The organism is Roseovarius sp. (assembly GCF_018066915.1).
In the GTDB taxonomy this organism is placed as follows: Bacteria; Pseudomonadota; Alphaproteobacteria; order Rhodobacterales; family Rhodobacteraceae; genus Roseovarius.
In genome coordinates this window covers 1-44073 of sequence record NZ_JAGPVV010000263.1, presented here as the reverse complement: position 1 = coordinate 44073, position 44073 = coordinate 1, and the positions used below count along the sequence as shown (strand labels likewise).

Annotated in this window: 46 protein-coding genes and 1 pseudogene; 29 read left to right on the top strand and 18 right to left on the bottom strand. The window is 58.7% G+C overall.

What is annotated here, in order from left to right; translation table 11 throughout:
• Positions 1–689: 689 nt before the first annotated feature.
• The 6 genes from KBT70_RS14870 to KBT70_RS14845 all read left to right on the top strand — a co-directional run bounded on the left by KBT70_RS14870 (position 690) and on the right by KBT70_RS14845 (position 5931).
• The gene (locus KBT70_RS14870; RefSeq protein WP_296635417.1) at positions 690–1583 is read left to right on the top strand and encodes a LysR family transcriptional regulator; all 894 of its coding nucleotides are present in this window, start codon (positions 690–692) and stop codon (positions 1581–1583) included.
• 85 nt (positions 1584–1668) lie between these two features.
• Positions 1669–2499: a putative hydro-lyase gene (locus KBT70_RS14865; protein WP_296635411.1), complete on the top strand. Its 831-nt coding sequence runs from the start codon at positions 1669–1671 to the stop codon at positions 2497–2499.
• A gap of 21 nt (positions 2500–2520) precedes the next feature.
• On the top strand, positions 2521–3555 hold the full coding sequence (locus KBT70_RS14860) for a TRAP transporter substrate-binding protein (RefSeq protein ID WP_296635406.1): 1035 nt from the start codon (positions 2521–2523) through the stop codon (positions 3553–3555).
• Between the two features lie 23 nt (positions 3556–3578).
• Positions 3579–4127: a TRAP transporter small permease gene (locus KBT70_RS14855; protein ID WP_296635402.1), complete on the top strand. Its 549-nt coding sequence runs from the start codon at positions 3579–3581 to the stop codon at positions 4125–4127.
• A complete protein-coding gene (locus KBT70_RS14850) occupies positions 4124–5407 on the top strand; it encodes a TRAP transporter large permease (RefSeq protein ID WP_296635395.1) in 1284 nt (427 codons plus the stop codon). The genes KBT70_RS14855 and KBT70_RS14850 overlap by 4 nt, the downstream gene beginning before the upstream one ends.
• 68 nt (positions 5408–5475) lie before the next feature.
• The gene (locus KBT70_RS14845) at positions 5476–5931 is read left to right on the top strand and encodes a hypothetical protein (RefSeq protein ID WP_296635390.1); all 456 of its coding nucleotides are present in this window, start codon (positions 5476–5478) and stop codon (positions 5929–5931) included.
• 68 nt (positions 5932–5999) lie between these two features.
• On the opposite strand, the gene KBT70_RS14840 is transcribed toward KBT70_RS14845, so the two are convergent.
• Positions 6000–6785 carry a helix-turn-helix transcriptional regulator gene (locus tag KBT70_RS14840; RefSeq protein ID WP_296635386.1) on the bottom strand — a complete coding sequence of 262 codons (786 nt, stop codon included), beginning with the start codon at positions 6783–6785 and terminating at the stop codon, positions 6000–6002.
• Between the two features lie 118 nt (positions 6786–6903).
• Here KBT70_RS14840 and KBT70_RS14835 point away from each other — a divergent pair, with 118 nt between their 5' ends.
• From KBT70_RS14835 to KBT70_RS14825, 3 genes are all read left to right on the top strand, one after another.
• The gene (locus tag KBT70_RS14835; RefSeq protein WP_296635384.1) at positions 6904–7296 is read left to right on the top strand and encodes a hypothetical protein; all 393 of its coding nucleotides are present in this window, start codon (positions 6904–6906) and stop codon (positions 7294–7296) included.
• Between the two features lie 68 nt (positions 7297–7364).
• A complete protein-coding gene (locus KBT70_RS14830; RefSeq protein ID WP_296635379.1) occupies positions 7365–7886 on the top strand; it encodes a VOC family protein in 522 nt (173 codons plus the stop codon).
• Between the two features lie 37 nt (positions 7887–7923).
• The gene (locus KBT70_RS14825) at positions 7924–8682 is read left to right on the top strand and encodes an SDR family oxidoreductase (protein WP_296635376.1); all 759 of its coding nucleotides are present in this window, start codon (positions 7924–7926) and stop codon (positions 8680–8682) included.
• Here KBT70_RS14825 and KBT70_RS14820 read toward each other — a convergent pair.
• Positions 8642–9478 (bottom strand): helix-turn-helix domain-containing protein, encoded by an 837-nt coding sequence (locus tag KBT70_RS14820; protein WP_296635373.1) that lies wholly within the window; start codon positions 9476–9478, stop codon positions 8642–8644. The two genes, KBT70_RS14825 and KBT70_RS14820, sit on opposite strands and share 41 nt — an antisense overlap.
• Before the next feature lie 232 nt (positions 9479–9710).
• On the opposite strand from KBT70_RS14820, the gene KBT70_RS14815 reads away from it, so the two are divergent.
• Both KBT70_RS14815 and KBT70_RS14810 read left to right on the top strand, forming a co-directional pair.
• The gene (locus KBT70_RS14815) at positions 9711–10289 is read left to right on the top strand and encodes a dihydrofolate reductase family protein (RefSeq protein WP_296635368.1); all 579 of its coding nucleotides are present in this window, start codon (positions 9711–9713) and stop codon (positions 10287–10289) included.
• A gap of 333 nt (positions 10290–10622) precedes the next feature.
• On the top strand, positions 10623–11042 hold the full coding sequence (locus KBT70_RS14810; protein ID WP_296635364.1) for a lactoylglutathione lyase: 420 nt from the start codon (positions 10623–10625) through the stop codon (positions 11040–11042).
• 391 nt (positions 11043–11433) lie between these two features.
• Here the strand turns inward: KBT70_RS14810 and KBT70_RS14805 are convergent, their stop codons facing one another.
• From KBT70_RS14805 to KBT70_RS14795, 3 genes are all read right to left on the bottom strand, one after another.
• Positions 11434–12057, bottom strand: a complete 624-nt coding sequence (locus KBT70_RS14805; protein WP_296635360.1) for a glutathione S-transferase family protein — start codon at positions 12055–12057, stop codon at positions 11434–11436.
• 261 nt (positions 12058–12318) lie between these two features.
• The gene (locus tag KBT70_RS14800; RefSeq protein ID WP_296635356.1) at positions 12319–12885 is read right to left on the bottom strand and encodes a DJ-1/PfpI family protein; all 567 of its coding nucleotides are present in this window, start codon (positions 12883–12885) and stop codon (positions 12319–12321) included.
• A gap of 223 nt (positions 12886–13108) precedes the next feature.
• Entirely contained in the window at positions 13109–13723 is a 615-nt protein-coding gene (locus KBT70_RS14795) for a TetR/AcrR family transcriptional regulator (RefSeq protein WP_296635426.1), read from the bottom strand.
• A gap of 67 nt (positions 13724–13790) precedes the next feature.
• On the opposite strand from KBT70_RS14795, the gene KBT70_RS14790 reads away from it, so the two are divergent.
• The 5 genes from KBT70_RS14790 (at position 13791) to KBT70_RS14770 (ending at position 17630) form a co-directional block, all read left to right on the top strand.
• Positions 13791–14219: a VOC family protein gene (locus KBT70_RS14790; RefSeq protein ID WP_296635352.1), complete on the top strand. Its 429-nt coding sequence runs from the start codon at positions 13791–13793 to the stop codon at positions 14217–14219.
• Between the two features lie 225 nt (positions 14220–14444).
• Positions 14445–14906, top strand: a complete 462-nt coding sequence (locus tag KBT70_RS14785; protein ID WP_296635347.1) for a carboxymuconolactone decarboxylase family protein — start codon at positions 14445–14447, stop codon at positions 14904–14906.
• Positions 14896–15855, top strand: coding sequence for an RNA polymerase sigma factor SigJ (sigJ, locus tag KBT70_RS14780; protein WP_296635342.1), 960 nt, complete (start codon positions 14896–14898; stop codon positions 15853–15855). Before KBT70_RS14785 ends, sigJ begins: the two co-directional genes overlap by 11 nt.
• A 72-nt stretch (positions 15856–15927) precedes the next feature.
• Positions 15928–16134: a tautomerase family protein gene (locus tag KBT70_RS14775; RefSeq protein ID WP_363270727.1), complete on the top strand. Its 207-nt coding sequence runs from the start codon at positions 15928–15930 to the stop codon at positions 16132–16134.
• A 344-nt stretch (positions 16135–16478) separates the two neighbouring features.
• The gene (locus tag KBT70_RS14770) at positions 16479–17630 is read left to right on the top strand and encodes a glycosyltransferase (protein WP_296635333.1); all 1152 of its coding nucleotides are present in this window, start codon (positions 16479–16481) and stop codon (positions 17628–17630) included.
• A gap of 70 nt (positions 17631–17700) precedes the next feature.
• On the opposite strand, the gene KBT70_RS14765 is transcribed toward KBT70_RS14770, so the two are convergent.
• Positions 17701–18591 carry a Stf0 family sulfotransferase gene (locus KBT70_RS14765; protein WP_296635329.1) on the bottom strand — a complete coding sequence of 297 codons (891 nt, stop codon included), beginning with the start codon at positions 18589–18591 and terminating at the stop codon, positions 17701–17703.
• Between the two features lie 477 nt (positions 18592–19068).
• Here KBT70_RS14765 and KBT70_RS14760 point away from each other — a divergent pair, with 477 nt between their 5' ends.
• From KBT70_RS14760 to KBT70_RS14745, 4 genes are all read left to right on the top strand, one after another.
• On the top strand, positions 19069–19782 hold the full coding sequence (locus KBT70_RS14760) for a sugar transferase (RefSeq protein WP_296635324.1): 714 nt from the start codon (positions 19069–19071) through the stop codon (positions 19780–19782).
• Positions 19783–19876: 94 nt separating this feature from the next.
• The gene (locus KBT70_RS14755) at positions 19877–21157 is read left to right on the top strand and encodes a polysaccharide biosynthesis/export family protein (protein ID WP_296635319.1); all 1281 of its coding nucleotides are present in this window, start codon (positions 19877–19879) and stop codon (positions 21155–21157) included.
• A 25-nt stretch (positions 21158–21182) separates the two neighbouring features.
• Complete coding sequence (locus KBT70_RS14750) at positions 21183–22688, top strand: lipopolysaccharide biosynthesis protein (protein ID WP_296635314.1); 1506 nt, start codon at positions 21183–21185, stop codon at positions 22686–22688.
• On the top strand, positions 22685–23587 hold the full coding sequence (locus KBT70_RS14745) for a polysaccharide pyruvyl transferase family protein (RefSeq protein WP_296635311.1): 903 nt from the start codon (positions 22685–22687) through the stop codon (positions 23585–23587). The genes KBT70_RS14750 and KBT70_RS14745 overlap by 4 nt, the downstream gene beginning before the upstream one ends.
• Before the next feature lie 16 nt (positions 23588–23603).
• On the opposite strand, the gene KBT70_RS14740 is transcribed toward KBT70_RS14745, so the two are convergent.
• A complete protein-coding gene (locus KBT70_RS14740; RefSeq protein ID WP_296635308.1) occupies positions 23604–24824 on the bottom strand; it encodes an O-antigen ligase family protein in 1221 nt (406 codons plus the stop codon).
• A 26-nt stretch (positions 24825–24850) separates the two neighbouring features.
• Positions 24851–25669, bottom strand: a complete 819-nt coding sequence (locus KBT70_RS14735; protein ID WP_296635305.1) for a family 16 glycosylhydrolase — start codon at positions 25667–25669, stop codon at positions 24851–24853.
• Positions 25670–25960: 291 nt separating this feature from the next.
• On the opposite strand from KBT70_RS14735, the gene KBT70_RS14730 reads away from it, so the two are divergent.
• Complete coding sequence (locus KBT70_RS14730) at positions 25961–27391, top strand: glycosyltransferase family 2 protein (RefSeq protein ID WP_296635302.1); 1431 nt, start codon at positions 25961–25963, stop codon at positions 27389–27391.
• 2 nt (positions 27392–27393) lie between these two features.
• Positions 27394–28374: a glycosyltransferase gene (locus KBT70_RS14725; protein ID WP_296635299.1), complete on the top strand. Its 981-nt coding sequence runs from the start codon at positions 27394–27396 to the stop codon at positions 28372–28374.
• Between the two features lie 14 nt (positions 28375–28388).
• Here the strand turns inward: KBT70_RS14725 and KBT70_RS14720 are convergent, their stop codons facing one another.
• The 4 genes from KBT70_RS14720 to KBT70_RS14705 all read right to left on the bottom strand — a co-directional run bounded on the left by KBT70_RS14720 (position 28389) and on the right by KBT70_RS14705 (position 32601).
• On the bottom strand, positions 28389–28652 hold the full coding sequence (locus KBT70_RS14720; protein WP_296635296.1) for a hypothetical protein: 264 nt from the start codon (positions 28650–28652) through the stop codon (positions 28389–28391).
• Between the two features lie 106 nt (positions 28653–28758).
• Positions 28759–30657, bottom strand: a complete 1899-nt coding sequence (locus KBT70_RS14715) for an AAA family ATPase (RefSeq protein ID WP_296635293.1) — start codon at positions 30655–30657, stop codon at positions 28759–28761.
• 22 nt (positions 30658–30679) lie between these two features.
• Positions 30680–31618 (bottom strand): glycosyltransferase family 2 protein, encoded by a 939-nt coding sequence (locus tag KBT70_RS14710; protein ID WP_296635289.1) that lies wholly within the window; start codon positions 31616–31618, stop codon positions 30680–30682.
• Entirely contained in the window at positions 31615–32601 is a 987-nt protein-coding gene (locus KBT70_RS14705) for a glycosyltransferase family 2 protein (protein ID WP_296635285.1), read from the bottom strand. The genes KBT70_RS14710 and KBT70_RS14705 overlap by 4 nt, the downstream gene beginning before the upstream one ends.
• 327 nt (positions 32602–32928) lie before the next feature.
• On the opposite strand from KBT70_RS14705, the pseudogene KBT70_RS14700 reads away from it, so the two are divergent.
• Positions 32929–33108 (top strand): annotated as a pseudogene (locus KBT70_RS14700) (IS21 family transposase); the annotation flags it as partial.
• Positions 33109–33232: 124 nt separating this feature from the next.
• Here the strand turns inward: KBT70_RS14700 and KBT70_RS14695 are convergent.
• The 4 genes from KBT70_RS14695 to KBT70_RS14680 are packed head-to-tail and all read right to left on the bottom strand — an operon-like array spanning position 33233 to position 36937.
• Positions 33233–34144 (bottom strand): LysR family transcriptional regulator, encoded by a 912-nt coding sequence (locus KBT70_RS14695; protein WP_296635282.1) that lies wholly within the window; start codon positions 34142–34144, stop codon positions 33233–33235.
• Positions 34145–34148: 4 nt separating this feature from the next.
• On the bottom strand, positions 34149–35429 hold the full coding sequence (locus KBT70_RS14690; protein ID WP_296635279.1) for a TRAP transporter large permease: 1281 nt from the start codon (positions 35427–35429) through the stop codon (positions 34149–34151).
• Complete coding sequence (locus tag KBT70_RS14685; RefSeq protein ID WP_296635275.1) at positions 35426–35920, bottom strand: TRAP transporter small permease; 495 nt, start codon at positions 35918–35920, stop codon at positions 35426–35428. Before KBT70_RS14685 ends, KBT70_RS14690 begins: the two co-directional genes overlap by 4 nt.
• 18 nt (positions 35921–35938) lie before the next feature.
• On the bottom strand, positions 35939–36937 hold the full coding sequence (locus KBT70_RS14680) for a TRAP transporter substrate-binding protein (protein WP_296635273.1): 999 nt from the start codon (positions 36935–36937) through the stop codon (positions 35939–35941).
• Between the two features lie 253 nt (positions 36938–37190).
• Between KBT70_RS14680 and KBT70_RS14675 the strand changes: the two genes are divergently transcribed.
• Positions 37191–38063 (top strand): polysaccharide deacetylase family protein, encoded by an 873-nt coding sequence (locus tag KBT70_RS14675; protein ID WP_296635270.1) that lies wholly within the window; start codon positions 37191–37193, stop codon positions 38061–38063.
• 115 nt (positions 38064–38178) lie between these two features.
• On the opposite strand, the gene KBT70_RS14670 is transcribed toward KBT70_RS14675, so the two are convergent.
• Positions 38179–39513 carry a PLP-dependent aminotransferase family protein gene (locus tag KBT70_RS14670; RefSeq protein ID WP_296635265.1) on the bottom strand — a complete coding sequence of 445 codons (1335 nt, stop codon included), beginning with the start codon at positions 39511–39513 and terminating at the stop codon, positions 38179–38181.
• A 152-nt stretch (positions 39514–39665) separates the two neighbouring features.
• On the opposite strand from KBT70_RS14670, the gene KBT70_RS20750 reads away from it, so the two are divergent.
• The 3 genes from KBT70_RS20750 (at position 39666) to KBT70_RS14655 (ending at position 41373) form a co-directional block, all read left to right on the top strand.
• Positions 39666–39893: a DUF1127 domain-containing protein gene (locus KBT70_RS20750; RefSeq protein WP_363270714.1), complete on the top strand. Its 228-nt coding sequence runs from the start codon at positions 39666–39668 to the stop codon at positions 39891–39893.
• 285 nt (positions 39894–40178) lie between these two features.
• A complete protein-coding gene (locus KBT70_RS14660; RefSeq protein ID WP_296635262.1) occupies positions 40179–40781 on the top strand; it encodes a hypothetical protein in 603 nt (200 codons plus the stop codon).
• Between the two features lie 34 nt (positions 40782–40815).
• Positions 40816–41373, top strand: coding sequence for a YceI family protein (locus tag KBT70_RS14655; protein WP_296635257.1), 558 nt, complete (start codon positions 40816–40818; stop codon positions 41371–41373).
• Positions 41374–41547: 174 nt separating this feature from the next.
• On the opposite strand, the gene KBT70_RS14650 is transcribed toward KBT70_RS14655, so the two are convergent.
• Complete coding sequence (locus KBT70_RS14650) at positions 41548–42045, bottom strand: hypothetical protein (protein WP_296635253.1); 498 nt, start codon at positions 42043–42045, stop codon at positions 41548–41550.
• 366 nt (positions 42046–42411) lie between these two features.
• On the opposite strand from KBT70_RS14650, the gene KBT70_RS14645 reads away from it, so the two are divergent.
• Both KBT70_RS14645 and KBT70_RS14640 read left to right on the top strand, forming a co-directional pair.
• On the top strand, positions 42412–43647 hold the full coding sequence (locus KBT70_RS14645; RefSeq protein ID WP_296635249.1) for an MFS transporter: 1236 nt from the start codon (positions 42412–42414) through the stop codon (positions 43645–43647).
• Between the two features lie 55 nt (positions 43648–43702).
• Positions 43703–44073: class I tRNA ligase family protein (locus KBT70_RS14640; RefSeq protein ID WP_296635246.1), on the top strand; the 371-nt coding region annotated here is incomplete at its 3' end.

The window sequence follows — 44073 nt, the reverse complement described above, 5'->3', positions numbered from 1 at the left end:
TCCATGCGCCAGCGATACCATCATCAGACAGGTTGGCGTTCTGGCCGACATCTGACCTATCGAGGCGTAGGAGAAAGTCGCGCGAGATTCTGACGTCAAGCAAGGGGCAAAAACAGAGAGATATGCCTATTTGATGCCATTTTGATGTATGTCCCGCCAACTGGGCGATAAGAAAACCCGGCGCGCTCAGCCTTCCGAAAACTATGCTCGAGCCGTGCAGTTTCCAGCGCGGAATTGTCGGTATCTTGGCGCTCAGAGCTGAGACCGCCCTCCAAGGGTCGCTTCAACATTTTCCGCTTCGACGACCCGCGTGTGATTCAGCTCGCACTTGATTTTACAGACTCCCTCAATGCGGGCTCTGCAAGGTTGGAAGACACATCTCATGCATCCGCATCGCCTTTCACTGGTTCGATCCGGCCAGCAATGCGGGTCGTGAACAATGTAACGGCCCACCCTCAACTCGCTGCCTCGCACCAGATGGTCCCGACGAATACCAAGAGTTCAAAATGGCACACCGAAACACGGAACTGGTTAATCTGAGAATACTATTCTTCGGTTCTCAAGAAGTTGAGTCCATCCTGCATATCGCATAGCGATAGAGAACAGCCTGACGTCGAAGACAGATTTTGGCATCCTCGGGAAAAGGGGCCATTAGCGCCATCGGAAGTCATTTGGAGGAGATAAAAATCTTGGCTAAATTGAATCTCGACCAAATGAAAGCGTTCCTGACGGTAGCAAGGCTTGGCAGCATATCCAAAGCTGCACAGGCGTTGAATCTGACGCAGCCTGCAGTAACAACACGCATCCAGAACTTGGAGGCTAGCCTTCGCGCGCAGTTACTGGAGCGCCGATCAACGGGCATCTCTTTGACGAAACGCGGTGGCCTCCTCGTCCGTTACGCCGAACAGATCGAACAGTTGTCTGAACTTATCTTCGCAGATGTGATGGATCCCGAAGGAATTGAGGGCCATCTGAGATTGGGTGTTTCCGAGACCATCGCACAGACATGGCTTCCCGAGTTTGTAACCTCACTGCACAAAGCGTTCCCGGTCATCGAAGTCGAGATTAATGTCGATATCTCGTTGAATCTACGACAGGACCTGTTGAACCGAGAGATTGATCTCGCCATTCTGCTTGGCCCCATTTCCGAGTTTACTGTCAACAATATTGATTTGCCGGATTTCGAACTTGCTTGGTACTGCTCCACTTCTGAACTTGGTGAGCAGGCAAACAGCGATTCGCTCTTCAAACTACCGGTGATCTCATACGCTCGCCACACTCGGCCTTTTCGTGAGCTGAAGTCGTTACTGCTTGAGAGAAACGGTCCTGGTGCGTTGATTTTCCCATCGTCATCACTTTCTGCCGGCTTTCGGTTGGTTGAAGCTGGACTTGGCGTTGCTGCGCTTCCTCGCCACATGGGAAAGCGATTTGTATCCGAAGGAAGAATTCGCGAGTTTAATCCGGGATGGGTGCCTAACCCGTTGAAATTCACAGCATCTTATGTTGGTGAACCACGGAGTCATCTTGTAGAAACCGCAGCACATATCGCTCTGACGGTTGCTCAAGAGTTCCAATCGATATAATTTTCCTTAATGCTTAAGAGCAAATAGTTTTAATTTGGTTTTATGGTGAGCATTTTGGATACTTCCCGAACGAAGGGAGGCATCCGTGGACAGCACTACATTTCAGAAACTGCGATTGGAATCGGTTGCGAATGTCCGAAAGACCATCCGTGCAGGAAGCTACGACGGCCACACGGCCGGTCTTGCGCCCGGCGTCTTGCAAGCCAATTTGACAATTTTGCCTGAGGAGGTCGCGCTTGACTTCATGCGCTTCTGTCAGCGCAATCCCAAGCCCTGTCCTTTGGTTGGCGTCTCGGAAACCGGCGATCCGCATTTACCTACGCTGGCTGCCAACATCGATATCCGCACGGATGTGCCAGCCTATAACGTCTATCGAGACGGCAGATTAGCCTGCGAAACAAAAGACATCAAAGCGCTCTGGAACGATCATCTCGTTGCCTTTGCACTCGGGTGCTCGTTTACATTCGAGCATGCGCTGATCCGGGCGGGTATCCCAATTTGGCACATCGACAACAATACAACCGTGCCGATGTTTCGAACCAACATCCAGACAATTCCTGCAGGGCCGTTCTCTGGGCCACTGGTGGTCAGCATGCGCGCCATTTCCAAATCGCAAGTTGACCTTGCGATCGACATCTCGCGCAGGTTTCCTCTGGCACATGGCGCACCAATCCAGGTCGGCTCCCCAGAGACGATCGGTATCGCCGATATCGCCCACCCAAATTGGGGCAATCCGGCCCCCATGCCCGAGGGCATGATTCCGGTATTTTGGGCCTGTGGAGTAACGCCACAGGTTGCGATTGAAGGAGCCGGGGTGCCGCTGTGCATTACCCACAAGCCAGGCCATATGCTGATTACTGATGTGCCAGAAGAGGCCGAAACACCCGTGCTGAACTTCGTTCAAGAAATCGGCTAATCAACCAAAAGGGAGAGCCCCATGAAAAAGAAGATCCTGATGATGAGCGCTGCGATGTTTGCATCGCCGGCCATTGCCGAAGACCTGTCGGTGGTCGGCAGCTGGTCAAGCTTGCCGCTGCACAAGCAGTTCGAGGCACCTTTCTGGTCAACCATCCTTCCAGAGGCGTCACGCGGAGAGGTGAGTGTGAACCTTACCACACATGACCAGATGAATCTCGGCGTAGCCGACGTCTACACACTCCTCGGCCAGGGGGTCTACGATGTCGGCATGACGGTCGCGGACTACGCCGTGGCCGACGCCCCGGAATTGGAGGGACTGGACGTCCCATTGTTGGCCTTGACGGCCATGGACGAAAAAGCGCTCGTTGATGCCGCCAAGCCGATGATCGAAGACATATACAATGCGCGTTTCAATAGCCATGTGTTGGCGATCGCGCCTTATCCGCCCCAAGTCGTCTTTTGCAACCACGAGATTGCCAGCCTAGACGATCTCAAAGATCTCAAGGTGCGCGCATCGGGCCGGATGACCGCAAAGTTTCTTGAAGCGCTCGGTGCCGAGGGCGTCAACGTTAGCTTCGCAGAGGTGCCCGGCGCACTCCAGAAGGGTGTGGTCGACTGCGCAGTCACTGGTGCAGGATCGGGCTACAGCGCTGGTTGGTGGGAAGTTTCGACCCATCTTTTGCCGTTGCCTCTCGGCGGTTGGGACCCGGTTGTGACGGCCGTCAATCTCGACAAGTGGAACAGCCTGTCGCCGGATCTTCAGACGCTGATCCAAGCTGAGGTGACGACCAAGCTCGAGGATCCGGCCTGGGCCGATGCGCAAGGCGCACTCGAAAACGATATCGCCTGCCTGACCGGCAATGGCACCTGCACGTCAGGAGATTCGCGCGCGATGACCCTTGTCTCCGTCAGCGATGCGGACTTCGCCAAGGCTAGGGAAATCCTTGAAATGCAAGTTCTTCCGGAGTGGGCGGACCGGGCAGGACCAGAATGGACCGCGCGCTGGAATGAAACCGTCGGAAAAGCCGCTGGTGTCTCGATCAGCACGAACTGAGAAATCTCTGGGAAGGGATCAGAATGGCTGAAAAACTGATTGGGCGCTTGCGATGGCTCAACACGTTGGTGGCGATGCTCATCGGAGCAATCCTGCTTACCTGTGCGCTTTACGTGCTCGCCGACATCATCCTTCGGAAAGTTGGGTCCTCTCTTGGAGGAACAGACGAAATCAGTGGATATGTCATGGCCATTGTAACCTCCTGGGGCATGGGCTTTGCCCTTCTTGAATTGAGCCATGTTCGTATAGACATCCTTCGGGGGCGTGTCGGTGCGCTCGGCAAGTCCGTCTTCGATCTGTTTGCGATGGCGGCACTGTCGATCACAATCACCGTCATCGCCATAAAATGCTGGCCAGTCCTTGAGCGTTCTATTGCGAATAGTTCGCGCGCGAACACGCCACTCGAGACACCGCTTTGGATCGTTCAATTGCCCTGGTTTGCCGGATGGGCTTGGTTCGCAATCGTCGCATGGTTGACACTCATTGCCGCTCTTCTGCTCATACTTAAGGGCAACTTCGAGGCCGGTGCAGCCGCCATCGGAACCTTCAGCGATGAGGAAAGCCTGCAATGATCACTTTTGTTTCAGTGGGTCTTCTGGCGCTGCTCACCCTGTCGATACCTGTAGGGATCGTTCTGTTTCTTCTTGGTTTCGGTGTAGATGCCGTCTTCAGCCCATTCCCTTTGATCAAAGGTCTTGGAAACCTAGTCTGGTCTACGTCGAACAATGCAACACTTATCGCGGTTCCATTCTTTGTCCTTTTGGGCGAGATCCTTGTTCGCAGCGGCATTGCAGAGCGAACCTACACCGCTCTGGATCGCTGGGTGTCCTGGCTTCCGGGCGGGCTGGTGCATGCCAATATCGCGACAGCCACCATGTTTTCTGCTACATCGGGTTCTTCCGTTGCGACCGCGGCAACTGTTGCAACCGTCGCCATGCCCCAAGCGGAAAGGCTTGGCTATGATCCGAGGCTCTTTTCTGGCGCCATTGCAGCTGGAGGAACGCTTGGCATCATGATACCACCGTCGATCAACCTTATTGTTTACGGTTTCCTCACACAGTCTTCAATTCCGCAACTTTTCTTGGCCGGATTGCTGCCAGGCATCCTTCTTGCGCTATCTTTCATGGCTGTCACCGTCATCATCTGTGCGATGAAGCCAGAGTTGGGAGGACCGCGACGCACATTCCCGTTCACCGAAATGCTGCGGGCTCTCCTGCATCTTGGGCCGATTGTCTTGCTGTTCTCAATCATTATTGGAACAATCTACAAGGGCTGGGCGACACCGACAGAAGCTGCTGCTGTTGGTGTCGCGGGCGCTCTTGCAATCGCAGCCATTTTTGGTGGTATTTCGCGCCAGATGTTTGCGGACAGCGTTGTTGGAACAGTCAAAATCACTTCGATGATCATGCTCGTCGTGATCGGTGCATCGTTTTTGAACTTCACCTTGGCCTCAGCTGGAATTGGACGGGACCTCAGCGCATTTCTAGAAGGGCTTGGTCTTTCGCCTCTGATGACGATTCTCGTGGTGGTCTGCATTTACATCGTCCTTGGCTTCTTCATCGAAACTCTATCGCTGATGGTTGTGACTATCCCGATCATTGTGCCGCTTGTCCTCGCGCAAGGCTATGATGTGATCTGGTTCGGCATCCTTATGATCGTTCTCATCGAAATGGCACTGATCACGCCACCAGTCGGCTTGAACCTCTACGTGGTGCAAGGTGCTCGAAAAAGCGGCAAGTTGAGCGAAGTGATGCTGGGCACCATCCCCTATGTCATCATGATGTTGCTCATGGTCGCAGCGCTCATTGCCTTGCCACAACTCGCTCTCTTTCTTCCTGCGGCTCTTCGGTAAACACGACCCTTTCAACGCCCAGCAAATCAATGCCGAACCACGCACCTGGAACGCAAAGAAGGCATTTCATGTGCCAATTCTGGGTCGACCGTGGTCGCACATTTCTAGATAACTTGGCGCGTTCAGTGCATGTCGAGAATTGGGGAAACGTCATGGTGTTTTACTGGATCGCCGCGCTTGGCCTTCTGTTTCTGAGCTACATTCATCTGACTGCGGGGCAGAGGAAAATCGTGAACCCGCTGCTTGCATCGCGGGAGTTGAAGGAAGACGTGGTCTGCGTTCTCTTCTTGTGCTGGCATCTTGTAACTTTGGTCATGCTTGGGGCCGCTGCAGCCTACATTGGCGCCGTAATATCGGATGCATGGAGAGAGTATGCCCTAGCAGGGACGGTGATGATTTCACTGCTTGCCCTGTGGAGTTTTGCCGTCGTGATCTGGAAGCGACAGCTGCATCGTGACATGCCGCAGTGGATCGCCTTTGCGGTGGTGGCAATTTTTGGCTTTGCAGGCCATCTTACAACGTGACCGGGCACTATCTCCAAGCCTTTCGGCATATGTGCAATCTGTTACCCGATCCCAGCCTCTGCTACGCGTCATCGCCTGAACAGCAGATCGCGTGTCTCCTTGTCGGCGGGAAGGAATGTCTCGATCGCAAGTTCAGACAGGGTCACGTCCAGAGCAGTGCCGAAGATCGTGGTGGCGCTCAGCAGGTTGAGGCGCCCGACCTCGCTGCGCAGGCGCATTGGTGTCGCGATCACATTAGGAGGGCCAGCGCGCCAGGGCGCCGTGTCGACCGGCACCGGGTAGTCTGCGACCTCGTCGCGAAGGTCAGCGAGCACGGGGTCCGCGACCTGCGCGATCTGGCGGTCGAGCCGGTGGAGAATATGGCACCGCCACTCGCGGTAATTCTCGATCCGCGGGGCCAGCCCCTCGGGGTGCAGTGACAGGCGCAAAACGTTGAGGGGCGGCACAAGCAACGCCGTGCCGACGCCCGCGAGCAAGGGGCCAACCGCTTCATTCGCCTCGATGAGGGTCCAGTGCCGGTCGATGGCGAGGGCTGGAAACGGCTCATGCGCCGTCAGTATGGCCGTGACTGCGCGGCGCATATCTTCCATGTCCGGATCATCGAGTGGACGGTCGCGATAGACCGGGGCGAAGCCTGCGGCGGCCAGCAGCACGTTGCAATCGCGCAGCGGCACCTCGAGCTGGCTGGCCAGACGCAGCACCATCTCGCGGCTTGGCACGCTGCGCCCCGATTCAAGGAAGCTGAGATGACGTTGGGATATCTCGGCCTCTACTGACAGACTCAACTGGCTGAGCGACCGGCGGTTGCGCCAGGAGCGAAGCAAGTCACCAAAGGACGGATTGAGCTGGGTCATGGCAGGCAGCCTAACGGAAAAGAAAGATCGCCACCATTACCTCGCGCATAATCGACCCGAGCCAAGTGCGCCGCCTATGGCTACTGTCATCGACACTTTCACCTGAAAGGACCCTCAGATGGCATTCGTTTCGAACCCGGCGCTTAGGCGCATTCTCCTGATCGACGCGGCGACTTGCGCCGTCATGGCCGCGATTTTGCTCGTAGCCAACCGCGTGTTGGCCACCCTGACCGGGTTGCCGGACCTGCTGGTTCTGGGTGCTGGTCTCGTGCTTGTTCCGGTTGCGATTTTCATGGCTGCGGTCGCCCGGTTCGGGACCGGCAGTGGGGCGCTGGTATGGTTGGCGATCCTCGGCAATGCTGGCTGGGTGATCGCGAGCCTTGGTATTCTGGTCGCGCTGACACCGACTCCGCTTGGTATTGCGTTCGTCCTCGTGCAGGCCGCCGTGGTCGCGGTGCTTGCCTGGCTCGAGGCCTCTGCCTGGGCAGGAAGCGCCCGCGCCGCCGCGTAGTTAAGCCCTTGTCGGGCGACGGCCACCTCCGCGCCCGTCAGCCACCCCTCCTGCTCGGAAGACATCTCATGGCCCATGTCCCCGTATTTGCCCTGCCACTCCTACTTGCCTCCACGCTTGCACTCTCGGCAGAAACGATCCCTCCTGCACTGGAAACCTCTGCCATGCCTGTCCGCGATCTCTATCCGCTGATCACCACGCCCGCGCTGTTCGAGGCGCGAGATTTCTATCGCGAGCATTTCGGCTTCGAGGTGGCGTTCCAGGCCAGCTGGTTCGTTTATCTGACCGGTGGCGCCGACGGCGAGAGCCGGGGCACCACCATCGCCTTCATGCATCCCGATCATCCCTCGACCCCGCCGGGACCCGAGGTGTTCGACGGGCGCGGCATGATTGTCACCATCGAGGTTTCTGACGCTGCCGCCACCCATGCGCGTCTGTCCGATGCCGGCGCCCCTATCGTTTATCCGCTGACGGACGAGCCGTGGGGACAACGGCGATTCATGACCCGTGATCCGGCGGGGGTGCAGGTCGATGTCGTCCAGCAGATCGCACCGGAAGCCGGGTTCTGGGATCGCTATATGATAGATTAAAGTGACGTCAGACCGCGACACACCTGGTAGATTTCCCATGATCGACGCCTTCGACTTGACGGGCCGTTCCGCAATTGTCACCGGTGCCAGCCGTGGCTTGGGTCTTGGGATGGCCAGAGCACTGGCAGGCGCGGGCGCACGCGTTGTCCTCAATGCGCGCGATGCCGCATCCCTCGATCAGGCGGCCGAAATCATACGCGCCGAGGGCGGCACGGTCGATGTCGTGGCCTGCGACCTTGCCTCAGAGGCCGAGCAGTTGGTGGACGACGCGGCGACCCTCTGCGGTGGCATGGACATCCTGGTCCACGCCGCGGCGCTCCGCGATCGTCGCGCAACGGCGCAGCTTGGCGCGGAGGATTTCTCGCGCCTCCTCGACTTGAACCTGACGGCGTCCTACCGCCTCGCACGCGCAGCGCTGCCGCACTTGACACGCGCGTCTGCGGGGCGGCTCATCTTTGTCTCGTCCATCGCAGCCCGGATCGCACGCGCTGGCGATCCGGGCTATGTCGCGTGCAAGGGTGGCCTTTCGGCACTCACGCGGGCGCTGGCGGTTGAGTTCGGCACGACCGGTCTGACGGTGAACGCCATCGCTCCTGGCCTTTTCGCGACAGAGGCCAATGCCGCGCTCGTCGCAGACCCGGCCATGCGAAGCTTCGTCGAGATGCGCGTCCCCTTGAAACGCTGGGGTGATCCGACGGAGCTTGCGACCGCCGTTCTGTTTCTTGCCGCACCCAGATCCAGCTATGTGAACGGCATCACGCTGACCGTCGACGGGGGCCAGTCGGCGCAGATGTAGGTCGCGCATGGCTGCCGGCCGGCACGTTCTCTTCCAGCACGGTGCGGGCCGCCGCGCTTGCCGGAAACCACAGCCCCACCCGCACTGATGTCGGCACGGTATCCTGCGGTAGCTGGAACATGCTCTGGACGGAGAAGAACGAGAGCCTTCCATAAGCCGTGTCGAAGTGCAGGTCGAGGCCGGGCTCAAACTGGCCGGGTTCGATCATCATCTGGTCGCCGAATCGCGCCCTCAATACCTGTTCCAGCGCCGCCACCCTCGGCGCAAGCGAGGGTCGTGTCATCTCTTCGAACCTCAACTGTCGAAGCAGGTGTCCGCCGTAGATCCAGGGGTCAACCATCCTAGAGAGAAGACCGCCTGCATGAGCCACGCCTGCAATCATGTCCCAGCAGGGCACCTGGCCCTCAGGCGATGCCAAGAACCCTGCCATCAGGTGGTGGAAGAGCCAGGTTGCGCCGGCATTCATCTGCACCATCCGCCAGTCGGCATCGAAGATCAGACCGGGCAGCGGATCATGCGCACTCAGCACTTGATGATGGGCAGGCGAGGGTCGTTCGGGCAAGACGAGGCCTCGCCCTCCCGTTGCAAAGCCCGCCCCGATCAAGGCTGCGTTTCGGGCCGAGACTGTGGCGCCGACTTCCTCCATCCAGTTCAGGATAAGGTCCCGGCTCGGTCGCGAGCGGCCGCGTTCGACAAAACTCACATGGCGCTGCGAAATGCCAAGCGCGAGCGCAAGGTCGAGTTGAGACGTCCCTCGAACCTTGCGCGCCGTCTTTAATATGTCACCGACCGTCATGGCTTCGATGTCCGACCTTTTCAGCTTCCCGGACCAAAGTCGCTTTCGCCGGTTCAGAATACGCCCAACTTGGCTGCGGCGGGATCGCTTGATGCCGCCAACGACTTTCTAGGCGAAACCCTGCCACCCGACGATGACCCGTCTGGTAATCGCGCAGGCGTTGGTTTCGTGCAAAACCTTGACGCCTCCGGCCCTCGGACAAGGTCGGTTTCAAAAGAAAGGTAACGAACGGATGCCCAGAAAGCTGATCGCGACGCAATACATCTCACTTGATGGCGTGATTGAGGACCCGGTCGGAATGGAGGAGAGTGGTCTTGGTGACTGGACGGGGCCGTTCAAGCGCGGCCCGGAGGGCGATGGCTTCAAGCATGCGGAACTGATGTCCTGCGATGCGCTCGTGTTCGGTCGGCGAACCTACGAGGGATTCGCGGCCGTTTGGCCCCATGTGCAGGATGAGGCGGGCTTTGCCGACCGCATTAACAAACTGCCGAAGCATATCGCGTCCCGAACCATGACGACGGCGTCCTGGGCCAATTCCATGATTCTGAGCGAGGATGCGGTGTCCGATATTCGTCGGCTGCGCGCCGCCGACGGAGGTGATATCCTTGTCTACGGAAGTGCAACCCTGCTCCACGATCTTCTGGCGCAGGATCTTGTTGATCGCGTCAACCTGATGATCTATCCGGTCACGCTCGGTCGGGGCAAGCGTCTCTGGGCCGAGGGATCTGCGGCGCGCTTCGCATTGATTGACGTCCGTGTGCTTGGCTCGGGCATCCTGCTGGTCCGGTATGACCGGGACCGGGCCGAATGACGGGCGACCCTCATTGAATGTCGAGAAGGCCCGCTAGATGCACACTCATGCGTGCTCTGCTCTGTGTATTTGAGCCCAAACCTGAGAAAATTTGATCGCCCAACGATTACCTGCGAGGTCGTCGACGGCGGGTTGGTGATTGGGCTACCCAAAGGTCCTGAGATGCGTTGCTCCAGCACCAACGGGGCAATCCACATCAACGACCGAGACCGCACTATCACGAACTGGTGGGAAGCTAGTTTCCACATCCGATCCGAATTGGCCTGTACTGGGTCACATGTCGATCCGCGAACCACGCACAATCATGTGCCATGCGTAAAAGGAGCAATTGAAATGCCGAAGATGATCTTTGTGAACCTGCCTGTGAAGGATTTGGCAAAGGCAACGCGCTTTTACACAGCCATCGGCTGCCACAAGAACGAGGTATTCAGCGATCATCAAGCCTCCAGCATGGTCTGGTCCGACACGATCACATTTCAGCTTTTGGTGCGTGACTACTTTCAGACGTTCACTCCGAAGAAGATCGCCGACTCAGATGCAACCTGCGAAGTGCTACTGGCGCTGACATTTGACAGTCGAGAGCAGATCGACACCACGGTTTCAACGGGTGTGGCCGCCGGTGGCGAGGCGGATGTCCGAGCGGTCATGGACATGGATTTCATGTACAACCGCGCCTTGGCAGATCCGGACGGTCACATCTTGGAACTCATCTGGATGAACATGGACGCCGCATCCGAGACACCCATGGCGTGAGTGCATCAGTTGGAGAGACTCAAAAGATACGCACTTATCTTCTTGCCGCAGTCATCCTTTCCTGCGGTCCTGCATGGGCCGAAACGTTCAGCGACCGGGCTGAGGCTTGCACTCGATCGCTCAGAACTCGTGAACCGCCTGGTTGCCGCCTCCGTCGCCTATGACATGCGGGGATGGCATCATGAATGGCCGCCGCGCGTCCGAGACTGATCCTCGGAACTGCGTTGTGCAGGGCGGCCGGGCAATTCCGCTCGTCGATACCGAAGGCTCGCCACCCCGATGAGAGATATACCCAGTCAATCATCCACATCTCCCACCGCCGCCACCCAAGTGTCGCAGACAGCAACCGAACGTTCACAATGGAGCGGGCGTTGTGGCGGAATCGACCGTCCTAGGCATCTTCAATCTGCGCCGGGAAGGGTGATCGCCAGGCAGGCAGCTCCATCAGGCGTTCATGCCAGCGGCGGACGGCCGGAAATTCATCGAGTGGGATCTGCGCCGCTTCAGCCCAAGGTAGGATCGTGGCGACGGCGAAATCGGCGAGGCTGAGCGCCTCTCCGACAAGGTAAGATCGGCCGTCGAGATGCGTGTCAAGAATGGCACTATAGTGGCGCACATATCCCAGTGCTTCGGCGACTGACGCGGGATTTGGAGCGCCCATATCGAACTCGGCACGGATGACATGTTCGAAATAGAGCTCCCCTGCAAATCGACAAAAATGGTCCGCAGCCCATCCAAACCAGCGCACGATCTCGACTTGGCGCGCATCCCGCGGCCATAGATCAGATCCTGCGACAATCGCGAGGTGGCACATGATCGCGTTGGACTCCCAGATTGTCTTGTCACCGTCCACGAGGACGGGAACCTTGCCATTGGGATTGATCGCCAGGAACTCAGCGCATCGCTGTTCACCGGATTTCAGATTGATCGGGCGAAATGAGACGTCCGGCCCCACCAGTCGCGCCACAGCGCAGGTCTTCCACGAATTCATGGTCTCGGCATAATAGAGCTTCATTTTGGGGGTCCTCTGGCATCGCATGTGTTGCGGCAGACGGTTGCAGGAGCGGGTGATCCGGACAGCCCAGCCAATCAGGTCGTGGGCGCTGTCATCCACCTCGGGATGAGACCGAGATGACATCTCTTGGCATGAAGGCACAATTACCTGATGTGTAATGCGTATTTTCTCAGCAACACGTGTATTGGCAAGGCAGCGCGCCGAAACAAGTGATTGGCGTCGTGATGTTTCCTGAGATGTCCGGCATCAACGCCCATGACCTTATGCGTGTTCTGCAGCGAGAGCGCAGAGATAAGCATCCAACTCCGGGCTCCCATGTCCAAGAGCCCGAAGGATCTCTGCCATGAACGTCATCGGCGCTGTTCCGGGCGCAGTCACGATGGCGTCGCAGGTAACGGCATAGGCGACGTCACGATACTGCGCCTCACCGCGATAACACGGCACCGTTTCGAGGAAACCACGTGAATTGCTCGTGTGGTCGACACTATTTAGCAGCCCCGCCTTGGCAAGCGACAACGTACCTGCGCAGATGCCTGCGACAAGTCGATTTTTATCGCGAAAGTCCCAGAGCACATTGTCCAAAACAGGGGCCCGACCAGCCCCCCAGCTCGTGCCGCCACAGATCACGACGCCCGCGAACTCGATCGGGTCAAGATCTTCCACGGCCACCGCGGGTATTGTGGCAAGACCGCCCATGGATGTGACACCGGCACCCGAGGGTGATGCGACAACACACTCGATCCCAAGGTGACCCTTCGCGGTACCCATGAGGGGCGCGCATTCCCAATCGGCGAACCCTTCGGTCAAAACAATGGCCAATTGTTTCATGACGTTCTCCATAAATCATGTTCTATCCGGTTGAATTCTGCTCTTCTGACGGAGCGATCCTGCGGCGACCCACCCTCAGGAGGATCGACCACACACGTTTACTGACGATCGTAAATGAATGGATGTGAGGACCATAGTTAAGAATAGGGGTCGGCAGGATCCCGCGAAGGTCCCACGCGCGCTCGGCGCGGATATCTTCAGAGGCGTCACTCTGCACAGCTGATCAAGGGAGGGTCGGGGAAGTCTCGGCACTTGGCTCGCGTTCAAGAAGCCTGGTCAGCAGGTCCTGCACTGTCTGCGCATACAACTCCACGTCTTCACCGCTTGCCCCGGCGATCACGGCACGCTCGAACATCGCAGATATGAGGTCTGCAAGCGCGTCAATCCGGGCTGCCGGCGCATCTGAGCCTAGAGCATCCGCGATCCCAAGTCGAAGTTCCCGGCCACCGGTTGCCAGGTCGATCCGGCGCATGGTTTCGGGGCCCAATACAGATGGACCTTCGAGCAACATCAGTCGTAGTCGCCCCGGTGTCTTCATCGCTTTCAGATAGGCCCGTGATCCCTGCGCGAGCGCCGAAACCGGCGACGCGGCGTCCAACGCACCAGCCTCAATCTCGGTGGCAATTTGGCGCGCTTCCGACTCCACGACGGCACGGAACAGAGCCTGCTTGTCCTTGAAGTGGTGATAAAGCGCGCCACGCGTGAGCCCGGCACGTGCGACAACCTCGGGCGTGCCCGTTGCGGCATACCCTTTTTCAAGAAACAGCATCCGGCCAGCCTCGATAAGGGCGCGACGCGTTTCTTCGCTGCGATCAGCATTGGACCGTCTTTCTTGCATACATACAGCCTGCATGTTAATTGTCACTTACATGCAGTTTGCATGTTCCCCAATGGAGACGCAATCGATGAAGATCACCCAGTATTACCCCGTGCTCATGGTTGAGGACGTTGCCAAGACAAGTGCATTCTACCGGACGCATCTTGGCTTTCGTTCCCTGTTCGAGAGCGACTGGTACGTCCATCTTCAGTCCGCTGAGGATGAGTGTATCAATCTGGCTATCCTTGACGCCGACCATGAAACCCTTCCCGAAATGTCCCGTGGCCACCACACCTCTGGCATGCTGCTCAACTTCGAAGTCGCCGATGTCGATGCGGTGCATCAAGCATTCTGCGATCAGGGCCTACCCATACTGCTAACGTTGCGGGATGAACCCTTTGGGCAGCGGCATTTTATCACCCAAGACCCCAATGGGATCATGATTGACATCATCACCCCAATCCATCCCAGTGAAGAATTTCGTGATCAGTACGCGATGGATGCTTGGCCGGGGTGAGGCAGCGTGAGCGTCGCTATCAATGCCACGAGGCCGCAGCAAAAAACTCGTCGCATCCAGTCGAGAGGGCATCAGGACATACAGCCCAATCTGATGCAGGTTGTGTCTGGAGCCGGCACCTGGCCCATGACTCCGCACCTAGTTGCCCGAATTTCGCTCTCGGTGTCACACCAGAGGACTCTTGAACGTCTCAAATAACGAACATGGTCCTCAGGAGATAAAATCATGACCACACGCTTACAATACTTCACAGTTGCCCCTGATCTGGTGCAGAAGTTGGTTGATCTGGACGCCGTTGTCGGCGCCAGCGGTCTGCCGCCACGGCTGATGCACTTAATCAAGCTGCGTGCTTCTCAGATCAATGGATGCGTCTATTGCCTGCATCTCCATGCGCGCGAGGCACGCGCCGCAGGCGAAGTGCAGGGCCGATTGGACCTTTTGCCCGCTTGGCGCGAGGCGTCCTGTTACACCCGCGCAGAGCGTGCGGCCCTCGCATGGACTGAGTCGCTGACCGAGATCGCCAACCAAGGTGCCCCCGACGAAATCTACGAAGAGCTTTGCCGCCACTTCGACGAGAGCGAGTGCGTGCAACTGACACTACTGATCGGGGTCATCAATATTTGGAACCGGATGGCCATAGGTTTCCAAAGCAAACATCCCAAAGTATCTGTACCTGATGCAGCCTGAGAAGATCATTGACAGGGCAAAGGCGTTCGAAGCCTCGCGGCAAAAGTTGACCGGCATCGCCTACCGCATGACTGGATCGCACACAGACGCAGAAGATGTTCTGCAGGATACCTGGTTGCGCTGGCAGACAGCCGACCTTGCGAACCTCGAAAACCCCGAGGCATACCTTGTCACGATCGCATCACGCTTGTGCCTTGACAGGTTGCGACGCCGCCAGCGCGAGAAAGTAACCTACATCGGCCACTGGCTGCCAGAGCCCCTGCTCACGGAAGGGGTCAACGCGCCTGCAATCGAGCATGAAACCGACATATCCTATGCGCTGCTGGTTGCACTGGAACGTCTGTCGCCATCCGAGAGGGCTGCGTTCATCTTGCATGATGTGTTCGAGATCGAATTCCGGGAGATTGCACAATCCTTGGGAAAGTCCGAGGCGGCGTGCCGGCAACTGGCAAAGCGGGCGCGCGACAACCTGCGTACCGAGCGTCCGCGATTTGCCGTCGCTGCCGAAGACCATGAAGCTGTCGCAGCCGCGTTCTTCAAGGCCTCCCGAGAGAACGACGTAGAGGAGATCATGCGCTATCTGGCCGATGGTGCGGACCTACACAGTGATGGCGGGGGACGAAAGATCGCTGCCTTGAACATCATCAAGGGGGCCAGCCATGTGGCGCGGTTCTTTGCAGGCCTTGCGAGGAAACCGGGGGCTGCGCCGCCAATCTGGCGGCAAGCCGCGCGGTTGAACGGGTTGATCTCGGAGCTAACTCTCGAGGCGGACGGGACGCGACAAGCGACCGCTGTCGAGGTTGCAAGCGGCCGCATCACCACGATCTACCTGCTCCGCAATCCCGACAAGCTGGGAAGATTGTGGGCCGCTGTGCACGACTCGGATCGCAATGCGGCCGATCCGTCCACAGCTCTTTCGCCCGATCGTCGGCGCGGGCCTGCAACATGATGGCCAAAGGAAAATTCCCCGATCGCCGCAACGCTGTGAGGCAGGGATAACAGCTAACGAACCCCAGCCGGAATAAAGAGGATACTTTCCATGCCCATTGTTACGATCCAACAGTCCCCCCGTTCACGCAACCTGAAACGACACGTTGCTGAGAAGATCACCACCGCTTTTGTCGAAGCCTATGGTCTGCCGGCCGACGCCGTGCAGATATTCTTTGCTGAAGCCGAAGATGAGAACTGGGCAAAGGGCGGCGTTCTTGCGTCGGATAGAAACCCTTGAGCCGGACGTCTTTGCAGAGGTGTTCGTGATGTCCGACGATGAATTGGAGGACGGAAACATCCACAAGGTGGAAGCGGGACCGTGGGCCGCAATTGGGAGATAGCTACCGTGAGCGAAAAGTGCGGGAGTAAGCAAATACAGAACCGTCACGGTATACGATGCAGGCCGGTGGGGGCATCCACTGCATCAATTCACTCCCCAGTGACACCACCAACTCCAAGCTGATATCCGCCCGTTCCCATCGACCAGACGCTGCTACCTTGCATCGGCAGGCCACCACCAAATAATGGAACGCGGTATTTGCCGACACGCCCGTCGGCGGTCGGAGACGGGATGGATTGATCATGGCGCGTGTCGTTGTCTTTGCTTTTGACATCAAAGAGGCTTCGCAGATTCGCCGGATTCGCAGCTTGTTACAGCTCGGCTACGACGTGCGAAGCTTGGCGTTTCAGCGCGGCAATATGAACGCGGACTTTGTGCCAGACTGGACGAATACCAACCTCGGTCACGTCCCGAACGAGAACTACGGCAAACGCCTCCTTGCTCTTATCCGAGCCCTCTGGCCAACCTTCAGATCACGGCAGAATCTCAGATCTGCAGATGTCATTGTGGCGCGAAACTTCGATCTTTTGATCCTCGCCTGGATGGCACGAGGCCTGTTCGGTCGAAGACGGGTCCCAATCGTATACGAGTGCCTCGACATCCACCGGCTATTCACACGCCCCGACGCAATTGGTGCTCTGATGCGTTGGTGTGAACGGCGCCTTCTGGCGCGCGTGCAACTTCTGATCGTCTCTTCGCCCGGCTTCGTCGAACATTACTTCGTGCCGGTTCAGGGATTCCACGGTGACGTCTCGATCATCGAGAACAAGCTCTGGTTCGATGGCGCAACGGTCTCGCGCCCGCTGGACGCACCGCGACGCAATGCGCGTGGTCCCATTATTCTAAGTTGGGTGGGGTCCATTCGCTGTGCGCCTAGCCTTCAGATCCTGCTTCAAACCGCCGACCGGATGGGCAAGGATGTGCAGATCAACATCCATGGGAATGTTCACCGGCACGCGATCGGCGACATCGACGCAGCCGTGGAGTCGCGGGCAAATATTCGATTCTTTGGCCCCTACAGCTATCCTCGCGATCTCGAAGCGATCTACGCTGGCAGCGATCTTGTCTGGGCACAGGATCTCTGGCAAAGCGGCGCGAATTCGGACTGGCTATTGCCCAATCGGATGTATGAGGCGAGCTGGTTCGGCTGCCCTTCGATTGCGGTTGAAACGACCGAGACAGGTCGAAAGGTTGCAGCCGAACAACTGGGCCTGACAATATCAGAGCCTTCCGCCGATGCGCTTGTCGCGCTCCTACGCCGTATCACGCGTCCTGAACTCAGCGCTCTTTCGCAAGGGATTCTGGAGCAGGACGACAAGCAGTTCGAACTTCGCCCCGAGGCGATTGAAGACGCTCTGAGCCCGGCATTCCGAATCTCGCCAGCAAATCGCTAAGACGGCCTTCTCGGTTTTGAACGTCGACACCAAACCTAAAGCGGACAGCAATGTTTCCTTGGCGCCGTCGTCACGCCCCAAGGCCGAAGCGCCGCAGCGCGCCCGAAACAGTTTGCCGAAGGCCGTTGCCAAGACGTCGCGCCTTGGGCGTGTGTCGATAACCGGGTATGGGCTGACATTGCCCGATAGCGCCGCGATTCTCTGACTTAAATCGCTCGACCCAGACTTCTGTAGGATCGTTGGATGCGCGTTGAGCCTTGGGCTGAAAGACATTCTCGCCGGTCGATGCATCCGGCAACTCGATATTGAGATAGGTCGCTATACGCTCAATTGCGCCCTTCCGGTCGGTAACGATATCCTCATAGAAGAGTTCCAAGGGCTTCACGCCCAGACTGGCCAGGAAAGACGTCCATCCGGCATTGAAATCGGCAATCGCTTCCACCTTCGCCGCAATCAGATTGCGGTCGTATCGCGCTTCGGCCCGCTCCGGCATGTCCGAGATCCAAGCCCCGGTTTGCTGCGCCCGCGCGAATGAAACCGCCTGCCGCACAAGATCGCGGCGCTGCAGTTGGATGAAACGATAGCTCAACGGATCGACTTCGTGGTCCAAGAACGCTTCCAGATGCTCATGGTGTAACTTTACGGAGAAAACTCCGTTGGGACCGGTGCGAACCGATTTGATGAATTGGAGAGTATCGGTCGCACCGGCGCGGCGCGCGCGCTTTTCCCAGACCGGCCAGTTGCCAGAGTTGAGATATTCCAGCGGATAGCCAAAGCAATTCAGTGCGCGCATCTGATGGCCAAGAAAATGGCTGCCGCATCGCGGCGTTGTGCAAATGGCGACATGACATGTCACCGGGGTCGGATCAAAGTCGTTCTCGACTGCGAATTGCCGGTGCCAGAGAGTCTTCGGAACAGCAAGCTGCTGGCTATTGAATTCGGTTTCAGGGGGTGCGGTCACGAGTCATCCTCACAGTGCATCATGTGTTTGCTTGTTCCGGGTAACCGATCTACCCATGAGCAGGGCCCGACGTTCTTCGTTTCGATGTGATTGTTCGGCTTGGCCGCGTCTTTGCAGTCGTGCAATTAAAGCCTCGGCCAGCAAATGAAACCCTCTACTTCCGCGACCACACACGAGATCCGGCCGGAGCGAGCGTCGTTTCTCATGACTTGCATGCCCATCGGCAAGAAACCGTGGTCGAAAATGCGATAGTTCGCGCATCTACGGAAGGTCTTGTTATAGTTCGTTTATATTGATTTGACACCGCAAGGGCGAGCCGAATCCCCTGAGTTTATTTGATGTTTACGCAAGTTCCGGCAACCAGAGGTGGCAAAATTCTGCTGTTCTCGCTGCAGTTGCAAAGTGACGCTACTCGATATCGAGGCCATCAAGTAATGGTTTGTGCAGATTTCCAGTCACCTCTTCAGGAGCACGCACATGTCGACGTCGAATGAAGTTAGCCCGGAAGTGTTTACCAGTCGCCAAACTTGTTCCGGCGGCGACGAGCATGGCGATACGAGAACCTCCTCACGCAGGGTGTTAGGGGGGCGCTCAAAGAGAGTTTTGGACGTTCTCGTGGCGCTCTTCGGCCTCGTTCTTCTAAGCCCTCTGTTCATGCTGATCGCCTGCGCGATCAAGATTACATCGCCCGGCCCTGTGCTGTTTGGTCATACTCGCATCGGCTATGCTGGGCAGCCGTTCCGCTGCTGGAAGTTTCGGTCCATGGTGGTCGATGGTCAGGACCTGTTGGACCGCTACCTGGCAGAACACCCTGACGAGCACCACGCATGGGTCACCGAACGCAAGCTGAAAAACGACCCCCGAGTAACACGGATTGGCGCGGTTCTTCGCACCTATAGCGTCGATGAGTTACCGCAATTGCTCAATGTTCTGGCCGGCTCAATGAGTCTGGTCGGCCCACGCCCCGTGGTGCGCGATGAACTGTCACTCTACAGCGACGCGGTGCAGTTTTATCTGAGCGCTCACCCCGGAATCACCGGCCTTTGGCAAGTAAGCGGACGCAGCGATGTCGGTTACGACAAGCGGGTCGAATTGGACAAATCGTATGTACAAAACTGGTCACTGTTTTTGGACTGCGTGATTCTGGTCCGAACAATCCCGGCGGTTATCGCGGCGCGGGGCTCGTACTGAGTCGTGGCGGGAGCGCGCGCAACACCGCAGACATCTGGTCTTGCACGCATCAGATTGGCGATGCAGCACGGCAAACTATGAAAAGGGATGCGTGATGCAATGGACATCGAGGGCCATATCGGCCTGTCTGACCGCGATGCTCTGGCTGAACCAGCCAGCCTTAGCGCAAACGCAGGACGTACCTGTTGGCATGAACGACATTCTCAAAGTGCGGGCGACGATCTGGAACGCTGCCGACGGCACGGTCGAGGAACTGCTGACAGTTTCGGACAGCTACAGCGTCAGTGCCGGTGGAAAGATCTCTGTTCCGCTGGTCGGTAGCGTGGATGTGGCGGGTCTCACACCACAGGAAATCGCATCGACCCTTCAAGAAGCGATGGCAGGCTACGCCGGAGCCGGCCGCACGCCCCGAGTATCGGTCGATGTCGAGCAATATGCGATGATCTACGTCGCAGGTGAGGTCGATGCACCGAATGTCTACACGTATTCTCCCGGCTTGACTGTGCTCAAGGCCGTGACGCTCGCTGGCGGTACTGCCCGGATAGAGCCCATCCTTGGCCAAGAACGCAACTTTTACCTCGCCCGGAGCGCGGCCATGGTTCTGAGCAAGCAGTTGCGCTTTCTCGAAGCACGAAGGGATCGCCTGGCTGCAGAAGTCGCGCGCAGTGAAATAACAGCCGCAAGAGATAGTCCGGACCTGCCGAGCGTCAGCAAGTTCCGCGCGGGCGAGGCGGCGATCTTTGAGGCTCGCAACCAACTGCTCGACCAGCAGTTGGCGTTCCTCGACAAGGCGGAAACCGCCTTGAACGATGCAATCAGAGTGCTGGAACAGAAACTCGCAACCAACACGGAGCAACTGCGGGCTGGTCGCGAGGAACTGAGACGCGAGGAAGACATGGTCGAGCAAGGTCTTGCTACCCGTGCGCGGTTGTTTGATCGCGTGCGCTATGTTGGCGAGGTGGAAAGCCGAGTGCTCGATATCGAGCGTTCAATCCTGTCGACACAGCAAAATCTACGAGACATCGAGGAAGAACGGATTGTGCTGGAGGCGTCGCGGGCCGAAACCGCAGTCACCGAACTGCAAGAGGTCACCGCCAAGATCGTAGAGGCCGAAGCCAAGCTGGACGGAGAATATGCGCTGATGTCGGCAGCACTCGGCGAGGACGTCACGCTCGAAAGCCTGCATGCGCGCGCCGTCGGCACGCCGGAATTCTGGATCACCCGCACCCGCGAAGGCGACTCCCGCCAGTTTGAGGCGCAAAGCGATACCGAAATTCTGCCGGGTGATGTGGTCGAGGTCAAATTCCCGGACATTCTTGAGGAAGATTTTCCAGAAACCCCGGCGGCGTTTTCCGCAGCCGGATCGGTCAACTGAAGCATCAGCCAGATCGGGATTTGCCATGAGCCAATCGCTTGAGACCACCGCTGTCGCTCCTGGCACGGCTTATCATCCGCATGTCCGCACCGGCCGGTCGCGGTCCGCCGCTGTTGGAGTGCTCTGGTCATCGTTGCACACGGCTATTCCAATCTTCGGTTCCACGCTGATTTTTTACGTCAGCGCACGCTATCTCTCCCCGGCCGATCTGGGGCTCTTCGGCCTTGCGAGCAGTTTGGTGATGACGGCGATAGCGGTGTCGCCAATTGCGTTCGGCGAGGCCCTTGTTCAGCGCAAGACGATCTCGAAATCCAACGCCGACAGTGTCTTCTGGATGACGATAGCGGTTGGTTTGGTTCTGATGTTGTCGGTCTTTCTGGCAGCACCGTCCATCGCGCAATGGGCAGGCGACAGCGCAATTGCCGCGCTCCTACTGCTGTTGGGACTGCGTATCCCGCTCGACTTGTCGGTGGCGGTGCCCAACGCGATGATCGTGCGGTCGATGAAGTTCAAGCTTGTCGCCTTGCGAACCTCCGTCGCCACTTCGGTCAGCTTGGTCATCACCCTCTCCTTACTTTGGGCTGGGTATGGCTATTGGGCTCTGGCAATCAGCCAGCTTTCGAGCAGTATCGTGATCTGTGCTATGGTCTTCTGGACTTCCGGTTGGCGCCCCGGTCTGAGCTTCAATCTGCACGCAATCAAAGAGTTGACGGGATACGGGCTCTATGCGTCTGGAACTCGAATGCTGACGACAATGCGTCTTGATCACATCGTACTGGGTGCGCTTGGCGGCACGGCGATGCTCGGGTTCTACTTCTTTGCTCAAAAGCTCTACCTGATGCTGACCCAATTCGTCGGCGGCGCGCTTTCATCTGTGACACATGCATTGTTCTCATCTCTTCAGGATGACCGCGAGAAGACCGCCCGCGCCTTCTACATTGCGTCGTTCTCGGCGGCGGTCGTCAGCCTGCCGTTGTTCAGCCTGCTCTTGGTGCTCGCCCCCGACATCGTGGCATTGCTCTTCGATCCCCGGTGGCAGGGTGCCGGATTCACAGTGCAGATGTTCAGCGTGATCGGCTGCATAGCGGGCGTCAGCGTTGTGCAAGGCGCGTTCATCCGCAGCCAAGGCAAAGCAAACTGGTGGTTCTTCTACCAGCTTATCCAGCAGGCAACGTCGCTGCTGGTGATCGGTGTAACCTTCAGTGCCGGGCTGGAGACGCTCATGATCGCGCTTGTTCTCAAATCCCTGCTGGTCTGGCCGATATCGGTCATCATGATGGCACGACTGCTGGGGATTGGACTCCTCAAGTATCTGGGCACGTTTGTCACCCCGGCTATTGCCACTCTGGCGATGATTTCTGCGGTGCTGGCAACCCAGCATCTGGCGCCCGAGCTATCTCCCGCCATCTCAGTGGCGGCCCGTATCGGTATCGCGATAGTCACCTATCTGGCCGTCCTCGGATTGATCGCAAGGGACAGAATTGTGGAGATCCTCAACCTCGTGTGGCCTGGTCGGAGAAAGACTGCATGAAACTTACATATTTCCAAGGCCGCTCCCCGAACTTTGGGGACGAGCTGAATGCCACCATGTGGCATCATCTGCTGCCGCAGAGCTTCTTCGACGAAGACCCCTCCACGCTGTTCGTCGGAATCGGCTCGGTGATTCAGCACAATTACCCCAGATCCGCACGCAAGGTGGTCGTCGGATCGGGGTATGGCGGTTACACAGCTCTGCCGGACATTTCCGACGGGACTTGGGATTTCCGGTTCGTGCGCGGCCCACGGACCGCAAGCGCGCTAGGTCTCGATCCGCGTCAGGCGATAACCGATGCGGCGGTCCTGTTGCGTGCTACCCCGCTGCCCCCACCGGCAAAGGCAATCGGCACAGCATTCATACCGCATTATGAAAGCATAGAACGCGGCGATTGGCGCGCGGCGTGCGACCTTGCCGGTATCCATTTCATTGATCCGACCGAAAGCCCGGATCAGGTGATTGCCCAACTGCGCGGCGCAGATCTGGTGATCGCCGAGGCGATGCACGGTGCAATTGTCGCCGACGCCATGCGCACACCTTGGATCGGCGTGAAGACCATGCATCACGTCCATCGATTCAAATGGTATGACTGGACCGACTCGCTTGCGATACCCTATCGACCACGGCCCCTCCTCCCGTCCAATGGCCGCGAAGCCTGGGCCGTCGCAACCGGGCGTTCCGGCAGTGGTCCGGGCGTGCGCGCGGTTTTTGAGAACCCGGCGGGCCGTCCGGTCAATTGGGCGTGTCGGCATCTGGCCGCGCGCAGCCTGCAAAGCCTCGCCCGTGTCGATCCGCACCTGAGCGCCGACAGCGAGATCGAACGCGCGACAGACCGCGCCTTGAGCCGCGTCGAGGCGATGGTCCGGGACTATGGGGACAAAGCCTGGTCAACCTAAGTCCGGGTCAGGATCGCTACCGCATCGCACGCAGTTCCCGCACCGCATAGGCGAAGGCGCAGATGATCAGCACGGTGCGCAGGCTGAACTGAAAGAACACCGGCACCTCGACAAAGCTGATCATGATCACGATCACCACCATAACAAACATTAGTGTGGCTTCGGCGCTGCGCGACCGCAGAGCCCAAACATAGGTCACAACGGCAGCGCCGTATAGCACACCAACCTGCAATGCCACGCCCACGAGACCGATTTCGACCGCGTTCGACAGGTAGGTGTTGTGAAAATTGAAACCGCTCCGGCCATCAATACCGAATTGCGCCCAGAGGGCCTCGGCGGGGGCGTGCCCCTGCACCCAAAAGGCCTGATAGCCGACGCCGAACAGCGGGCGTTGCGCAATCAGATCCGTGGCCATCCGCCAGAGGTCCGTGCGCCCGGTCAGTGTCGCATCCTTGCCCATCATTTCGAGGGCTGTGCGCACAAGCGCGTCCATGTTCACCGCAACCAGAAGCACTCCAAGGCTGACACCGAGCAGGACTGCAATGATCGTAACAGCCCGCTGCAACGGGGTGAGCCTGTAGAGGATGAGCAAGCCAGCCTGGATCAGGAGCGCGGGAGGGATGAGCAGCAGGGCGCTCATGGACTGCGCCTGAAGCAGCAGGATGCCCCCCGTCATGATGCCGAAACAGGCCATCAGGCGAAATCGGTAGCTGGCGCTGCTGTCGAGGGCCTGCGCGACCGAGATCACGACGAAGATGGCGGCAGCTCCGGCCAGTGCATTCTTGCTTCCGTAAATGCCCAGCCAAGCTCCGGTATCGGCGCGCACCTGCCCGACCAATACACTCGCCACCATCGCAATTGCGAAACACAAGAACAGCAGCCGACCGAACAGCCGGGGACTGATCCGGGTCACAATCATCAGGGCGATGACCATCGTGACCATAAGTTGCAGCCCATACCGAAAGCTCAGCCCCGGAAATTGTGACCACGCAAAGCTCATCAGACAATAGGCCGGAAGACACAGCAGATACCAGTAATTGAGGCACACGGCGGCGACCCGCGTCCAGTGCCGCGCGCAGAGAAGAACGCCTGCGATCAAAAAAAGCAGCGCGCCATAGGTGCGAAGCATCGGGACGAGCACCAGTGCCGCGACAGCTATTCCGGCGAGCACCCCATCGAGCGATATCTCGACGACATGGGCCGGGGCAGCGATGTACCGCCGCGAGACGGGGACCATTTCACGCTCATGCCCCGCTCCGGATATCATTCCAATTTACAGAGTAGGGAGGCTGGAAACTGGCAGCTTTCGCCCTCTGCCGTAAAGGCGATCCAGTCGACGTTCATCGTCAGATCCTGCTCCGGTTCGTCGAAACGCCCCATCCAGTTGGGAAAAGAGTCGCTGCCCCAGAAACTGGCATAGATCTTTTGTGCATCAGTGGGCAGCGGCGACCCGGCGGCGGTTTCGTGCATTTTGACGCCATCGACATACCAGGTGATGCCGTCCTTCGACCATACAAAGGAGTACGTGATAAAGCCGTCGTCCGACGGATGTGGCAGGGGCACGGGTTTGCCGTTGTGGGGCTTTCCAGCAACATAGGTGTTCAGACTTACCCGCGAGGTGTCGCGCGTCAGAACTTCAAAGTCGATCTCGCCGTGTGGCTTGCCGTGATGCGGGCCAATATAGGTGAAAAAGGCGGCGTTGAGTCCCGAGCCCTGCGCCGTGCGAAATCGCGCTTCGTAAACCCCGTAGCCATATCTCTCGCGGGATTGGATCTCTCCACAGATGTAATCGAGTTTCTCGGTCGGGTGACGGAGAAACTGAAGGTTGAGATATCCGTCCGACACTGACATCGCGTCCTTGGACCACCGGCAATTCTGCCAGGTCCCATTCACCCAACCGTCCGAGATTCCCCAGAGCGATTTATCAAAACTGTCAAAATCGTCGAAAAAGCTGGAGCCTTGCGGGATTTCCTCCGCCGCCGGTACGGGCGGTGCAAGACTGAAAGCGACAAGCGCCGCGCCGAAGGACCTTGCAAGCCTTGCGGAATGGCAGGCGGAGGGAAAGAGGCGAATCTTTGGCATGGAGCACTCCTGAAGCTGGACGGTGGACGGCATGTCGGGCCGAGCTTTCTGGGAATCGCGATCCAATGCAAAGCGCATGGGCGCCGTTTCGCCGTGATCGGCAAGAGGCTGCCAGAATGCCGTGCCACCGGCGGAAATCCGTTTATGGCACAGCCCGTCCCTATGACTTTCTGCCAAACGGGTATTGTCTCAGAGCGCTGTGGCGGGTCAGATTGATGACCTATCCGGCACACTGTGCTGTCAGGCAATGACTGCGTACGGGTCGATGGCAAGGAGAAAGGACCATGTCCCATGGTAGAACGCCACCAGACAGTCGGGGCGCAACCCGCACATCATATCGCTGGACGAGATCCGTTAGTGTCTGTCATCATGGCGAATTTCAATGGGGCGGCGCATCTTGCGAGTGCTGTGCATTCCGTTCTTGCCCAGTCTGTTGAGGATATCGAACTGCTGGTCGTCGACGATGCCTCGACCGACGCCAGCGTGCAACTTGTGACCGAGATCATTGCAGGAGATCAGCGCGTGAAGCTGTTCCGCTCGGACGTCAATACCGGCCCAGCAGCAGCCCGGAACCGGGCGATGGACATGGCAAGAGGGACATGGATCGCGATCGTCGACTCGGATGATCTGCTGCATCCTGAACGCTTCGAGCGATTGATCGGCGCGGCACACACCTTGGGGGCCGATGTAATCGCCGATGATCTGATCCGCTTTCACGATGGCCCGTCCGACGAGGAATCCAGTACGCTTCTGGGCGACACCCGCCAGATGGAACCAGTCCGCATCACGCCTGCGATGATGCTCGGGACAGGGGCGGGCGGGCTGCTCGGTTATCTCAAGCCGATGCTCCGCCGTGAATGTATTGGTGCCCTTCGGTACCGCGAGGATATCCGCATTGGTGAGGATCACGAATTCTACATGCGCTTCCTGCTCGGCGGCGGGAACATGTATCTGATACCACAGTCCTATTACCTCTATCGACAACACCCGGCGTCAATTTCGCACCGGTTGAAGCCCGCGGACCTCACTGCGATGATCAAGGCCCAGGATGATCTGGTGCCGTTGATGTCAGAGGCTGAGCGCGCGCTCGCGTCGCGTCGGCGGCTTGCGATGGAGCGGTCAAAGCGGTTCGAAGCTTGCGTTGCCGACATTAGGGCGAGGCGAATTCTGTCAGCGCTCGGGCGGACCCTCGGCCATCCAGGGACCGCCTTTGCGCTCGCCCGTCTGGCCTCTCGGCGTGTGGCGCGCCGCTTGCGGCGCAAGAGTCCTCAACCACTGGCAACTCCGGATATCCTGCTCGCGCCGCCAAACGAGAAACTGCCGGAGCATTCCGGTTTCAGTGGCATGTTGCGACATATTGCTATTCCCCATTCCACTGACGCATGGACCGCGACCGACTGGGCAAAGGTGACAGCGGCCACACAGCATCCCGCGACGCGGGTGATTGCCGTTGGCGGTGTCGGGCTCTTTGCGCTTGGATATGTCTCCGCGCCGCAGCGCGTGCTGCTCGGTCAAGCCGGAAGCGATTGGCCCATAGGTGCAAAGCGATTGCTCGCGAACGGCTATGCCATCCTCTCCCCTGCGACCAGCTTAGCCCATTCCGATGCCAAAACTGCGGCGCGGCGCACCCTATCCCTGATACCCGCCCCGGCACCTGAAAACGAAGCCCCACCGCCACGACCATCGCCGGTTCACGCCGCAATCACGACAAAGGCTTGTTGATCATGTCTCTTTCTCATGCCCTCGTTCATGTACGTACTCCGACTTACCGTCGGCCCGAACCGCTTCACCGCTGCCTGACAAGTCTCATTGAACAGTCCCATGGCAACTGGGTTTGCGACGTCTACGATGACGACCCGGAAGGCTCTGCAAGAGACGTTGTTAAGGCTTTCTCGGACGACCGCATCACCTACAACCACAACCGGCCACAGCGATTTGCGTCACGTAATATCGACAAGTGCTTCTCACGGGACAATCCGCGCGAGGCTGATTATTTCTGTGTGGTGGAGGATGACAACTTCATTCTGCCGCGCTTCATGGAAGACAACATCGCGCTCTGCCATCGCGAGAATGTTCAGATCGTCCTGCGCAACCAACTCGTGGAACATCACAGCGACACCCCTGATGCGCGGTTGAGCAAAAGCGGGCTTCTCGATGACAAGCTGAGTGCCGGGCGCTACGAGCCGGATGTATTCCGCCTGAGCCTGATCGCGGATATCGGAGTCTCCAACGGCGGCCTTTTCTGGTCTCGTGAGGCCTCGTCGGAACTGGAGGTGAGTGTTCCGTGCAGTGCCACGCTGCAGGAATACATGCGCACCTTCGCGATCACTGAACCGATCTACGTGGCGCTCGAACCGCTGGCCGTCTGGGCGGAGAACGGCGATGCGACCCAACGCGACCACGGGTTAAACGTGGGATATTTCAACCGCGAACTGACGCTCAAACATTCCATAGGCATTCTGCAACGGCGCGCCTGGACTATTGCACGCGCCGAAGATCGCGCCAACTTTCTCATCCATCCTCAATTTTGCTATTCACGGGAATCGCGCGCTCGCGGCCTCGTGAAATCGCACATCAGGCTGGGCGCAGGGACGGCTCTCCGGTGGAAGGAAGCGCTGCGCCTTGCCGTACGCGGCGGACTGATCCGGCTGATCGGTCGTCCAGAGCCTGGGCTACACCAGTTCCTCCAAGCACAGGCGAACTGATCTTGGGGATCAAATCAGTGAGAGGAATCGTTTGCACCGCGCACCGACTGGGACGGAGGATGCCGCTCTTTCTCTGCACGACTGGGGTCGTCCCGCCCGGAAGAGTTCGGCAGATAGGCAACGACGACCAGCATCACGAAATACCCCACCTGCAGGACAATTGCGGTCACGATAAGACGCAGAGCCACCGTCGCAAACCCTGCGCCCTGTGCAAGCGACCAGGCCCCTACGAGAATCATCGCGACCAAAAGAAATGCGGCAAATACCACCAAACGCATTCCAGAACCCTCACCCCCGTGCTGAATTGAAGAGCAGCATAACGGATAATCAGGGTGCAGGCTACCGAAGTGCCGACATGCGCGCAAGTATGAGGACCAGTCGTGCCTATCCGTATTTCTCTTCCAAATAGGTTTCCCAACTGCCAGGCCTCGCGAACTTGCGCAGCCGTCGCATTTCCACCTTGTTCAGAACGATTCCCAGCACTTTCCGCGCGACTTCAGGTTCCATTCTGAGATAATCTCGGACAAGAGTGCGCGGTGTTTTACCCCAAGCACATTGCAGGATTATGTGGTCGATCCGCGACAGCATGATCTTGGTGTCGGCAATTGTTCCCAGCGGTGGCAGGTCGAGCACCACGAAATCGTACCGGTGTCGCAGAGACTCGATCAGGGCCGTCATCGTCTGCCTCATCAGAGCATCACTGGAGCGTCGCGGATTGTGCTCTGGAATGCAGGGTAAGAAATCGAGACCCGACACCGACACTGTTTTCAGCGCCTCATCCAGTGTCGCGGTTCCGTCGAGGATGCGTATCAGATCCGCCCCTTGATTGCACTGGAGCATCCTGGTCAGCGCAGACCGATGGAGATCGAGATCAACCAAGAGCGTTCGAGCACCCGATTGGGCGACAAGGTTTGCATAATTGGCGGCGAGGGTTGTCTTGCCTTCTCCCGCGACCATCGAGGACACGCCGATCACCTGTGCGCCAGTGTCGGTGGGCGCCAGCATGACCGTACTCTGCACATTCCGCAGAGTGTCGGCCAAGAGTGATTGGGAATCGAGCAACGACATGAACAGACTGGGGGCTGTCGATTGCACCACGCTGCGGGCATCGGTGTCGCCATTATTTTTCCCGTTTTCGCTCTTACCGCGCGGTGCTTGCCGAGACAGCGCAGCAGTGTCGAAAAGTGGCATGTAACCGAGGAACGGCTTGCCGGTATCGACCCAAACGTCTTCGCCGACACGAAACGCACGCTCGCGGGTTTCGCGCAGGATGGCGATAACAAACCCGACCATGAAACCAAGGATCGTCGCGATCGCAGCAGACTGCCATAGCTTCGGAAGATCTGGCTTTTTCGGCACCGCTGCCTCGCTCAGGATGCGCCCATTGGTGACCGGGTATGACCCCTCGATAGTGACCATCTCATAGCGAGACGACAGAGTTTGCTGCAACGTCTCAAGATTGGCTGCCCGCTGCGCGAGCGCCTTCAGCGCTTTTGTGTCAGGGGGAGTTTGGGCGCGCAGCGCCTCTGCGCGCATCTGTATGGCTTCGCTTTCCCGCTGCAATTCGCCAATCCGCGCTTGCATCCATTCAGCCATGCGCGCCGTCACTTCCATTTTTGCGTTCAGATGGGCCGCAAGATACGATTCAGCATAGGTATTGACGATAGCGGCGGCGAGCGCGGGCTCCGGCCCGATATAGCTGATATCAATTGTGAAGCTCTGCCCGATCCGGTCGATGCCGACGTCCCGTTGCAATATGAGGGCAGCTCTCTTGATTGCCGAATCCTCCGAATTATCGGGAAGAGGCGACGGTGTCTCGGGAGCGGACTCGATCACGTTCTGCACCGCATCCTGCACCGCAGAGAGCATGCTGCGCGCCAGCGATTCGGGCGGATTCAGAAAAATCGGCATCTCATGCAAGCTAAGCCGTCGCGCCACCTCTTCGGCAAGTCGCAGCGAACGGAGCACCTGAATTTCGTTCAAAAGCGAGGTGTCGTTGCGCAGAAAGGGCGTGGTCGGTGTGATCTCACCACCAGATTCGTCCATCCGCACATCCACAAGCACAGTCGCAGCGCTGTAATAGAGCGGCGGAGTGGTCATGTGCTTGACCAAGCCAAGGCCGAGACCGAGAGCCGTGCAGAGCATCAGCGGCCAACGCTGCCGTCGGGCCGCCGCCAGCAGATCGCCAAGCGTCGTCGTCCGATCCTGCGCCGGGGAACGGTTCAATGTGTCCGGCCTGAAATCCGCGTCATGGATCTTCATCCCCAGATCATTGAGCATCATGTCAGACCCCTCGCAATCACTGTCAATTTTCCCCTCGCTGAACCGAACCCGAACCGTAGAGTTCGAGTTCACGCATGCCGGTCAGACCCATGAACACGCCAATGTGCAGCGTTCCGCGCAGCAAAGCCGCGTTGCGCCGCGTGGTGTCGAAGCCGCCAAGAACGGCTGCACCACAGCAATAGGTGACCTTTGCCAATGCCACAGCCAGATTGCTCAGCAAGCGCCCCGCGCCAATCTTTTGGCGCAGCATTCGCCCATGGGTTTGCCCCATTCGGAACCGCCGCCGCAACAGCCAGCCATAGGCGAGCCGTTCGGTGGGCACATCCTCATGGACCAAGGCACGTTCCGCATAGCCGATTTTGCCACCTGCTTTGTGGATTTCATCGAAGAACAGGCTATCCTCGCCGCCGGTCTTGCCAAGAGCCAGATCAAAGCGGCGGTCGCACACCGCTGACGCGTGCCGGTCTATGATGACATTACAGGTATAGCCTGTCCGGATCTCACCCTTGACCCAAACCGGGCGCGTGGAGTGTATCTCCAGATTGCACATCCACGATGGGGCGCTCTGGTCGTATACGCCTTCGACCGGACCCAGCACGACATCGGCATCAACACGCCGCAATTCTTCGACCAGCGCGCAAAGCCAATCGGACGAGGCGGTCTCATCATCATCTATGAAGGCGAGATACCGCGCCCGGCAATGATCCAAAGCGCCATTGCGGGCGATCGAGATATTTCCCTCGGGGCAATGCACATAACGCAGCGGAACAGGAAACGTCTCGGCAATGCCCTCAACCAGCGGCCGTGCGCTAGGGGTTGTATCGTTATCTATGACGAGCACCGACAGGGTAAAATCATCCGGCACGCGTAACGACGCAAGCGACTCCAGAGTGACGCTCAACTGGGGTCGGCGATAGGTGCAGACGCACACCTCGATACTGTCATTGTGACAAGCAGTCATCGGGCGTTTCCAGGGGACGCCACTGAGCCACCAGAGAACAGAGACCCGACCATCTGCCACCAGAATCCGGTTGACCACGCGACATGCATCAGCATTGCCGAGACACTGGACAACACAAGCCATGCGCGCCGGTGGTGGAACGCCAGAAACACGCCCGACGCAATGCAGACCGCCAACCACAAAGCCACTGGTACCGCGAATATCCAGTGAACGCCAATCAACGCGGATAACACAATAGCAGGCAGCACCATCATGACCTTCATCTGGCGTAGCTGCGGCGCAACGGCATGCTTGCGCATCGTGCGCGCGCGACCGCAGCCATAGTTGAAGTATTGCCGCGTCAAGGCACCGAGCGAACGGCGCGGGATATAGGTGATGACCGGGTCGGCGGTCAGCCAGATGCAGTAGCCGTTCCGCCTCAGCCTGAGGTCGAGTTCGGCATCCTCGTTATGCGAGAAACTGGGATCATAGCCCCCCACGTCCCGAAACGCATCCAGACGGAACAGCGCATGGTGGCCGTGGTCAACAAACCGCCCCTCAGAACGCCTGCGGTGGCGCGAGCCGCCATTCCCGACAGTCGAGTTCTGCGCCACGGCGTTGAGAACGGCCACGCCCTGCTCTCCCTCCGCGATCATGCTGACGACAACGCTATCAGCACCGCTGCGGTCCATCTCAGCCAAAAGCCGGGCACAGTAATCATCTGGATAGCGGCAGTGCGCGTCGATTCGGATCAAGTGACTTGATACGCCCCGGTCCTCAGCCACCGCCAGATTGATCGCAGCACTCTGGATGCGTTGCGGATTATGCAGCAGCGAGATGCGGGCATCGCGGCTGGCTATGGCAGAAGCGATCTCCCATGTTCCATCGGTACTGCCGCCATCGACCACCACGATCCGTCCGCCAATCTGATCCGTCGTCTTGACAAGCTGCGCCAGAAGGGTCGCGATGTGTTCAGCCTCGTCTAGGCAGGGTATGACGATCAACGGGACCTGCTTGGCACCCTTCGGGGTTTCTGAAATATCTGTCCTCACGGCATGACCTTTGTCTGGGCATAAAAAATGCAGCTTCGGTACCGATCCGGTCCGACTGCCTGTCTGGCAAGGTTTGCGCGCCTTGATAGTCTTGGCACCTCCGCCCCACCCACGCAACCAAGGCACGCTATCCGGCCAAGGGACGGCTGGAGTCTGCCGGTTGATGGCTGTTTCTTGCCCATCGATAGAAAACTCTGACCCGCCAACGGTTGAAATCATGGCGCGCATCGGGTTTGGTAACGTTTAATCTCGGGTTAACTTCGCCTCGGTGTTCGTCACCGATCAAATCGGCAGCGTGAACAGCAGACGACGAGGCGCGGGACCTTTGTGCTGCTGCATTTTGATCCTGGCGAAGCTTTCCAGTTTGACTGGAGCGAAGACTTTCCGGTTCTGGGCTGCGAGCGCACGAAGTTGCAGATGGCCCATACCAAGCTGTCAAACAGCCGGGCCTTGCTGCTGTAGAGCCTGCGAGTAAGAACGGCCGCTTTGCACGTACTGCGATAGCTGCCCTAAAGATTTCTCGTTTCCAGGCGCGACGTTACATCACAATCATGTTGACGGATCGTGCAGCAAAGAACAGCGCTCAGACGCGCATTTCGCTGAACACGTCCGAGACGACCTTGCGCAACCACTTCTGGCCCGGCTCGCGCTCTGTTCTGAGGTCCCAGCAAAGATCGAAGGAAAATACCACTTCCTGCAACGGCAGGGGCGCAGACCGCAGGTTGTTCAATCGAGGGTCCAGCGAGAACAGGCGTCGTGGGGCAATGGCGATAAGGTCTGAATTGGCCACGATATCGGGTATTTCAAACCAGCTTGCGACCGTCATTGCCATGTGCCGCGTCAATCCGCGTGCCGCCAGCGCGTCGTCGATGACGGTCGTGCCCGTCGCCGATTGCGACAATTTCACGTGGGCCAATTCAGCGTATAATTCGGCGGTCATCGGCTCGTGCGCGCGCGGATGGTCGCGCCGCATCAGGACGACAATCTCGTCAGCGAGCAGCCGCTGGGACCGGACCATTTCCGGTTGCAGACGCCCCGGTGTCAGACGCACCTGCATGTCGACGCGGTCCCAGACGCTCTCCGGCGAAATGGTAAAGGGCAGGATGTCGATGGACACGCCCGGGGCTTCGACCTGCAGCCGTTCAGCAAGCCGCGGCAGCAGAAAAGCTGAGACATAGTCAGCCACCTGCATGGTAAAAACCCGCTCGGCCTTGGCGGGAAGAAACTGGTGCTGCAAGGAAATAGCTGTCGAGATAAAGCCGAGACCGCGCTCGATATCGGCATAGAGCTCTCGGGCGCGCTCGGTGGGCCTTACACCCTCTGCTGTCCGAAAGAAAAGCTCGTCGTTCAACATCACGCGCAGCCGTGCCAGCGCGTGGCTGACGGCGGAAGGCGACAGACCGATCTCTTCCGCCGCACCCGCAATCGAACCACGATTCATGATTGCCCGAAAGATAACCAGCAGGTTCAGGTCAAAATTGCGCAAGTTCACCATGGCGTCACCGCAGTAACTCGACGATTGTCAGGGTCACCGGCGGCACGAAAGCCACCAGAAGCAAGACCCCGATCATCACCCCCAGCATGGGCATCAAGGGTCGGGCGATCTGGCCGATCCTAAGCCCACTGATCGCCGCCCCCACAAAAATCGTGTAGCCAAAAGGTGGCGTGGCCATCCCGATGGTGAAATTGATCGCGACCATCGCCCCGAACTGGACAGGATCCATCCCAAGCTGCTCTCCGATGGGTACAAGAAACGACGCCAGAATGATCATCGCGGCGAGATTGTCCATGACGCAGCCGATCACCAACAACAGCAAATTGACCATTAGCAGGTAAAGCATGGGGGTGTCGGCAAATACGTCCAGCGTGTGCGTGACTTTCCCGGGCAGTTGTTCAAATGCCATGACCCAGCCAAATCCGTTCGCCAGAGCAATAATGAACATGACGATGGTCATGGTCTTGAGCGATCCGCGCGTGACAGGGACGATGGTCTGCAAAGTCAGTTCCCGGTAAACACCGAAGCCCAGAATGATCGCGAATGCGGCGGCGACGATGGCCGCTTCGGTCGGCGTGACGATGCCGCCATAGATTCCGCCCAAAACGATGATCGGCCCGCACAAAGCCCACTTTGCCGCATTGAAGGCGGCCCAGACTTCGGCGCGGGTGGCCTTGGGTTGGGCTGCGATCTCGTGCTTGCGCGCGTGGTTCCAGCACAGCACCATGAGGCCAAGGGCCAGCAGTATCCCTGGAGCGATGCCAGCCAGGAACAGATCGCTGATCGACGTTTCGGACATGACGCCCCAGACCACCATTGGGATCGACGGGGGCAGCATGGGTCCGATGATGCCACCGGCGACCGCGAGGGCCGTCGCGAAAGCACGCGAGTATCCGCGCTTTTCCATCTCGGGGATCATGATGGCACCGATGGCCGCTGTGGTGGCGGGGGCGGAGCCCGAGAGCGCGGCAAAGAAAGCAGCCGCCAGAACCGCAACCATGCCGAGGCCCCCAGTGCGATGGCGAACCAGCACGTCCGCGAACCCGACAAGACGGCGCGAAATGCCACCCGCTGTCATCAGGTCCCCCGCCAGGATGAAGAACGGAATGGCCAGTAGGCTGAAGGATTGCGTGCCCGACACCATGCGCTGCGCAAAGATCATCATGTCGATGTCGGCAGTCCAAAGCGCGCCAATCGTGGCAAGCCCGACCGCAAAGGCCAAAGGCACACGCAGCAATAACATCAAGGGCAGGCCAAGCGTCAGTACGAGTACGGTGTTGCTCATGCGATTGCCTCGGCGGGGTCCGGTTGCACAAAGAGCCGGGCGACCCCGTGCAGGATGAAAAGCGCGCCGCATACCGGCACACAAAGATAAAGCGCCTCTATGGGAATTTGCAGCGCTGCACTCTTTTGCCCCGCCGTGCGCAACACATAGTCGCTGCCTGCGGTAAGAGTGATCCACCCAAAGAAAACAGCCAAGGCGGCGACCCAGCGATTGGCCCATCCTTGCAGCCGCACGAACCGCGAAGGGATGGTTTCAATGGCGACATGAAACCCCTCGCGAAGACCCACGGTCGCATAGAGGAGCACCAGCCAGGCAAAGAGAATGATCGCCAGTTCCTCGGTCCAGCTGGGTGGTGAGCCATGGAAATATCGCATCAGGACTTGTGTCAGCAAAAGGCCAAGTATCACGAAGATCAGTCCAACGCATAAATTGGCCACCAGCCGCGAGATCACGCGGCTGGTGGTATCGATGCAAGATGCAATTTTCCTCAACGGACCAATCCAATTGCGTCAGTTCGAGGACACGGCTTGAAGCGCGTTCTCAAGAAGTTCGGTGCCGATGGTTGGCTCGAAGCGTTCGTATACCGGCCCAACCTTGGCCCGGAACGCCGCGACATCATCAATATCGTTGACTTCCATGCCCTTCTCCTGAAGGGCAGCGACCGTGTCAGCCTCAGCTGCCGCCACCGTCTTACGCTGTGTTACAATCGCGGCGCGGCCCGCATCCATCACCGCCTGCTGCACATCCTCTGGCAGACGCGCGAGGCTGCGTTCGGACATCAGCAGATGGATCGCGGAATAGGTGTGCCGCGTAAAGCTGAGAAACTTGGTGACGTCAGCGTAATTGTTGGAATTGACCACAGAAGTGGGAATCTCCAGACCATCGACTGTACCCTGTTGCATGGCGGTGAAAACTTCACCCCAGGCCATCGGAACGGGGCTGCCACCAAGTGACGAAAACATCTCGATGAACACGGGGTTCTGCATGGTGCGGTATTTGACGCCTTCGACATCCTCGGGCGTGCGCACGGGCCGAGTGTTGTTGATCATATTGCGAAACCCGCCTTCCGCGGCACCGAGAGAGACGACACCGTCGTCGCGCAGGTTGGCGGCAAGCTGGGCGCCAACTTCGCCATCAAGAACCATATGCGCCTGCTCGGCACTGCCAAACAGGAACGGCAGATCGACAAGCTGGTAGGTCGGCTCAAGATTGGCGACCACGGCATTGGTGATCACCCCCATGTCGATGGTGCCAAATTGCAGACCTTCAAGGATCTCCTTGTCGTCGCCCAATTGGCGGTTGGGAAAGAGCTGCACCTCGACCCGGCCGGGCATCGCGGCTTCAAGCTCTTTCTTGAAGGCATGCGCAGTTATCGCATAGGGGTCGGTGGGGCTGTCCGCCGTGAGCCATGCAAGCTTCAGCTCATATTCCGCAGCGTGCGCGGCTCCCGTCAGGGCCGCTGTTGTCAGCAACGCACCAAAAAGTCTGCGCGTCAAAGTCATGGTCATCAGGTATCCTCCCTTAGATGAATTCCGGGCCGAAATCATGCGGCGTCCGAAACGTCTGTGAAAAGACTACGCAGGTGATGCCCAATGCAAACAGTGCATAATTTACACATTAACCTGCATGTCCTGCATGTTATCAAATGCATATCATGCAGTAAGGCGTGAAAGAAATGAAGTTTTCGCAGGTCCTGCATGACCCTATTCTGTTGAAAATGCAGCACTCGGTACCGGCATGACCGGAAGAATGGGGACGACCATGTCAGAGACTGAATGCGAAAATGGCCTTGGAAAGCAGGGCCTATGCTGGCCGGGGGGACGCCGGATCGCAGTTGTCTTCAACCTTGCCTATGAGATGTGGTCGCCCGGCGCCACGTCCGGCGTCGGTCCGATGGGCAACTTGCTGGCAGATGGTCTGTTCGATCCCAATGCCGACAGCTACGGGCGCTACAACGCCACTCACGGCATCCCACGACTGGTTTCGATCCTTGAACGCCACGGCATATCAGCGACGCTCATGACCTCGGGTTTGGTGGCGGAAGCCTTTCCAGACCAACTGCGCACCTACGCCGAGCGAGGACACGATATTGTCGGGCATGGGCTGGCTCAGAATATGATCTTCCCAACCCTGTCCACGCAAGACGCGCTGCATTCCATCACCCGAACGACCAAACTGATCGAAGCGGCGACTGGCCGACGTCCTGTCGGCTGGATCAGCCCTAGGGTGACGTCGTCGACCGATATACAAGAAATGTTGTCGGCGCAGGGCTATGCTTGGCACGCGGATGTGCTGGACGGCGACCATCCTTACATCCAGCAATTTAGAGATGGCAGTATCCTCGCCATCCCCATGTCTGTCGAGTTCAACGACCTGCCGCACGCAATGCGTTTTGGCCGGACGCCCAGACAATTTGTCGATCTCTTCAACGAGGCCCTCGCCGGGATTCGGGCGCAACCTGCAGAAACCATCATCCTTGACATACTTGCCCACGGTCACTGCTATGGCCGCCCCGCCGCGGCCTGGGCCATCGACGAAATTGCAAAGATATGCCGAAACGATGAAACAATCTGGTTAACAACCCGATCCGAAATCTCGACACTTTGCGCCGGGCTGGGCAAAGGCCCTATTTGAATAGGGCAGTGCAGGTCTACGTCGTGGTAAGTAAAATATGTGAGCCCACCCTGCGTCGTGCAGCGATCACCTTGACTGGCAACTTTGTGCCACGTCGCAGGATCTGGAAGACCCTTTACCCATCTACCAGCGACTTTGGATTGGCCAGCAATTCGTTCATGTCTGACATGGCTTTAAGGAACAAGGCGTCAGACGCGCATGTATTTACCGCGAGTCGCACTGCATTCGGGGACCTGCAGTTTGGCAAAGCAAATTCATCTGCAGGCTTGATCAAAATGTCCCGCTTCTCGCAGGCCATAGCAAAACCTGATGCTCGCCATCCCTGTGGCATGTTCAGGTATACGAAGGGTGCATCTTCCCGCCATCGCAAATCCCAAGCGCCAAGAGCATTGACTGCCATCCGTGCCCGCCTTGCGGTCTCTGCTATGACACGATCACGAATTTTGAACGCAGCCCCGCTCACAATCAGTTCGTGGCACAGATCCAGAATTGGCTGTGCCACCCCGTAAAACGAGCTTTGCGCGACTTGTCTCAGTTCTTTATCACGCCCGACCGGGGCTATGGCGTATCCAAACCGTAATGCCCCACTGACTGACTTGGTCAGGGACGAAACAAGGTAGCTCTGGTCGGGCAGGATCGAACGATAGCTGGGGATTTCGCTCGGAGCCGTCGTATGGCAATCATCTTCTATGATTGTAATGTCCAATTCACGTGCGACCTGAGCTATTTCCTGTCTGCGCGCGAGGCTTGTCCGGATTGTTGTCGGGCTATGCACTTCAGCTGCAGTCAGCAGAATTCGACCACCATGATCGCGGCAGGCCTGTCTGAAAAATTCTGGTATGATGCCCTCCTCATCCATCGGCAAGCCGACCGTCTGAGCGCGCAGCAAGCGAGCGGCATGACGCGTGCCGGGGTAACCTAGCTCTTCCGTCATGATGATCGGATTTTGACCGCTCAGTTCGGCCTGCAGCGCCAAGAGGCAACAGTTTTGTGCGCCGTTTCCCAGAACGACATTCTCGGGTTCAACTCCGCCCAATCGGTCCTGGTCAATCCAGGATGCGACGGCAATACGTGCTTCCAGATCCGTTTCCGTGGTCGGGTAGTTGATGTGACGACGCCGGTGGGTTTCGGCCAGCTTGATCAGGACAGCATCTATTGTTTGACCCTGCCCAACATCAGGAACGCGGCTACTTCGAAAGTCTGCAACCGCATCGAGGGGCAAATTTACCAAAGGGGTCACGGGTTCGATTTTCACAGCCCGTCCCGCCGCCACGAAAGTGCCGCGGCCCACCTCTGCCCGAAGACGCCCTTCCTCGGTCAACAGGGAATAGGCCCGCGCAACAGTGCCCGGCGTCACTTTCACGCGGAAGGCAAGATCGCGCACGGGCGGCAGTTTCATTCCGGGTGCAAGACGCCCTGTTGCGATGCCTTCGCGAATGGCTTGTGCCAAGGCTTTGTACTTGGACTTCCCTGAAGGTGGCAGGTCAATCGGCCAAATTGTACTAGGCACAATCATTTTGTATCCCTCATGGCCGATTTATTGTATCGTGTTATTGTGCTGATTTTTAATATTGTGTCAATACAATTAAGAGGAACGTCTCCATGGCACCATCGCTTCACACAGCAAAGCTTGCGCTTCTGAACGATCAGGCGCGCCTTCCGCCAGTCGCGCATATCTTGATAGCCATGGCGATCATGGTGACAAAATGGGACCAGCACCGGCGTACGCGCAAAGCTTTGAATGGCCTTGAGCCGCATCTCCTCGAGGATGTTGGGCTCACTCGGGATGCTGCATGTAATGAAGCTAGCAAGCCGTTCTGGAAAGATTAGGGATGGCTCTTTAGCGGACAGTTGGCAACGGCGGCAATCATCCGATTGGACGGCACTGGCACCGCTCGCCGGTCGTCGATCATGCACCTGCACCGACTGTCCCATCTAGCTTGGGCGGCGGTGTAGCACCGAACACGTCGGCGAGCAGAAGGTCAGGTCCGCAAACACGAGGAAGAACATGTGCTGGAGACGCGTGATCCTTCACGCGCGCGCTGCCGCGCGGCTCAGCGTTTAACACCATCACCCCCAATTGAGAACATTTAGCGAACACGCTATTCTCCCCCCATGACGATTCCGCTTCTCACCCGCGACAGCCACCGCCCCGCCCTGCGCCTGCTGGGCGCGCTCGACCTGCCCCTCACCCGCCTGCACGAAGCCTGCGGCCCCGCCCGCCACAGCTTTGCGATGCTCCTCGTCGGGGCCCTGCGCGGCCCCGTGCTCTGGATCGCCCCCGCTTGGGCGCGCGACCGCCTCAACCCCGATGGCATCTGCCCCCTCACCGGGGCCGGGAATGGCCCGGAATCCCTCATCTTTGTCACGCCTGAGCGGCGCGAGGATCTCTTGTGGTGCATGGAAGAGGCGCTGCGCAGCGGGGCCGCCCCCCTCATCATCGCCGACCTGCCAGAGCCGCCCGCCCTCACCCCGGTCCGCCGCCTGCATCTCGCCGCCGAAGAAGGCGCGGCGCGCGGTCACCACCGCCCCTTGGGCCTGATCCTCACCCCGGGTGAAGGCGGCGCGCCGGGGGTGGAAACCCGCTGGCACATGGCCCCGGCGCATGAGCCACAGATCGACCGCTGGCACCTCACCCGCCGCCGCGCCCGCACAGCACCCCCCGCCGCATGGCACCTCACCGGCCAGCCCGGCACATGGGCGCTCAAGCAAACGTGACATCCGTTTGCCCGCGCCGCGCGTATCTTCTCTTATGATCCGCCGCATCGCCCTTGCCCTCTGCGTGATGACCGCGCAGGCCACCGCCGCGCCTGAGAGCTATCGCCTCGACACGGCCCGCTCCACCGTGGGCTTCACCTATGACTTTCCCATCGGCAACAATCGCGGCACCATGCCGATCACGGCGGCCGAAATGCGGATCGACCTTGATGATCTTGACACGAGCCGGATCAACGTGACGCTCGACGCGACCGGCGTCCGCGCAGACCTCCCCTTCGCCGCAGAGGCGATGAAAGGGTCCGAGTTGCTCGACGCCGCCCGCCATCCCACCATCACGTTCCGCTCGACCGCGATCACCGGCACGCTGCAAGAGGCCCAGATCACCGGCCTCCTCACCGTGCGCGGCACCACCCACCCCATCACCCTCACCGCTGGCCTCTACCGTCAACCCGGCACCGACCCCAAGGACCTCTCCCACCTCACGATCCTGCTCACCGGCACCCTCAACCGCCACACCTTCGGCGCCTCAGGATATGCAAACCTCGTAGGCCCCGAGATCGGGTTGAGGATCGTGGCAAGGGTGGAGAGGTAGGGGGAGGAAGCATAGGGTCGTTTCAAAGACTGACTGCCCTCAGCCCCGCGGCGAAGCACCAGCCCTAGACATGAGTTTTCGATAGCTGACCTTCACCGCGCGCGTCGCGAGTTGGTAAGATGCGGACGAAGTTGCCGTTTGACCTACAAATGCAAATGTCTGTTATCTTCAAATCTAATCGTTCTTGAAAGCAGCAGGCTTTCCGACCATCCACTTAACGACAATTGCTATGACCGCTCCAGTTGCGATGAAGAGTAGTGTGTTTTGCGCCAACACCTGCCAGCCATATGGCGTTAGAATTCCATCGATTGATCTGACATAGCCATCGCCACCAATACGTGAGTTAAAGTTGGGATTGTTAGATTGCCGCCAACCGGAGTAGCGACCAATCGCGATACTCATTGTCGCCAAAACCGTAGCTATTGCAGCGCCCCAACAAGCTGCGGAAATCCAAGTGATTTCTTTTTGCATGAACCGTTTGAGGATTGGCGCTCCTACCACCCAGCAACACAATAAGGCAAACGGAACACCCAAAATTGCTCCACCAATAATGCCGCCGGGGTTTGCGTTGAGTACAGAGGGCACCCCGACCACAGCTAGGTAACCCAGCAAAGCCGACAAATTGACAGCTTTGATCCATTGCTTGCGGGAATACACAGGCCAGTCACTCATGGTGGGACCCTATCGAAGTCAGCGGAAACTTCAAGACAGGTATCCCACAAGCCGACGTTCGCTGCATCGTGTCAGCTTGGGAGGTATGTGCTCGAACCAAACCTTCGCCGCAGGCTACACGAAAGGCCTCTATCGGGAAACGACACCACCTTTGCATATCCCGTTTCCCGCGCTTTGCTGTCATTCGCATGGACTTCAACCACAGATCGGACACGCGTCCCTCCAAGTGGCCCCATTCCCACCGCCCCCCCAATCCCCATCCTTCCCACACCCTCACCCGCCATTCGCACCCCCCTGCCCGAAACCGACGCATCATGTCGAAAACATCTGGTCCGCCACCTCACGTCCTGCCATGGTGGCCCCACCATGCGCCTGCTCATTTCCTTTGCCGCCCTCTTTCTCTCGGTCGTGCTCCTGCAACTCTCGACAGGCGGGGTGGGGCCACTTGATGCGCTCTCGGGTCTGGCGCTCGATTTCACCACGGCCCAGATCGGACTCCTTGGCTCGGCGCATTTCGTGGGCTTCTTCATCGGCTGCTGGTTCGCGCCCCGCCTGATGGGCACCATCGGGCACTCCCGCGCCTTCGCTGCCTTTACCTCCGCCGGGGCCATCGGCCTCTTGGCGCATATGCTGGTGATCGACCCCTACGCTTGGGCCTTGATGCGTGTGGCCTCTGGCCTCTGCGTCGCAGGCTGCTACACCGTGATCGAGGCCTGGCTTCAGGCCAAGGTCACGAACGAGACGCGCGGTCGCGCCATGGGCATTTACCGTGTGGTGGACATGGGCGCATCTCTCGCTGCCCAATTGCTGATTTCCATATTGGCCCCCGCCTCTTACGTCTCTTACAACCTTCTGGCGCTGCTCTGCTGCGCGGCCCTCTTGCCACTCACCCTCTCGCGCCTGCGCGAGCCGGAAACACCCGAGGCCCCGCGCCTGCGCCCCATGCTGCTCATCGCCTGCTCGCCACTGGCGGCGGCGGGCGTGCTGGTCGCGGCCCTCTCCAGCGCGTCCTTTCGCATGGTCGGGCCACTTTACGGACAGCAAGTCGGCCTTGCCGTGGACCAGATCGCAGGCTTTCTCGCGGTCTTCGTTCTGGGCGGTGCCGTGGCGCAATACCCGGTCGGCTGGCTTGCGGATCGTTACGATCGCCGCTGGGTCCTGATCGGACTCTCGGTCGCGGCAATCCTGTCCTCGGTCGCCACCGCCATGACCGAAAATCTCGACACATTCGGCATCCTGATGACCGCCTTCTTCTTTGGCATGACCACCTTTCCCATCTATTCCGTCAGCGCCGCCCACGCCCATGACTTCGCCGAAGCGCATGAACGGGTCGAACTTTCCGCCGCCCTCATGTTCTTCTTCGCCGTGGGGGCGATTGCCGCCCCGCTCATGGCCTCCACCCTGATCGAGGTTTACGGCCCCCCCGCGATGTTCGTGATGATCGCCGCTGGTCACGCCCTCCTTGTCGTCTTTGGCCTCTACCGCATGCGCGCCCGCCCCACCGCCGAACGCCGCACGGCCTATGTCTGGTCGCCGCGCACCTCCTTCCTCATTGGCCGCCTCACCGGGCGCAGCCGCGACAGGGACGGGAACGAGCGCTAGAACTGCCCGCAAAACCGCGCTAAACGGGGCCAAACCGTCAAGGAACAGGCGCGATATGGCACGGCATCTCATCACCTCGGCAATCCCCTATATCAACGGGATCAAGCATCTCGGCAATCTCGTGGGCTCTCAGCTTCCGGCGGATCTCTTTGCCCGCTACTGCCGCGCCCGCGGCCACGAGGTGCTGTTTCTCTGCGCCACCGACGAGCATGGCACCCCCGCCGAACTCGCCGCCGCCAAGGCAGGGCAGCCCGTGGCCGAGTACTGCGCGGAAATGCACGCCGTTCAGGCCGACATCGCACGCGACTTCCGCCTCAGCTTCGATCACTTCGGGCGCTCCTCCTCGCCTCAGAACCGCAAGCTGACCCAGCATTTCGCCAAGCGCCTGCATGATCAGGGCCTGATCCGCGACGTCTCGGAAACCCA

Coding starts and splice junctions, on each gene's coding strand:
- KBT70_RS14855 (WP_296635402.1), top strand. CDS start 3,579: ATGGCTGAAAAACTGATTGGGCGCTTGCGATGGCTCAACACGTTGGTG.
- KBT70_RS14675 (WP_296635270.1), top strand. CDS start 37,191: ATGTCAGAGACTGAATGCGAAAATGGCCTTGGAAAGCAGGGCCTATGC.
- KBT70_RS14860 (WP_296635406.1), top strand. CDS start 2,521: ATGAAAAAGAAGATCCTGATGATGAGCGCTGCGATGTTTGCATCGCCG.
- KBT70_RS14835 (WP_296635384.1), top strand. CDS start 6,904: ATGGCATTCGTTTCGAACCCGGCGCTTAGGCGCATTCTCCTGATCGAC.
- KBT70_RS14795 (WP_296635426.1), bottom strand. CDS start 13,723: ATGCAAGAAAGACGGTCCAATGCTGATCGCAGCGAAGAAACGCGTCGC.
- KBT70_RS14740 (WP_296635308.1), bottom strand. CDS start 24,824: ATGGTCCCCGTCTCGCGGCGGTACATCGCTGCCCCGGCCCATGTCGTC.
- KBT70_RS14715 (WP_296635293.1), bottom strand. CDS start 30,657: ATGATGCTCAATGATCTGGGGATGAAGATCCATGACGCGGATTTCAGG.
- KBT70_RS14690 (WP_296635279.1), bottom strand. CDS start 35,429: ATGAGCAACACCGTACTCGTACTGACGCTTGGCCTGCCCTTGATGTTA.
- KBT70_RS14650 (WP_296635253.1), bottom strand. CDS start 42,045: ATGAGTGACTGGCCTGTGTATTCCCGCAAGCAATGGATCAAAGCTGTC.
- KBT70_RS14785 (WP_296635347.1), top strand. CDS start 14,445: ATGACCACACGCTTACAATACTTCACAGTTGCCCCTGATCTGGTGCAG.
- KBT70_RS14825 (WP_296635376.1), top strand. CDS start 7,924: ATGATCGACGCCTTCGACTTGACGGGCCGTTCCGCAATTGTCACCGGT.
- KBT70_RS14710 (WP_296635289.1), bottom strand. CDS start 31,618: ATGACTGCTTGTCACAATGACAGTATCGAGGTGTGCGTCTGCACCTAT.
- KBT70_RS14660 (WP_296635262.1), top strand. CDS start 40,179: ATGACGATTCCGCTTCTCACCCGCGACAGCCACCGCCCCGCCCTGCGC.
- KBT70_RS14760 (WP_296635324.1), top strand. CDS start 19,069: ATGTCGACGTCGAATGAAGTTAGCCCGGAAGTGTTTACCAGTCGCCAA.
- sigJ (WP_296635342.1), top strand. CDS start 14,896: ATGCAGCCTGAGAAGATCATTGACAGGGCAAAGGCGTTCGAAGCCTCG.
- KBT70_RS14840 (WP_296635386.1), bottom strand. CDS start 6,785: ATGACCCAGCTCAATCCGTCCTTTGGTGACTTGCTTCGCTCCTGGCGC.
- KBT70_RS14805 (WP_296635360.1), bottom strand. CDS start 12,057: ATGAAGCTCTATTATGCCGAGACCATGAATTCGTGGAAGACCTGCGCT.
- KBT70_RS14790 (WP_296635352.1), top strand. CDS start 13,791: ATGAAGATCACCCAGTATTACCCCGTGCTCATGGTTGAGGACGTTGCC.
- KBT70_RS14695 (WP_296635282.1), bottom strand. CDS start 34,144: ATGGTGAACTTGCGCAATTTTGACCTGAACCTGCTGGTTATCTTTCGG.
- KBT70_RS14680 (WP_296635273.1), bottom strand. CDS start 36,937: ATGACCATGACTTTGACGCGCAGACTTTTTGGTGCGTTGCTGACAACA.
- KBT70_RS14810 (WP_296635364.1), top strand. CDS start 10,623: ATGCCGAAGATGATCTTTGTGAACCTGCCTGTGAAGGATTTGGCAAAG.
- KBT70_RS14770 (WP_296635333.1), top strand. CDS start 16,479: ATGGCGCGTGTCGTTGTCTTTGCTTTTGACATCAAAGAGGCTTCGCAG.
- KBT70_RS20750 (WP_363270714.1), top strand. CDS start 39,666: ATGGCACCATCGCTTCACACAGCAAAGCTTGCGCTTCTGAACGATCAG.
- KBT70_RS14815 (WP_296635368.1), top strand. CDS start 9,711: ATGCCCAGAAAGCTGATCGCGACGCAATACATCTCACTTGATGGCGTG.
- KBT70_RS14755 (WP_296635319.1), top strand. CDS start 19,877: ATGCAATGGACATCGAGGGCCATATCGGCCTGTCTGACCGCGATGCTC.
- KBT70_RS14800 (WP_296635356.1), bottom strand. CDS start 12,885: ATGAAACAATTGGCCATTGTTTTGACCGAAGGGTTCGCCGATTGGGAA.
- KBT70_RS14750 (WP_296635314.1), top strand. CDS start 21,183: ATGAGCCAATCGCTTGAGACCACCGCTGTCGCTCCTGGCACGGCTTAT.
- KBT70_RS14655 (WP_296635257.1), top strand. CDS start 40,816: ATGATCCGCCGCATCGCCCTTGCCCTCTGCGTGATGACCGCGCAGGCC.
- KBT70_RS14720 (WP_296635296.1), bottom strand. CDS start 28,652: ATGCGTTTGGTGGTATTTGCCGCATTTCTTTTGGTCGCGATGATTCTC.
- KBT70_RS14645 (WP_296635249.1), top strand. CDS start 42,412: ATGCGCCTGCTCATTTCCTTTGCCGCCCTCTTTCTCTCGGTCGTGCTC.
- KBT70_RS14830 (WP_296635379.1), top strand. CDS start 7,365: ATGGCCCATGTCCCCGTATTTGCCCTGCCACTCCTACTTGCCTCCACG.
- KBT70_RS14725 (WP_296635299.1), top strand. CDS start 27,394: ATGTCTCTTTCTCATGCCCTCGTTCATGTACGTACTCCGACTTACCGT.
- KBT70_RS14730 (WP_296635302.1), top strand. CDS start 25,961: ATGGTAGAACGCCACCAGACAGTCGGGGCGCAACCCGCACATCATATC.
- KBT70_RS14850 (WP_296635395.1), top strand. CDS start 4,124: ATGATCACTTTTGTTTCAGTGGGTCTTCTGGCGCTGCTCACCCTGTCG.
- KBT70_RS14735 (WP_296635305.1), bottom strand. CDS start 25,669: ATGCCAAAGATTCGCCTCTTTCCCTCCGCCTGCCATTCCGCAAGGCTT.
- KBT70_RS14820 (WP_296635373.1), bottom strand. CDS start 9,478: ATGACGGTCGGTGACATATTAAAGACGGCGCGCAAGGTTCGAGGGACG.
- KBT70_RS14845 (WP_296635390.1), top strand. CDS start 5,476: ATGTGCCAATTCTGGGTCGACCGTGGTCGCACATTTCTAGATAACTTG.
- KBT70_RS14745 (WP_296635311.1), top strand. CDS start 22,685: ATGAAACTTACATATTTCCAAGGCCGCTCCCCGAACTTTGGGGACGAG.